Below are 55,408 nucleotides of genomic sequence, written 5' to 3' on the forward strand. Positions count from 1 at the left end.
GCTTGAGCAGGGCCTTTTCCTGCGGCGTCTCCACATCGACGATGTAGACCAGAGCAATGTTGCCCTTTTTGCGGGCGTCGTAGCTGCGTTTGAAGATGGTGAAGCTGGTCAAATCCGCCGCTGTCAGATGCAGCTTTTTAAGAATGGCCTCCTCAAGGGCGGCTTCGGGGTGATCGAGGGGCAGTTTAATTTGGCTGAGGCGTAGCATACGAAATAGTGGGGCAAAGTCCCAGTGAGGCGCAGAGGATCATCATGCCACATTGGTCTGGGGTCTTACCATTCTGGGCGATCGCCCGTCAGGAATCGCCGCCCTAACCACTGTAGCTGGGGATATCAGCTCAGCGATCGAGCCGATGTTAACCAAGGAGAGACCGAGAATGAAACTAAATCTAGCCGGGGCGCTGTTGGGCAGCCTGCCGATCTGTCTGCTGAGCGGCACGGCGGCCTTGGCCAACACAATGGACCTGAGCGTGCTGCCCCTGCTCAGTAGCCCACAGGCCCGCTGTCCTGAGGGGCTGACGGCCCATGAAACCCTCCGCCCCTACGCTGAGGGTAGCTTTTCGACCGAGGGTATGGTCAAGCTGCGCGACATTGCCACCGACATTAGACTGTCCCAGTCAGATCAGTTTAGCGCCACTTGGGTGGGCACCCTCAAGCCCGAATACCGCAATTGTCAAGCCTCGGGCGGCATGGTCAGCGTCGATGACGCCGCCTACGAGGGCAACTCCTACATCCGCATTCAGCTGATCAACGGTCAGGTCAAGGCCATTCTCGACATGACGGGGATGCGCGACCCCAACGGGTTTACCACGGTCATTCTGTTTAAGGGTCTGCGGGATGGCAATCCTCGCTGGACCTGGGGCGGCAGCGACTAGACACATTCATGCTTAATAACGGCCTCGGTAACGGTTATGAAGATTGCTTTGGGCGCAAAGCCTAGCAATTTTACAGCAGCCCACCTGAAGCCGAACCTAAAAGCATGGGAGCTATTTCGTCTCATCATCGCGATCGCCTTCGTGGGTCGCTTTTAACATGGCGCGAATCCGCTCAATGTGAATCTGAGAATCTTGCACCCGCTGCAAGATTGAAGAAGAGTTGCCCTGCTTCTGACCCATGGTGGCAATCAAGTTCTGACGCTCTTCAAACATCCGCAGAGCCACCCACAGCGTTTCTTCAATCTTGGCCGTTTGCTGGGCTAGCAGCACCGCCGAGGTAAACGCGTGGCCTGTATGACAGCGATACCTGAGAAGATCGCCTTCCGCCATTTGCCACAGCACCCCACCACAATCGGGACAGTTGAACGGCACCTGCTCGCCCAGCGCCTCGACCGAAGGCAAATCACTTAAAACGCGCTGGGCAATTTCCGCCTCGATCACGATGTCTTTGGGGGGCTGCTGGCGATCGGGCAGGTTTCGGCGCACCAGCTCCGACAGCAGCGTTCCCATGTCAGCGATGGGCAAGCAGTAGTCAACTCCCACATTGGTGATCACCGACTGGGGCATGTCTGGATAGGACGCATCCAGCGGATCTTGAGCGATGCAGACGCCGCCACATCGCTTGATCGCCATCATGCCGCTAGTGCCATCGTCCAGGTATCCGGTCAGAATAATACCAATGACGCGATTGCCGTAGGCCACTGCCGCGGAGCGAAATAAGGGGTCAATGGCCGGCCGGTAGCGGTTTTCGCGTGCTCCCTTGGTGACCAAAATTTTTTCTTCTACGAGCAAAATATGTTGATCGGGGGGTGCCAGATAGATGTGACCACTTTGGAAGGGTTGCTCGTCGTGGGCCTGTTCGCAGGTTAGCCCACCACTCTCACTCAGGGCTCTGACTAGCACGTCTCCCTTGATGTCTGCACTCATGTGGTTGACCACGAAGACAGCAGCCGGGAAATCTTTTGGCAGCTGCGCGGTCAGCTTCATTAAGGCATGCATGCCCCCAGCAGACGCGCCAACAGCAACAATCATTGGTGGTTGGGTTTGATTCATTTTCACCCTCGTGCTTGTGGGTTTAGCGCATCCGTCTGCTTACCAACTTAAATGGTTCAAGCCCAAGCAAGGGGAAAATCTACCGCAGGTTGCACTTAGCCCTTGAGTCTAGCTCCTAGAGTAGAAGGGCAGTTTATACCTTGGCCTTGACAACCTGTGGATATTTACATTCTCGATCTACTGGTTATAGGGTTGTTGCTGCTTACAGTAACTTTGGGTTCAGGCTGGATTGGCCGATTGCCCCTGTCTTACGCACTAATTTATCTAATTGTGGGGATTGGTTTAAGTCCCTACGGCGTTAACCTCGTGCAAACGCGACCCGACGCCGCCCTTTTAGAACGGCTGACCGAGTTTGTAGTGTTGATCTCTCTCTTTAGCTGCGGCTTGAAAATGAATCGGCCGCTAAAGACCTGGGCGTGGAATTCAACGATTCGGCTGATCGGCTTTTTGATGCCGATTTCGATCTTTGCGATCGCCGCCATCGGCCACTTTTTTCTCAAGCTGGAATGGGGCGTAGGCATATTGCTAGGGGGAATTTTGGCTCCCACCGACCCGGTCTTGGCCTCTGAGGTGCAGCTCACCAACCCCCAAGACCAGGACGAGCTGCGCTTTGGACTAACCTCCGAGGGCGGACTCAACGACGCGCTAGCCTTTCCCTTTGTCTATTTTGGGCTGCACTGGATAAAAGACGACAACTGGCAGAGCTGGTTTGGGCGCTGGGTAGCTGTCGATCTGCTGTGGGCGATCGCCGCCGGCCTGCTGGTTGGTATTGGGGTAGCTAAGGGGATCTGCTGGCTAGAGCGACATCTCGCCAAAAGAAATAGTGTCGATGAGGTAATGGAAGATTTTGTTGGCCTCAGCACCATCTTGCTCGCCTATTCAGTAGCCGAGCTAGTTCACGGCTACGGCTTTTTAGCCGTTTTTGTCGCTGGAGTGGCTATGTACCACCATCGCCTAAGCGATGAGCGATCGCTCTCCCGCCTCAAGTTTATGGAACGGCTCGAAAAGCTAACCGAAATTGGCACTATTTTGCTGCTGGGGTCGCTGCTGCGCGTTGAGCCCATGCTAAAGTTTGCGGTTCCGGGCCTCATCATAGCGGGCTTGCTGATCCTTGTGATTCGCCCCCTAGGAGCCTGGGTGAGCACCATTGGCTCTCCGGTTCACCCGGCCACGCGCTTGCTGTTTGGCTGGTTTGGCATTCGCGGCGTGGGCTCGCTGTACTATCTCACCTACTGTCTGGGTCAGGGTTTGCAGGACGAAGCCGGCGAGATGATTGCCTGGCTGACGATCATTACAGTCACCATTTCGGTAACGCTGCACGGCGTCACCTCGACTCCATTGATGCAGTGGTACGAGCATTACATTGGGGGCCGCAACGACATCGAGAAGGAGCTGCCCCAGTAATTACAGCGGCCAATATCGCCCCAGGCGTGCCGAGGCTGCCTAGGACAATCCTGTCATTTCTATCGCTGAGTGGCGCTTGGAGCAGCGACTAGGGCAGTTTTTGCAGATCTTGCTGAAGCTGCTCCGCCTGTTGCTCTACAACTTCAGCAGCTTCGTTGGCCTTCTCAATATTTTTTGTAGGAAGCGGGGTCTCGCTAGTCTCAGCGGGCTTGTTTTGATGAAACATCAGCATGCCTACTACCCCAAGCCCTACCAATAGCCCGACTAAAGAGAGTCCACGCATGGTTTTACCTGTCCCTAATAAGCCGTAGCCCTGAGCCAAAGTCACTGCCCCGATTCTGCCAAGGCAGCTTTGGGTTTAAGCGCAATGGTCATCGCTATACTATCGGCAGTTCAATACTCCTAAAGTACCCACGAGGCGACACGATTGAGGCAGAGCTAGCCCTGGGTTGGCGGTGTTGGGCTGCGATCGCGCCGCCATGCCTGTAAGATTTTGCCATGACGACCTTTGTAGCCCTCGATTTTGAAACCGCCGATCGCTACCGCGACAGCGCCTGCGCTATTGGCTTAGTTCGAGTTGAGCAGGGGCAGGTGGTAGATAAGGTTCACTACCTGATTCGGCCTCCGCGGCGGCTGTTTGAGTTCACCCACATCCATGGCATTACCTGGCGGCAGGTGGCCAATGAACCCGATTTTGCCGAGCTGTGGCCCGACATCGCGGCGATGTTGACAGGGGCCGACTTCTTTGTGGCCCACAATGCGTCCTTCGATCGCAGCGTGCTCTACGCCTGCTGCAAGGCCTACGGTATTTTGCCCCCGGTGCCCGACTTTGTCTGTACGGTCAAGCTGGCCCGCCAAGCTTGGAATCTTCGCCCCACCAAGCTGCCCAACGTGTGCGACTACCTGGGCATTCCCCTCAACCACCACGATGCACTGTCGGATGCGGAGGCTTGCGCGAAAATTGCGATGCTGATTCCGACCCAGTTTGTGGCCTCAGCGTCTGGAGCTAGCGCGGGCTAGCTCCAGACGCTGAGGCTAACCGACTTAGGAAGATTGGCTGTACGTAAGCGATCGCAGGGACGGACGCTTTAGTAAAGCAGTACGTCCCTGCTGCGAGTCCACCCAGCAAAACCGCCTATGCTATTTTCCCCCAGGAAATTTCTCTATATAGGCCTGCATCTGTAGGGCGATCTTCCCTTGCTGAACGTCCAAGCTTTGCAGCTGGAGCGTCATGCCGCTGAGGGTAAAATTGTGCAGGTCGAGCAAGTCTTTGGCGGCCGCCAGCAGGCTCTGAGTCAGAGGTTCTGAGGTGTTTTCTGGCTCAATTTGAACATCGTTCAGCACCACCTCGTGCCCCTGAGGCCCCATGGCTGGGGTAGCGCGAAAGGCCACCTGCTGCCGCTCGCCGGTTTCATCTAGCACGACGCTAGCAGCGATCGCCACCTGACCATTCCCCGGCAGAGAAAAGTCAATCTGCTCAGCGCTAAGCCGCACCGGACGGCCATCTAGGGTGACATCCAAAGACTTCAGTTTTTGCTGAATATAGTCAGAATTGCAGGCCCGCTCAATATCGACCTCGGTCAGCTCAACCGCAGCGCTGGCATTGGTGGGGCGAGTTAGCTCAATATTGCCAAAAGCCGCCTTGAGGGGGTCAATGGAGATACCATCGGTTTTGACCGAAAGCTGCTCGGTCCGCAGCTCGTTTTTGATCACTAGACCGCGCCCTTCAATATTGGCCGACTCTAGCTCTCCCTGCATCAGTGCGATCGGGTTGGTGCGTATTTCGGCATCTAGGTCGTCTGCGGCATCAAGTTGGGTAGACAGCCCCACCTCGAATGCTTTGCTCAGGGCCTGCTCACCCAAATCTGAATTGCCTTTAGCCATCTTCGTTGTCCTTCTATAGGGTTGAAGGCATAGTCTAGACGGCTTCTTAAATGTTTACGCTCTGCCAAGATGCGTGTTTTATGGCTAGCAATAGTCTGCTTAGGGAGGATAAATATTTTGCCTAAATCACCCCTTTAGAACTGGGAATTAGGTGCGCTCGGCGGGGGTCTACCTCGGTGGCCATGCGCATGGCCCGAGCAAAGGCCTTGAATGTGGCCTCAATAATATGGTGCGAGTTGATGCCATCAAGCTGGCGAATGTGCAGGGTCATTTGGCTGTGGTTGACCACCGCCACAAAAAACTCTCGCACCAGCTGGGTATCGTAGGTACCCACCCGCTGAGTTGGAATCTCCAGCCCATAGCTGAGGTGGGGCCGACCCGAGAAGTCCAGCGCTACCTGCACCAGCGATTCGTCGAGCGGCGCGACAAAGTGGCCAAAGCGGGTAATGCCCTTGCGATCGCCCAGAGCCTGGTGCAGCGCCATGCCTAAGGTAATGCCTACATCCTCATTGGTGTGGTGGTCGTCGATCTCAATATCGCCCGTAGCCCGCACCTCCAGATCAATCAGCCCGTGGGACGAAATCTGGTGCAGCATGTGGTCGAGAAAGGGGATGCCTGTCTTGGCCTCACACTGCCCAGTGCCATCCAAATTGAGGCTCACCTGCACGTCGGTTTCCCCGGTGGTGCGGCTCACGCTGGCGCTGCGGCTAGGGTAAGCCAGACCAGAAGCAGGAACGGAAATTGGACGGTCTTGGGTTTGCATTGCAGGTTGGTGACAGATAATGTCTCATTTTACCGAAGTCTGTATCTACTAACAGGCTCTAACTGTCGAGGACAGACAATGGCCATGTGCCTCGGCACTACTAGCTTTCTAGAGCTGCCAAAATTTGCTTACGGGTAATGTCACCTGTCACCTTAGCCGCACCTAAGCCGTTTGGCATGACAAAGCGAACCTGGCCATCCTCCACTTTCTTGTCGCCCTGCAGCAGCGAGAGAATGTCTTCGGAGGCCAGCTGGGCCGGAATCTGGGTGGGTAGCCCCGTTTTTTCAATCAGTTTCAGCTGTCGCGTTTCCTCAGCGGTGGTCCAGTAGTCGAGGGCGGTGGCGATCTTACCGACCGCCACCATGCCGATCGCTACCGCCTCCCCGTGGTTGACGCCGCGATAGTTCATCAAGCTTTCGACCGCATGGCCGATGGTGTGCCCGTAGTTCAGAATTGCCCGCAGCCCCGCCTCTTTTTCGTCTTGGGAGACCACATCGGCTTTGGCCTGGCACGATCGCGTCAGAATGGTGTGCAGCAGCTCATCCCCCAGATAGCGGTACTGGTCGAGGCGGGGGGTGGCCTCCAGCATTTCAAACAGGTCTCGATCCCAAATCACGCCGTACTTGATCACCTCTGCCATGCCTGCCCGAAATTCGCGCACGGGTAAGGTTTTCAGCACCGTAGGGTCGATCAGCACTAGGCGCGGCTGATGGAACGCCCCAATCAAGTTTTTGCCGCGGGGATGGTTGACGCCGGTTTTGCCCCCGATCGAGGCGTCTACCATGGCCAGCAGCGAGGTGGGCACCTGCACCACATTCACCCCCCGCAGCCAGGTGGCGGCGGCAAAACCCGTCATATCGCCCACCACACCGCCCCCCAGGGCGACCATTGCCGACTTACGCTCTAGGTGAAAGTCAAGGGCCGCGTCGTAGATTTTTTGTAGGGAGCTAGGGGTTTTGTAGCGTTCCCCAGCGGGCAGCAGACAGGTTTCAACTGCATAGCCCGCCTGGGTGAGAGAGGCTAGAGTGCGATCGCCGTACCGCTTAAAAATTGCCGGATTCGACACCAGCAATAGCTTTTGCCCCGGCTTCACCAGCGGTGAGCCGCCACCTCCCAGCCAGGTGCCCAAATGGTCTATACCCCCAGCGGCCACCACCACATCGTAGGGCTGACTTGGCAAGGGGACGGGGATGACGGACTTCATAGGGATGGTCAGGGGGAGGAGGTGCTTTAAAACTTTAGCGCCTGGGGGTTACGGGGTGAGGGAGTGACGGGGTAATGGATTGTCTCAATTACTCCCTCACTCCCCCACTGCCCCACGCTCCCCCCCGCCGTGGTTCAATATAGAGTCGTAACCGTTGTGGAGAAAGAAGTTATGGGTGGTGTAGTCGCCTATGTACTGTTTTTGTCGGTCATGGTAGGTACAGCTATTGGACTGTACCTTGGTCTCCGGCTCGTGAAGCTGATTTAGCGCTCAACGTTAGGTACGCCATGGCCTGAATGCAGCCTAATAGCAGCCATCCCAAAATATTGATGCGGCCGTCGTAAAAGGCTAGGTCAAAGATGGCAAAGGCTGCAGTACCGCCAAAACCGGTAAGGTAGCCCGCCAAAAGGGCCATGGCATCGGGGGATAGCGGAACCGCAACCAGAGTAAAGGTACCGCGCCCCAAGACCCATCCCACTATTCCCGTAAACCCTAAAGTAACTGGAATGCCGGCCTCGGCGGCGAGCATCAGCCACAGGTTGTGGGCGTGGGGCAAGAAGTCGCCGGCCACCGGAAAGTCGGCCGGGTCGTAGAGCTGCTTAAACGTACCCAGGCCCGTGCCAAACCAGGGGTGATGCGGAATCATGTCGAGGGCTAAGCCCCAGACGCTAAAGCGGAGCGAAACGGTGGCAAAAGCCTCAGGCAGGCTGCGCCCACCCACGCCCCAGATCAAGGCGCTGGCGGTGAGTAGAGCGATCGCCCCTAGCCCTGCCCAAAAAATATAGCGGTAGGGCCGTAGCAAGCCGCCAAACAGCAGCAGCTGAATGCCCGCGATCAGTAACCCGTTGCGAGAGCCCGAGCAGTAAATGCCCACCAGCACCAAGGCGGTAGCAGCGCAAATCCAAACGCTTTTAGCTCTCAGCTCAGGGCGATTGAGGTAGTAGGCACAGAGCCCTAGTCCCAGACCAAACACAATCACCATATAGTTGGCCAAGGCGTTGGGGTGGCCAAACATCGCGCTGGCGCGATGGCCGTAGTTGGTTTGCTGATAGAGCCAGGCCAGGCCAGGATGGCTTCCCCAGCGCACCAGACCGCCGGGCGATCGCAGGTAAAACTCCGCGATCGCCGTCAGATTAACCGGTACAGTCGCTACCAGCAGCGCCACGGCCCAGTTGTGCAGCGTCGCCCAGGGCTGGCGAAACTGGGGCACAGCGATGGCGATCGCCCCGTAGAGCACGAAGAATGGCACAAAATTTAGCGCCTGCAGGGCCGACTCTCCTGGCGCCTGGGAAAGCGCCACGCTGACCCCAAGCCCTAGAGCCAACCAGAGCCAGCCCTGGGTGTAGAGCAATCGCCCAATCGCCCGCCAGCTTTGGTACAGGCTCACCAGCAAAAACCAGACTAACCCCGCGATCGCTCCATAGACGATGTAGGGCAACGCTACCAAACTGGCTAAAACCAACCGCGCCGAGGCTGGGCTACCAACCCCAAACCCTTTCACCCTAGTAGGCTCCATCGCCAATCACAACCACCCACACTGTTCTCAGCAAAATATAGATGTCTAGCCAGACCGACCAGTTTCTCACGTAGTAGGCATCCAGGTTGACCCGCTCGTCGTAGGACACATTGTTGCGCCCTGACACCTGCCACAGCCCCGTTAGGCCCGGCAGCACTTTAGTGTAGAGGCTGTACTTGTCGGCGTAGCGAACGATCTCCTCCTTAACAATAGGTCGCGGCCCCACTAGGCTCATCTCTCCTCGCAGCACATTCCACAGCTGGGGCAACTCATCTAGACTGGTGCGACGCAGAAAACGACCCACGCGGGTAATGCGTGGGTCGTAGCGCAGCTTATGGTCGCGCTCCCACTGCTCCCGCAGAAGCGGGTTTTCGGTCAGGTAGCGCTCCAATACCAGCCCAGCATTGGGCACCATGGAGCGAAATTTCCAGGCGACAAAAGTCGTGTTGTTTTGCCCCAAACGGGGCTGACCATAAAACACTGGCCCCGGCGAATCGAGCTTAACTAGAACCGCAATCACCACCAGTATCGGCAGCAGGCAAAGCCCTATCACCAGGGTCAGCACCAAATCTAGAAGGGTTTTGAGCAGACGGGGCCCCGGTAGCAGCAGCTGCTGCCGAATTTCTAGACCCAAAATACCGCCCAAGTCTTTAGAACTAACCCACAGGCTGGCAACCCCAAATAGGTCAGGAATCATCAACAGGTGCGGGAAGGTGCGGCCATACAGCTCCAGCACCCGCAGCAGCTTTTCTCGCTGCATTCCAGGCATCGCCACAATAGCGTAGTGTATATCGTGACGAAGGGCCAAATGCGGTGCGGCCGACAGCGGCCCAACAATGGGCACCTCACACAAACTGCCCTCATGCACCCGACTGTCATCCAGAACGGCTACAGGCTTCAGGCCAAAAGCGGGCTGATTCTTTAAGGTTTGAATCACTAGCTCGCCAGTACGCCCACCACCCAAGATCAGAACTTGATACCCCCACCAGGGGTAGCGAGCAAATAAATGCTTTACCAGCAAACGCCCGGTCAGCACTGTTAGCAACGACAGCAGCCAAGCCAGCAAAAACACCCCGCGCGAGTAAGTCTCGCCTTCACGGGTTAAAAAGAGCCCCGCCCCCAGCACTAGATAAGTAAAGGTGGTGGATAGACAAATACGCCGCAGCTCGTCGACGGGGCTCAAGCCCACCGCTGGGTAGAGCCCAGCCACAGCGTAGGCCAGCAAAAACACGCCCAAAATTGGCCATAGCTGCCCGTAAAGACCGGGCGAATACTGCCCGTCGAAAGCCAGCCGCAAATAAACCCCAGCGCCGCCAGCCAGGGCCAGAGCTAGTAAATCGGACAGACTGAGGAGGGCAACCATCGGCAAGGAGCGGGTTGACATCCTCAAGGACAACATTACTGGATGAACCGTGCGCTCAAGAGGAAACATAAATTTCCCCAACACTCCTGAAACACCGACACTACTCTAATTCATTGCCCTGCCGAAATTTCAGCCATTTATCTGCCATATAGGTGGTTAATTCCTGGCGAAATCTTGACTCGGAAAAAGTTTCGGCATGGTGGCGAATGGCTTCAGCTTCAAACTCGACTCCGTGTTGGGCAAAATGCTGCACGGCCTGCACTAGGTGATCCACCGTTTGCTGGCTAAACAGTAGCCCAGTTTTCCCCGGCTGGACGGTTTCGACACAGCCGCCCTGACCGTAGGCAATCACGGGTGCCCCCGCCGCTTGGGCTTCGACTACGGTGATGCCAAAGTCTTCTTCCGCCGGAAAAATAAACCCTCGACAACGCGCCATATGATCTGACACCACCGCGTCCGCAGGGTTCCGCAAAAAGGTGATATTCGGTTTGGCCGATCGCTGTAGCTCGGCCAGAGCTGGCCCGTCGCCAATCACCACCAGGGGCAACCCGAGGCGGTTAAACGCCTCCACGGTGAGATCGACTCGCTTGTAGGGCACGCAGCGCGACACCGTGAGATAAAAGTCATCGCGGGGCTGCTGCCAGCAGAAGCGATCGACTGCCACCGGCGGGTAGATCACGGTGGCGGGGCGGCGGTAGGTTTTCCAAATGCGGCGAGCTACGTAGCGGGAGTTAGCCACAAAGCAGTCGACTCGGTGGGCAGCGGCGAGATCCCACAGGCGCAGGTAATGCAAAATCAAGCGGGTGAGGGCGCTTTTGGCACCTCGGGTGAGCCCCGCCTGCTGGAGGTACTGGTGCTGCAAATCCCACGCGTAGCGAACGGGTGTGTGTACATAGCTGACGTGGAGCTGGTGGGGACGAGTGAGCACTCCCTTGGCCACGGCGTGGTTACTGGAGAGCACTAGGTCATAGTCTGAGAGGTCAAACTGCTCCACCGCCAAGGGCATCAGCGGCAGATATTGACGAAAGTGCCGCCGCGCCCCGGGTAGGTTTTGCAGAAAGGAGGTCTCAACCCGAGTCCCTGGTGGGATTAGAGATACCGCCTCGGGTTCTAAGAACTGCACCAAGCTAAAGACATCCGCCCGAGGGCACACCGCCAACATTTGCTCGACGACTTTTTCTGATCCCGCCCAGCTGACGAGCCACTCGTGCACGATCGCGACGGTGGCAGGTAAAGATTCAGAAGTCATTTAACCTGGGGGTAAGGGAAGCAGTCGAAAGGTTGCTTGGGGGCGATCGCAGCGCTCTATCAGCCATGGCCGATGCACTAACAGTTCCATGGTTCCAGGCTGAGTTGGGTGGCGGCTCTGCGCTCCAATCTTATCAGCGCACTTCTCTCTGGGATGGGTTACTCAATTAAATTGCGGTAAGGAGTGATGGGGCAGGAAGTGATGGAGTGATGGTTTTATCAAAGTTACTTCCCCAATCCCCGCGCCCTACTTACAGGTCGCGCTCCCCTCAATCCCTGTGTAATTTAGACTCACCTGAGAACCGCTACGGGGGTTACCCCCCGAGAGATCGGTCAGCGCCACAGGATAACTGCCGCCAGCGGGCGGACTGGCGCTGCCCTGGTATAGGGGCTGTCCGTCGTTGCTGCTGCCCTGGCGGTTGAGGGTAGCATCGAAGGTGTTTTTAGTTTCTAGGTTGACGAAGCGCACTAGGTGAAAGCCGCTGGCGTCGTAGAAGGCAGTGAAAGCCATACCTTCCATTACGCCCTCGCAGGTGTTGCTCTCGTCAGCCTGCTGGGATAGAGGGGTAGCTCGTCCAGCAGTGTTGATAAAATCGCCGCGAATCCAGCCCTCGGCCCCAGACTTGTCAAATTTGACGAAGTACCAGGTGCCGTCGCTGCCCTCGGTCGATCGCAGCAGCTCGACCGGGTCGCCCACCAGGCCGTAGCCCTTGGCCGTGGAGTCGGCGGAAGGCTGCGAGCGCAGATTGATCTGCGCCTCGGGCTGATCCGCGATCAGCTGCGCCGCTTGGGGTGGGTTCATCGCTGTCCCTATTCCACCCACCCCAGGTTCCGGCGGGTTGGGCGTAGGACGGGGGGCGGGGGTAGTGCCCGGGGTCGAAGCGGCAGGGTCGCTCACCACCGACGGCTCCTCATCAATGGGAAGCACCTCGACCGCCGCATCGTTATCGCGCCACCAGCAGCCAGGCACCGTCAAACTCAGCACGCCGCAGAGTCCCCACGTCATCCACCGCTTGCCCCAGGCCATAACCACTCCCTCCAGGAAATCAGAGATATAGCATAGCGCCTGCCCCCAGAGCGGTTGACGTTTAGCTGTGAGAGTTCCGATTCTGCAACAATCCTTACCCCTAACTCCCTAACCCCCTACTCCTATCACCTACCAAAACCCACTACCGCCCCCTCCGCCACCACGTAGGCCATCTCCCCCGCCGCCAGAGCAATGTCATAGCCGCCGGTAAACTCGCCAAAGGAGGGCAGCGTCAGCCGGCTCTGCCGAGGCTGCCAGTGAAAGCAGGGTAGGCGCAGGCGATCGCACCCCATGCTCAAGCGAAAACAGGGGTGAATGTGCCCGCAGATATTCAGCCGGTTTGGGTCCAGGTCGGGCTCGTGGCTAAACAAGACGCCCCCGACCTCCACTGCTTCCACAAAGCATTCCACTGAGAGCTGGGTCAGGATGTCTTCCAGGGGGCGATCGTGGTTGCCGAGAATGAGATGAGCACTCACCTGGGTGCGGTGCAAAAACTTCAGCCAGGCGTCAATTACCTCATCGTCCATGCCCACACGCCCGTGGAAGAGGTCGCCCAAAATCCACAGTGAATTGGGCCTGTGCTGGGCGCATAGGGCCTCAAGTCGCCCAAGGGTGCCATGGTTGACCTGGCTAGGCACGGGCAGCCCGTAATGCTGAAACGTTTCTGCCTTGCCCAGGTGCACATCTGACACCAGCAGCGCCCCCAGCGTCTCGACGTAAACCGCCCACTCCGGCAGGAGCAGCAGCTGGGTTTGACCGACAGTAAGCGTTTCTACAGCAGCTTGGGGTGGCATCAACAACAGGATAGACACTGCTTGCCACTGTAGAAGATCTACAGAGTCTCTGCCCTTTCGACTGCGTGGGCCAAAAATGGCTCAGGAACCTGTATCGGAGGCCTAAAGCAGATGCATGATCTTCGCCACCATCGCCAAGCTTTCCTCGTAAAGCACGTCCTCTCCCCAGCGCTGAAGCTGCTGGCCCAGCATAAAGTCAGCCTTTTGGTCAGACAGGGCGGTCACCTGCTCTACCTGACAGGCTTGGGCACCGCCACCGGCCTCCATGCGCATACAGCCCGAGGTCTCAGAGCACAAAATAGTGCAGCAGTTGGCATTCTTATCGGTGGATAACAGCCGCAGCCCAGTGAGGTCGCCAATGACTTCTCCCAAATCGGCCACCGGAATGCCCGCCAGCTCAGCCTCAATGGCCAAGTCGTTGGGTCCTTTAAAGTGAATCTTTTTGATGTTGTAGATGCCACCTTCTTCGACATAGCCGATGGGATGCCAGCCCAGACGGCTGGCAAACCAGCCTAGGTAGAGCAGCGCCTGCGCCGCGTTGCCCTGCTCATAGTCGATGCTGATGCGGTCTACATCAAGCAGCGATTCACGTCGCTCGGGAGGGTCAAAGGCAGCGGCGGTCAACTCTTGCCAGGGGGCCAGCCGGTGCCAGTTGAGGTCGGCAATGTAGGTGCCCGACTCAATCAGCTCCTGCATTTTGTGCAGCTCGGCCTCGGCATCGCTAAAGTAGCTGGAGTCGACAATAATGCAGTTGCTTTCCCGAGCTAGGTTTTGAAAAATTAACTGCTCTGGGCTGGGAGTAGCCTTCCACCAGACAAACTTGGGCAGCTCTGGCAGGGTCAGCGACGCCACCAAATCGCTCACCCGCTCTAGGGCAGCCTTGGTGCCCCGCAGATTGATGTACTCGCAGCAAATCAGGTTGCCCGTGCTTTTCTTTTGTACTGGGCAATATACCGACACCTGGGCCGTTACCCCCGTATCTTCCCCAAAGGTGGGGCAGAGGCTAATGATGCGGCAGGGGTTGTGGGCCGAAATCGACTCGCTGAGGCTAAACCCCCGCTGATCAAGGTTGGGGTAAAGCTTTTGGGCTGCCGAAAGCTGGGCGTATTCTTGGCGCACTCGAGCCAGGGTGGGGGGGTCAACACGGCCGGTCACCCGCAGGTCGTAGGCAATCTGGGCATGGCGAATGGCATCGCGGGTTTGGGGGCCGTGGTTGCCGTCAATGTAGCCCGTGTAGTGCCCCAGGGCCGCCAAGATTTGCTGCACCTCTTCAGGCTCGTAGATCACCATGGTGAAGGTGGTGGCCCGAGTGGCCATCGGGGTAGCAGCCCCAGTATCTTGCTGGTGCCAGATCTTGTGCAGCTCTGACTCGATCTCGTCGAGGGAAATGTCTTTAGGTTTTTGAAGGGCAACGACAGGAGTAGTAGTCATAGTGCGGTGAATAAGGGGGCAGTGGTGTATAAGACTTGAGAAATTAGGCTCAGCTAGGGGCGATCGCCGTCTACAGCCGTCGCCAGCGCCGCCCGTCTTTGTTCAGCAAAAACTCGGCCTCAACCGGTCCCCAGGTGCCCGCCTCATACATCGGGATTGCTTTTGGATCGGCGGGGGCGTCCCAGGCTTCGAGCAGGGGGGTCAGCAACCGCCACGAGGCCTCGACCTCGTCGCCGCGGGTAAATAGGGTTTGGTCGGCCAGCATGCAGTCAACGATCAGGCGAGCGTAGGCGTCGGTATTGGCCTGGCCAAAGGCGGCATCGTAGCGGAAGTCCATATCCACCGATCGCGTCCGCAGGGAGTTGCCGGGGGTTTTTACCTCAAACCGCATGGAGATGCCCTCATCGGGCTGAATCCGCAGAGCCAGCACGTTGTGGTTCATCTGCTGGGCGGCCGACTGAAACATCAGGTGGGGCACTTCCTTAAAGTGGATGGAAATTTCGCTGACCTTCTTAGGCATGCGCTTGCCGGTGCGCATGTAAAAGGGCACCCCTTTCCAGCGCCAGTTGTCGATCTCTAGCTTGATGGCACTAAAGGTCTGCACCGTCGACTGAGGGCTGGCACCCTCCTCTTCACGGTAGCCCGGCACCGCTTGACCCTTCATCCAGCCGCCTGAATACTGGCCACGTACTGCCGCCTGGCTGATATCGTCGATGTCGCTGAGGCGGGTAGCCTGAAGCACCTTGGTCTTCTCGTTGCGAATGCTGTCGGCGTCGAGGGAGTTGGGAGGCTCCATGGCAGTGAGGCAAAACAGCTGCATCAGGTGGTTTTGCACCATGTCGCGCAGTGCCCCAGCGGTTTCGTAGTAGCCCGCCCGGCCCTCTAGGCCCACAGTTTCAGCCACGGTAATCTGCACGTGGTCCACAAACTGCCGGTTCCACAGCGGTTCAAAGATGGCGTTGGCAAAGCGAAACACCATCAGGTTTTGAACGGTTTCTTTGCCCAGGTAGTGGTCGATGCGGTAGATCTGGCGCTCGTTGCACACGCTCTGCACCACCCGGTTGAGCACCCGCGCCGAGGAGAGGTCTTTGCCAAAGGGCTTTTCGATGATCAGCCGCTGCTTATCAGGGTCTTCGAGCATGCCCGCTGCGCCCAGCTGCTCGGTCGCTTCGCCAAAAAAGCGTGGCGCCACCGAGAGGTAGAACACCCGATTGCCTTGGGTACCTCGCTCCTGGTCGAGCTCAGCCAAGAATTTTTTGAGAGACTGGTAAAACTCAGGGTCGTCAATGTCGCCGGGGCAGTAAAACAGCCCCCGGGCAAAGTCGTTCCAAATGGCCTCAAAGCCGAGGCCGTTGCCAAATTCTTCGACCCCTTCGCGCAGGTGCTCGCGAAAGAATTCGTGGCTCCACTCGCGGCGGGCGACACCTACGATCGTCAGCTCGGGGGGCAGCCGCCGCTCGCGCCGCATCTGGTAGATGGCGGGCACAATTTTGCGCTGGGTGAGGTCGCCCGAGGCCCCAAAGATGACCAAAATCTGCGGCTCAGGAATCCGGTCTTGTTGGAGACCACTGCGCAGGGGATTTTCAAGTAAGGACACCATAAGCGTGGGGAGTAAACGTTAGTAACGACGCACTGACAAGGCTGGTAATGGCTGGATTGGCGATCGCGGCAGCCACCTACAAATAACAGAAATCGAAATCTATATTGACAGCAGATTTTACAAATCTAGTGAGACTATAGACGGTCTTAACTAACCCCTGAAGAAAGGTATTAAATAAAACCAATCTGCGGTTTAGGCCGTAGCCCAGGCTACCGGTTTAGCTTTACCTAACCAGTTTAAATGGGGTTTAACGGGCTGGGGCGATTCTCATCCAGAGAGGCTTTCCTTCGGAACGCTTCACAAACGCCAACGCCCAAGTGAGCAGTCCCCCGCCCTGCCCCAGATTTAATTGGCCAGCAGGGTGCTTTGGCGGCGGCTGTGGTCTTGAATGAAGGACTCCACCAGAGCCACGTCGTCGCGGCTGCCCACTACAAAGGGCGTGCGCTGGTGAATTTCGCCGGGTACCACCCCCATAATGTCTGTGGTGCCAGTGCTGGCCCGGCCACCGGCCTGCTCAATCAAAAAGGCTAGGGGGGCCGTCTCGTAGAGCAGCCGCAGCTTGCCCTCGGGCTTTTTGGTGGTGCCAGGGTAGAGAAACACGCCCCCCTGGGTCAAAATGCGGTGGAAATCAGCCACCAGGGCCCCAGTGTAGCGGGCTGAATAACCGTCGTGACGGTGCACATAGCGGGTAAAGTCGCGAATGGCCTCTTCCCACTGCCAAAAGTTGCCCTCGTTGACGCTGTAGGTGGGGCCATGGGCCGGCACCTGAATGTTTTCAGTGGCCAAAATAAATTCGCCCAGGCTGGGGTCGAGCACAAAGGCATGCACCCCATGGCCAATGGAATACACCAGCACGGTGCTGGGGCCGTAGAGAATGTAGCCCGCCGCCAGTTGCTGGCGACCGTCTTGCAGCAAATCAGAGCCGCTCTGGTCGAGGTCGTCACCCTGTTGACGGCGAATCGAAAAAATAGAGCCGACGTTGAGGTTGATGTCGACGTTGGATGACCCGTCGATGGGGTCGTAGAGCAGGGTGTAGCGGCCAATCGGGCAGTTTTCAGGAATGTAGTAGGGCTGATCCATCTCTTCGGAAGCGAGGCGGCAAACCAGACCGCTCTGCTTAAAGACCGAGATAAACACGTCGTTGGCGTAGATATCCATCTTTTTGACGGCTTCGCCCTGAATGTTGGTGTCGCCCGTAAAGCCCAGGGCCGTCGCCATCAGCCCGGCGCGGCTCAGGTGGCGGGCGATGATCTTACCGGCCAGAGCAATGCGGTTCATCAGGGCGCTGAGGTCTTGGGCCTCGGGGCCAAAGCTGTGGAGCTGCTCAAGCACGTGGCGGGAGAGGGTGGTGCAGTCGCGATCGAGGGCAAAGGCGGAGTCGGCGGGTTGGTAGTCGGCCATCGTAGGATTCCTTTCGGTGGGATAGGGCTGTGGCGTCTAGCGAGGGCGACAATCCCCTAGTGTTGTGTCTACAGGCTTTCTCCATGGTAAGAAGGCAGACTGCGATCGATGGCCAACCTTTAGAGACACTTTAGAAATGGGACAACGCTGAGCACCAAAATTGGCCTCAGACCCAGGACTATTTCAAGATTGGTAACAGTGCGATCGGGCAAATCCGATCTGTCTGGAGTGGCGAAATGTTTCTCGCATTCCTAGGCAGAGTACTTAGGAATTTTTTCTCTCAGCGGGCAATTCAGCCTGGCTCAACCAGCCTAGCACCAGTGGATTGACCAGCTCGGGGGCTTCGTCTTGGGGACAGTGGCCCACGCCTGGCAGTTCTTCCATCGCTTGAACTGTCGGATAGTTCGCTAGGCCCCGACCCATAGCTACCGGCTCCCAAGGATCGTCTTGGCCCCAGATAATCCACACCGGGCACTGAAGCTGGGGCAGCAGATCTTCGGGCAGCGGGCCTTGGGAGTAGCGCACAAAGGCCAGAAACACGTCGGCAGCTCCCTCGGTGAGGGCGGGACCAAGAATGGCCTCAACCAGCTCGTCGGTAATGGCCTCAGGGCGGTGGTAGGCCTGCCCCAGCAAATTGCGAATCACCTTGCGCTGGGCAATACGGGAGAAAAAGAAGCGGCCGACCTGGGAATAGCCCAGCAGTTGCTGCACTATAGGAGTACTAAGGCGCTGGTGCCAGGGAATTTCGGCCCGCCGCCGCTCGTGCAGCAGGCGAATAGAGCAGTTGAGCATCACTATGCCCTTGACCCACTCAGATTCATCCACAGCGGCCTGGAGCGCCACGATGCAGCCGATGGAGTTGGCCACCAGGTAGGCAGGTTGACCAATCACCTCGCGGCAAAAGTCCAGAATTTGCTGGCCCCAGGTCTCGAAGGTGTAGGGCAAGGGTTGATTGGGAGTGGGTTTGTCAGAAAAGCCAAAACCAATTAGATCGATCGCATAGGCTTGAAAGCTTTCGCCATAGACCGGCAGGTTTTTACGCCAGTGATCGCTCGATGCCCCAAACCCGTGAATGCACAGCACCGGGGCACCCGTACCACCAATGTGCTGGTAGCGAATGGAAAACCCCTGCCATTGCCAGGTTTTAACGTCGGGAATCGCCAGGGTAGTGGTCACAGCAGTAGCTCTCGAAAAAGGCAGCTTAATACTCCTTTACAATAGCGAAAAGGTTGGAGGTTCGACCAGGGCTAGGAGCGGGCCGACTCGTGGATAACGGCGATCGCCCACAGACAGCCCAGCAAAACGAGCGATCGCGCCAACACCTGTTCTAGAAAGAACACGATGGCCGCAGCTACGAAGGATAAGTCGAGCACCAGGGCGATAACGTAAGCAATGGTGCAGCCCGCTAGCCCAAATAGGAAATACTTGATCAGGCTGAAGGTGAGGCTGAGCACGTGATGGGGGCGACGGGGGCGTTGCATGGTAAGGTCCTCTAGGCTAAGGGCATGGCGATCGGTAGCACAGTTACTAACCAATGGTTGTGATCATTAGGTGTGGTTTGGGGCCAGGATGTGACGGGATAGAGAAGTGGATGGGCACAAAAAGCAGTGAGTAGTAGGCCAAAGCAACGTGATCCCAGTCACAGCGCGCAATTCAGGGCTGCTGAGCCAGGGCTTAAAATTGGTAGGGATTAGCTCAACCTCAGTGGCAGTTAGCCAGGTGGACAACTTTCTATGCCTCCATTGACCGACGATACTCTGTGGGCCATTCTCAACGATGAGCTGGATGACGACACCGTGAACCGTCTGGTGTGGCGCAGCCTGGGCTACCAAGAAATTTCTGATGGCTGGGATAGCTCGGCGGTAGAGCCAGCTTGGGCCGAGAAATACCCAGAGCCGCCAAACTTTATCGAGAGCCGCCCAGCAACGGTGCAACTAACTCGGTCGATTCCGCCGGAGTACAAGCAGCTGCTTAAGGAAGAATTGGGGTTCAAGGGGTATAGCATCGACCAGCTAGTGCCTCGACTGACGCGGCGGGCAACGATGGTGAGCTGGCTGCTCAGCTACCGCCAGCAGCAGGCCACAGACGGCTTCGCTGCTAAAGACAATGCCTGAACGGTTTCGCTCAGCTATCAACGGTTCAGCCACCGATCGCTCAAAATTAACAGCCCAAAATTAGAAAAGGATGCGGTTAAACCCGCATCCTCGCTCTCAACCCACGGCGCTCTCTCCGTGGATCTTGGTTCTGCTAGGGACGTTGGCGAAGGCAACCTGTGGCGTGAGGGTTGCCGCTTGGCCAAAGGCTAGCAGAATAACTCAATAGTTAAAACTCGCTTTCTGGTTTAGGTTCTTCAACTTTGGGAGAAGAATCCAGAAAGATGTCGGTAGCTTTGAGCTGAAGCCCGGCCCGCGCCTGGGAGTCAGTTTTGCTGACGTAGGGAGAGGCGTCGATCGCACCGCTGGCGATAATTAGCGAGCCCTTTTTCACGTGGGTAAGCTTGCGCCAGGCGGGGGAGCCTTCCCACACGCTGATGTCAACGGTAAAGCTGTCGTTATCTTTGCGGCTGGGGATGCGATCGACGTAGATAGTCATTTCGGCTACCTGGGCGCTGCCGCCGGTTTTGCGCTCAACGTGACGCACCTGAGGGTCGGCGGCGACATTGCCGGATAGGGTGCACAGATTTAATCCGCGACTGGACATAGCTGGGGCCTCCTTAGAGTAGATGCACTAGACCCCGCCCGACGCGACAGATGCCTGTGGCTTTAATATGCACAAGCTAAATTCACAATTTGCTATGGATTTTCACGTAACTTTTTAGACTAGTGCCTACGTATATTTAGCAGCGTTAGAAAAGTGGCGATTGTAAAGCTGGCTTCGGCCATGGCCCAGCTTAGCGATATGCTAGGCCTGAAGGAATTACAGTGCTATGACCACCCAATCGGTAAACCAAGCTGACCGCAAACTCTGGCTAGCGGCTATAAAGCCCCCTATGTATAGCGTTGCCATCATGCCGATGGTGGTGGGCAGCGCGATCGCTTACGCTGAAACAGGCCAGTTTGACAGCGGTATTTTTGCGCTATTTCTGCTGGCGGCGGTGCTTATTTTGGCCTGGGAAAACCTCAGTAATGATGTGTTTGACTCGGAGACCGGCATTGATGTTAATAAAGCGCATTCTGTCGTTAACCTGACGCGCAATCGGCGGCTGGTTTTTGCCTTGGCAAACCTGTGTTTGGGCTTAGGCATTGCTGGCATTGTGGCGATCGCCCTGGCCCAGCAAGACCCCACCGTGCTAGCGATCGTCCTGCTCTGCTGCGGGCTGGGCTACATGTACCAGGGACCGCCCTTTCGTTTGGGCTACCAGGGGCTGGGGGAAGTGCTGTGCTTTTTTAGCTTTGGCCCCCTGGCGATGGGGGCGGCCTACTATAGCCAAACCCAGAGCTGGTCTTGGGGCAGCCAAATGGCAGGGGTAATGGTGGGGCTGACCACGACTCTGGTGCTGTTTTGCTCCCACTTTCACCAGGTGGATGATGATATTGCGGCAGGCAAGCGATCGCCCATTGTGCGTCTGGGCACGAAGCGAGGGGCGGCGCTGATTCCGTGGACCTGTGGGCTTGTGTTTGCGATTGCCGCCCTTGGCCTATTGCTTGGGCTATTCCCCATCTGGACGGCGCTGGTGTTTGGCAGCCTGCTGTCGGCCTGGCGGCTGAGTCGCCACGTCACCCGCTACCACGACCAGCCCCAGCGGGTCTTCAACGCCAAGTTTTTTGCCATTGGCTTTCACTCCTGGAGCGGGGTGCTATTGAGCCTAGGGTTTTGGTTGAGCGCCTATGGGGGTTGAGCTAGCGCTTAAGCCCTACCGACGGCGGTTTGCTCAGCCATTGCAAACGGCTCATGGCCCTTGGATGTGGCGAGAGGGTCTGCTAATCCGCCTTGAGGATAGTTTGGGTCGCGTGGGTTACGGCGAGGTGGCTCCAATTCCTTGGTTTGGCAGTGAATCGGTGGCTGAGGCGCTGGCGTTTTGCCAGGCTCAGGGGAGTGAGTGGCGATCGCACCCCGTTCCTGCTGAGCTGCCTGCCACCCAGTTTGGGTTGGAATCTGCAATGGCAGAGTTAGCAGCAGAAAATTTTGACATTTGGCAGGAACCGTCGAGCACAGCCATTTGCGGCCTCCTGCCCGCTGGTGAGAGGGCTTTAGCAATCGCCCCCCAGCGCTTTGCCCAGGGCCATCGCACCCTGAAGTGGAAAATTGGCGTGCACCCCATCACTGATGAAATTCACTGGTTAAATCAGCTGGTACAAGCCCTTCCTCTCGACGCTCGGCTGCGGCTAGATGCCAATGGGGGGCTGAGTTCGGCCCAAGCCAAGCAATGGTTGGTGGCCTGCGATCGCGTCAACACCAATCCTCAACTAGCTACTATTGAATATTTAGAGCAGCCGCTGCCGCCCGATCAGCTAACGGAGATGACAGCACTGGGGAATGGTTATCAAACGGCGATCGCTCTCGATGAATCGGTCGCTACGGTGGCTCAGCTAGAGAATTGTTGGGATCAAGGCTGGCGGGGGGTGTTTGTGGTCAAACCAGCGATCGCTGGCTCGCCCCAGGAACTAGAAGCATTTTGCCAAAAGAATCTCCCCCGACTCGTCTTTTCTTCTGCTTTTGAAACTGTAATCGGACGACGAGCTGCCTTGGCGATCGCCGCCCGTTGTTCTCCAGCTCCGGCCCCAGCCCTCGGCTTTGGCACCCAGGGGTGGTTTGCCGACAACTGGGATACCCTCACCCCGGCCGAGCTATGGGAGAGACTTTAAAAGCGCTGCTTCAAACTCGCTGGGGCGACAACTGGTTAATTGGCCCCAGCAGTCGGTCGTTTTGGCAACGTTTGAGCGAACTGATTCCTATTTTTGCTGCGTACAGATCATCTTGCGGTTCACATAGCTCCGGAGTTTTGCTTGCCGAGCCTGACCCACTTCAGTTTTTAGCAACCTGTCTGGCGGCTTGGTCGGAGGGTTGCACCGTGGTGTTGGCTAACCCTCGCTGGGGCGATCGCGAGCGTCAGCAGCTACAAGCCTTAGTCAGCCCTCGATGGGATGCTCCGATCTGGCCGGGAATCAAAGGCTATCCCTGCCAAGTTGTGGAAAGTCAGCCGGGGCAAATTCTCATTCCCACAGGCGGCTCGTCTGGACAGATCAAATTTGCGGTGCACAGTTGGGAGACCCTGAGCGTCTCCATTGAAGGATTTCGGATTCACTTTGGAGTAGAGGTCGTAAATGCCTACTGCGTGCTGCCGCTGTTCCACGTCAGCGGGCTGATGCAGGCTCTGCGGGTGCTTACTTCGGGGGGCGAGCTGGCGCTGCAATCCTACAGCCAACTCAAAAGCGAAGAGCGGTTGCTGCTGAAACCCGGCGGGTTCATCTCGCTGGTGCCAACTCAGCTGCAAGAACTGCTGGCTTTGGGTAATGAATTTATTCTCTGGCTGCGAAGTTTTCGAGCAGTATTGCTGGGGGGCGCTCCAGCGGGTCGATCACTCCTCGATCAGGCCCAAGTCGCTCAAATTCCCGTCGCCCTCACCTACGGCATGACCGAAACCGCTGCCCAGGTCGCCACCCTGCTGCCAGAGGATTTTTTGGCCGGGCACCGCAGCAGCGGCAGACCGCTGCCCCACGTCAAGCTCACTATTCTTAATGACCAAGGTCAACCCCAGCGATCGGGGCAAGCGGGACGGGTGATTATTCAGGCCAAATCCTTAGCCTTGGAATATCGTGGTGGTTTCAGCGAACAGGCCTCAGTAGTGGGCAGTGCCCACCCTATGGGGGGAGTACCCTTCGTTACCGATGATATTGGCTATCTCGACAACAAAGGTTATCTATATATTGTTGGGCGCAGCAGCACCAAGATTATTACCGGCGGCGAGAATGTTTTCCCTGAAGACATTGAGGCGGTGCTACTGGCGACGGGCTGGGTGAGCGATGCCTGTGTGGTGGGGTTGCCCTGCGATCGCTGGGGTCAGCGGCTCTGTGCTCTAGTGGTGATGAATTCCCCAAAACTGCTGCCAGGTCTACCCGAGCGACTGCGATCGCTGTTGTCCGCTTACAAACTGCCCAAGCAGTGGATTCTCGTCAGCGACTTACCTAAAACCGCCCAGGGCAAACTCAGTCGTCCCCAGGCCTTGGCCCTCGCTCAAAAAATTCTGGGCATGGACTCCTAAAATTCCTGACTCATTTCACAGGTTTTATCCATTTTTGCTGCCGCGCCAGTTCCAAGCTAGCGGCGGCGGTGGCGAATATCAGCAGGCTTTCTGCAATCGCTACCGCAAACGACCAGCCCTGCAAACTCACCGCCGCCGCCACACTCACCAGGGCCAGCCCCCGCACCAGGCTAAAGGCCAGCACCACCCCGGCTTTTAGCTGAGGGTTATCATCCTGCCGCACGGCGTAGCGATAGGTAATACCGAAGAGACCGCCGGAGAAGCCCGCGATCGCCGCGCTGATCCAAAAGGTGCTGCCGCTGAGTCCTGCCCTAAGGGATGCTAAAGCTGCGCCAAAGCCTACGGCAGGCATTCGGTGGGCCAACAGCAGCCCAGCGGCAACCATTCCCGCCGCAACACCGGCCAGCACCGCGGCCTTCAGCGACTCAATTCGGTCTTCATCAGTAAATGGACGTTCTATGAGCACAGGACGTTTAGATGGCAACAGAATTGAGGCTACAGGATGGATTGCACCGCTGCCAAAATTTCCTGCGGGTTTGGGGCAGAACCATCACGTTTGAGCGTAAAACCCTAAATGGTTAGCCACCGGACGCTCCCGCATTGGAATTTTGGTATGAGCGGGAGCATTTAGAACCGTTGGCCTTGACCCGGTTTTGACGACTAAAGTGGATGAACCCCCGCCGTCTAAACAGAGCGCCGTGTCAACCTCAAGCTGCTTGAAGACTTCGGTTAGCTCTGCCAGGGTAATGCCCTCACTGTAGAGAGGCTGCTTGCCATCGACAATGGCCAACCATAGCGTTTCCCCCGTCTTATCTACAGCCACTGCCGTACGAGAGTAGGGCTGATCCGACTCGGGCTCACCGTTCAGGGCAACCGGGTTGTTGTTAAGGATTAACAGATCTCGGCCTGCAACGGCCTGGGCGGTACCGACAGGACATTCGCCTGTCTCCGAAATTTGGGCCCGATTAGCTGGGGAAATACAGAGGGCTGGCCAATCTGCTTCAGCAGAAGCATAGGCAGTGCCATCGGCAATAGCTTGGCCTACCACGTTGACGCGATCGCCCCTGTGGGGATGGAAGTCCCAAGGAGCCTTTTCACGAAACGGATAGAAGTAATTGGCATTGATTGCCAGCTGCAGGTTAAATTCCTGCAAAAATTCTGACGTTGTCCGTGCCGTGGTCTCGCCCCGATTTTCTGTAGGCCTGCCCGGAGTAGTGAAGGCTCGGATGCCAGGGGTTGTCAAATCAAGGGTAATGAGATGCAGGATGTAGGGGCGAGGAGAAGAATGCACGCTCCGCTGATAGTTAATTCCGGGGAAAAGGGTTTGCTGAGCAAGCGTTTGAGGGGGGCGTTGAAAACAGAGCTGTGCATATAAAATCAAAGGCAGCAGTAGCACTGTTGCGACGATTAACTGCCATTGTCGTCCTACTCGTTTCAGCACAGATAGCGTATGGGTGGTTTGGATTCCCTCGATTTTAGCAATCGAGATTTACGCAACCGCTCCTTTAGGGGCAGAAACCTGAGTGGTGCTGATTTTAGGGGTTCTGATATTCGAGGCTGTGACTTTGGCCATGCCCAACTAGTAGGGGCTAATTTTGAGCACTCTCGAACAGGACAAACCCGTCGCCAAGTGTTTCTACCGCTTGTGGTGGCTGGAGCATTTGCTTTAGCGCTTGCCTATGGACTGAGCCATATGGTTTTCGGCGCTTTGGGGCAGACGCCAGAGCAATCGGCCTGGATATCTGTCGTCATGCTGCACATCTTTTCAGGCGTGGCGGGGGTTGGTTCGGTGAGCCACGCTCTAGTCGGGCGGGATGTCAGCGCTAGTCGAGCAGGGCTGTATCTATCTGGCGTTTGTTCGGCGGCGTTGCTAGGCTTTTTCTACCTTGGCAGCTACTTTGACCAAAATCTTAAGGCTGCGATCGCAGGTGCAGTTGCCGGAGCCGGCCTCGCGATCGTCTTTAGTTTGATGGCTAAGAGGCCCATGGGAGTTTTCATTCCTGCCATGGGCGCAATTGCTGCCTATGGGTTCTCCTTTTTAATATGGACTGCGGCGATCGCCCATTTGAGCGCTAGACAGTACATCTGGGGCGTTTGCTTAGGCGCTTTGTCGCTGGTCTATGTATGGTTTGCCATCTGCTCGCTACGGGCAGTGGGCCACGGGGTCAGCCAGCTGATTGGCACCTCGTTTCGAGGGGCCAATTTAACCAATGCTCAATTTGATCAGGGGAACTTAAAAAATACCGATTTTTCGAAAGCAATAGGTCGGTAAAAACAGCCAACGGCAAAGTTGTGCGGCGGCAGACAACCCTAAACGTTTAGTTGGATGCGGGGGAAGAACCATGGGGCAACGCCTTACCTCGCTCTAGCCAGCCGCGCATTTTACCGGGGTTGAGCAGCCCGTAGGGGTCAACCTCAGCTTTAAAGTTCACCTGCACCGCATCTACCTTTTTCATACCGCCGTCTTCAAGCAGGTAGGTGTGGGGGTTGGCGATCAGCGCCCCGTTGTCTTCGTGGTAGCGAATAACTTCCGCCAGCCGCTCGGGGGTCGAGTAACGCACAATCTGCAGCGCCGCCGGAATCGTGTTGCCCCCCATGCGCAGGTATTCCAGGTGCATGATCACCTCGTCGCCAAAGTGCTCATAGAAGTGCTGCACCCGTTCCAACTTGGGATCGTAGGGAAACAGGGTTTGCAGATAGGTAAGCGATGGGTCAACGCTGCGGGCGTGGAGGGTGGTGTGGTTCCAGGTGAACTCCGCCAGGGGCGCGCCTTTACTGGCTTCCTGAGCCGATTTGCTGTAGGTGATGGTACCGCCAAATTCCTTCACCAGTTCCCCAAACAGGGCGAGGGAAGGCTCGGCCACCATCAGCAGCGCCGCCGCTTTGCCCTCGGGCAGGTAGGGTTTCAGAGACGCAAAGTAGCTGGGGATCGGCCAGGCGTGGATGCTGATCAACTTTTTGATCAGCCCGTCGGCATCACCTAGGGCCTGGCCAAAGTGGGCGGCGGTCATAAAGTCGTCGAAGGTCACAATCACCTCCGCCCAAGGGTAGGCCGGGCCAAGAGGAATCTCTAGCTCGGTGATAATGCCGTTGGTGCCGTAGGCGTGGTTGACCTTTTGCACCTCATCGCCGCGTAGCTCAATGATGCGAGGATTGTCTTCAAAGGTGACAACGCGCACCGCGTTGAGGTTGCCGCGATCGCGCAGCTGCCCGTAGGTAATCGAGCCAATGCCGCCGCTGCCGCCGCCAATAAAGCCGCCAATAGTCGCCGTGCGGTAGGTGGAGGGATACATCCGCAGTTCCCACCCGGATTCGCGGGTGACTTTATCAATGGCCGAGAGTTTAGCTCCCGGCTCTACCCAGGCCACCCCTGGCTCAACCCGCTTCACCGCGTTCATTTTGCTCAGGTCGAGCACCACCCCGCCCTCTAGGGGAATGCACTGGCCGTAGTTGCCGGTGCCCGCCCCCCGCACGGTGACGGGCACCCGCGCCTCTACACAGACCTTGGCCACCGCCAGCACTTCTGCTTCGCTGGTAGGACGCACGATCAAATCGGCGACGAGGTTGGCTAGCTGCCCTTGCAGCACTGGGCTGAAATAGTAATAGTCCTTGGAGAGTTTTTCGCGCTGGTTGGGGTCGCGAATCGTTTCGATCGCTCCAAAGGCTTGGGCTAGAGCATCCCAGTCAGTAACGGGGCGAGCCAAGGTCATAGGCGGGTCAACCAGTAGAAGATTGCTGTTGCTAGTGTAAGGTGCCGATCGGGTGGCTGATCTGTATAAAAGAGTGCGATCGCCGCCCCAATCCATTGCCCTAAAAGCAAAGGGCCAAGGCAGATTCCTACCCTGGCCCCCTATGCGATCACCGTCAGCGCCTAGCGCTAAATAGCGGGAACGGAGCCGTCGTTATAGCGACGCAGGTTGGCCCCCAGCAGTCGGAGCTTGCCCTCCAGATCGTCATAGCCGCGATCGAGGTGGTGCAGACCCTGGATGGTGGTGGTGCCCTTGGCGGCTAAACCGGCCAGCACTAGAGCAGCCGAGGCTCGCAGGTCGGTAGCCAGCACCGGAGCCCCCGAGAGCTGATGAACGCCCTTAATAATGGCGCAGTTGCCATTGAGGCGAATGTCGGCCCCCATGCGGTTGAGCTCGGCCACGTGGCGCAAGCGATTTTCAAACACCGTTTCGGTGATCAGGCTGCTGCCTTCGCAGACCGCCATCAAGGCCATAAACTGGGCCTGCATATCGGTGGGAAAGCCCGGAAACGGCCCGGTTTGAATATCGGTGGAGGCAATGGTATGGGAAGGCACGTAGCGCACGCGACTGGGGCCATCAACCACTACCTGCCCGCCAATTTCTTGGAGCTTGGCAATCACGGCGGTGAGGTGCTCAGGAATTACCGGGTATAGGCTGATCTCAGAGCGGGTGATCGCCCCGGCCACCAGCAGGGTGCCGGCCTCAATGCGATCGGGAATGATGCCATAGTCGGTGCTGTGCAGGCTGGGCACCCCAACAATAGTGATGGTGTTGGTACCCGCGCCGCGAATCCGCGCCCCCATGGCTCGACAGAAGTTGGCCAAGTCAGTGACTTCAGGCTCCTGGGCAGCGTTTTCAATAATGGTTTCGCCGTCAGCCAGGGTAGCCGCCATCATCAAGGTTTCGGTGGCCCCCACGCTGGGGTAGTCGAGGTAAATTTTGGCCCCCTGCAGGCGGCCACCGCTGCCGGGTACGTAGGCGTGCACGGTACCGTGCTCAATGTGCACATCGGCACCCATAGCCTGAAGCCCGCGCACGTGGAGCTCCACTGGGCGAGCCCCGATCGCGCAGCCGCCGGGCAGAGGAATGCGCGCTACCCCCATGCGGGCCAGCAGCGGGCCGATGACAAAGAAGCTAGCTCGCAGACGGCTAACCACGTCGTAGGGCGCTTTGGTATGGGCGATGGTGGTGGCGTCTACCACCAGGGCATCGTCTTCGCGCTTCAGGCCTACCCCGAGGGCGGTGAGCACCTCCCCCATCCGCTCAATATCCATCAGGTGAGGAATATTGCGAATGCGGCAGGGCTGTGAGCACAGCAGGGTACCGGCCATCACCACCAGGGCAGAATTTTTGGCTCCGCTGATGGTGGCCTGGCCTCTCAGGGGAGTACCGCCGGTAATTTCAAGGACAGCACCATCCGCTTCGGCAGCGGCTACAGGGTTAGGTAAACCAATGGACGTAACGATAGCGGTGTCCTCCACGACTGATAACTCCACCTTTTCCCAAATTTCGTCTAGATCCTACTCGAAATCATCAATTTCGCCACAGTAGTCAAGACTTATTTGCCGGGCTTGGCCACATCAGGATAGCTGATTCGCTTAAAATCGCGAAATCTTTTTTTACACGCTTGACTTGGGTGCAAACTCAGTGCATGATTACAAATCGCGGCGGTAATAACGCCCGGCCAGCGGAACTGGCGGAATTGGTAGACGCGCTAGGTTCAGGTCCTAGTGTTAGCAATAACTTCCGGGTTCAAGTCCCGGGTTCCGCATCTCATAGTCGACGGCGACAGTCAAACGATTAACCAGGGGATTACGTCATGCTTACGAGCCTGCAAAATCCCCTGGTTAAACTTTTTAGGAAGCTACACCAGGCCAAGGCGCGGCGATCGCAGGCTCAGTTTCTGCTCGAAGGCACCCACCTGATCCAGGAAGCCCTCGCCACTAGCTATCCCCTAGACATTGCCTGCTACACCCCGGCTTGGCAGCAGGCCCATCCCGATTTAGCTTTGAGACTAGAGCAGCGGGCCGAGCGAGTTGAGCTGGTGTCTGACGCTGTTTTAGAGGGCATGGCGACGACCCAGCATCCCGATGGGGTAGTGGCGATCGCACCCCAACTCCTGCACCCGCCCAACCTCGACGTTCAGGGCATAGGGCTAGCGGTGGAAACCCTCCAAGATCCCGGAAATTTGGGCACAGTTATTCGCACGGCGGTAGCGGCTGGGGTCGATGGTCTGTGGTTGAGCGCCGACAGCGTGGCCCCCGACCATCCCAGGGTGCTGCGAGCTTCAGCGGGCCAGTGGTTTCGGCTGCCCCTGGCGGTAGTAGATGATTTGAATTCCTTGTTGACAAACTGGAATCAGGCTGGGGTGCAGTTGGTGGCCACTAGCTCCTACGCCACCACAGACTACTGGGCCGTAGATTTCACCAAACCCACGGTGATTGTGCTGGGCAATGAGGGGGCCGGGCTGTCAGCCGACCTTCAGCGTCAGGCCACGGTGCAGGTGCGCATCCCCATGGCCGGAGCCGTAGAGTCTCTCAACGTAGGGGTTTCGGCGGCACTGCTGCTCTATGAGGCGCGGCGACAGCGGGAGTGGGAGAGTAGGGGAGTGAAAGAGTAAGCTTGATCACCCAACCACTGACCACCCATCTACCCCATCACCCTCCCCGGCTTGTCTGATTGCTCTCGGTGGTCAAGAATGAAAAGAAACTTTGTTTGTCGTAGCATCCATACTCTGCGACCCCTGTCTCTAGCCCACATTTGCCGCTAGGCTAAGGGCAGAATCCTCCTACGACCTAGCTTGAATCAACCCTGTTTAGATTATTGGATTACCTGTTCAGGAGCCTGCTGTGAGCGACGCATTTGATTACGACCTGCTAATTATTGGCGCTGGGGTAGGGGGCCATGGGGCCGCCCTGCACGCGGTGAAGCGGGGGTTAAAGACGGCTATTGTTGAAGCTGATGTGATGGGAGGCACCTGCGTAAACCGGGGCTGCATTCCCTCTAAGGCGCTGCTGGCAGCGTCGGGCCGCGTGCGAGAGCTGCGCAATGAGCACCACCTCAAGTCCCTGGGTATTTCGGTGGGCAATGTCACCTACGATCGCGAGGCCATTGCCGACCACGCCAAAAACCTGGTCAGCAAGATCCAGGGCGACATGACCAACAGCCTGACCCGGCTGGGGGTCGATATCATCAAGGGCTGGGCTCGGCTGGCGGGGGAGCAGAAGGCGGCGATCGCCACCCCCGACGGCGAAAAAATTGTGACGGCCAAAGACATTATTTTGTCGCCCGGCTCGGTGCCTTTTGTGCCCCCCGGCATTGAGACCGACGGCAAAACCGTCTTTACTAGCGACGAAGCCCTGAAGCTCGACTGGTTGCCCGACTGGATCGCCATTATCGGCAGTGGCTATATCGGCCTAGAGTTCTCGGATGTCTATACTGCCCTAGGCTGCGAAGTCACCATCATCGAAGCGCTGGATCAGCTGATGCCCACCTTCGACCCCGACATCGCCAAGATTGCCCAGCGGGTGCTGATTGCCCCCCGCGACATCGAAACCCGCGCTGGAGTGATTGCCCAGAAAGTCATCCCTGGCACCCCGGTGGTGATTGAGCTGGCCAATCGCGAGACCCGCGAAGTGGTCGAAACCCTGGAGGTTGACGCCTGCCTAGTGGCCACCGGGCGCATCCCGGCGACCAAAGATTTGGGATTAGAAAAAGTCGGCGTCGAGGCTGATCGTCGGGGCTTCATTCCTGTGGATGACCACCTGCAAGTGCTGCGGGATGGCCAGCCGGTGCCCCACCTGTGGGCGATCGGCGACGCCACCGGCAAAATGATGCTGGCCCACGCCGCCTCAGCCCAGGGAATTCTCACAGTAGAAACCATCTGCGGTGAACCGCGCCAGATCAACTACCTCAGCATTCCGGCGGCGGCCTTTACCCACCCCGAGGTCAGCTTTGTGGGGTTGACGGAACCCGCCGCTAAGACCCTGGCCGAGGCCGAGGGCTTTGCCATCGACACCGTGAAAACCTACTTTAAAGGCAACTCTAAGGCTCTAGCCGAGGGCGAGGGCGACGGGCTAGCCAAGGTAATCTACCGCAAAGACACCGGCGAAATTCTTGGTGCCCACATCATTGGTATGCACGCGGCGGATCTGATTCAGGAAGCGGCCAATGCGATCGCCAACGGCCAGACCGTAACCGAACTGTCGTTCTGCGTCCACACCCACCCCACCCTCTCGGAAGTGCTCGACGAAGCCTTTAAGCGGGCGGTAGTAGTGTCGGCCTAAATGCGTAGGGTGGGCAACGCCCTCACCTGCCCCAACCCAGCTTTGAAGGGGTAGGACTGGGGCAGGACTAGTTTTATCAGCCGGGCAGTGACTTGACGGTTTGATGGTGCGCTCAAGCGAGGGCGGTGATGTCCACCCTACAATTTAGAAACTGGTAACTAGCCCAGACAGGGGTGGGCAATGCCCACCCTACCGTTCAAAATCGCCAATATAAATCCCAATATGAAGATTCGCCGCCGCCCTCCCAACCCCGCTGTTGCGGTTAAACACTTGCAGTATCAAATCAAAGTAGACGATGCTGAACCCCGAAATATATTAGAAGAAATTGTTTGGCAAAAGGAGACAGAGGTCGCTCAGCTGCGGGAGCGCCTACCCTTGGCCGATTTGCAACGGCAGGTGCTCGATGCTCCCCCGCCCCGCGACTTTGTTGGCGCTCTGCGCAATGGCCGCACGACTCCTGCGCTGATTGCTGAGGTGAAAAAGGCCTCTCCTAGCAAGGGGGTGATGCGGCCTGATTTTGATCCGGTGGCGATCGCCCAAACCTACGCTGCTCACGGGGCCACCTGCCTTTCGGTGCTCACCGACAAAACCTTCTTTCAGGGAGACTTTGATTACATAACCCAGATTCGGGAAGTGGTTGACCTGCCACTGCTGTGTAAAGAGTTCATCATCTACCCCTATCAAATGTATCTGGCCCGGTCGAAGGGGGCCGACGCGGTGCTGCTGATTGCCGCCATTCTCTCTGACCAAGATCTGACCTATTTTGCCCAGATTGCCAAAGCTTTGGGGATGGCGGTGCTGGTCGAAGTTCACACCCTGGAGGAGTTAGATCGCGTGCTAGCGGTGCCGGGCCTGGCGCTGATTGGCATCAATAACCGCGACCTAGAAACCTTTACCACCCGCCTAGAGACCACCGCAGAGCTGATTGAGGTACGGCGTGAGGCCCTAGCCGCCAGCAGTGCGCTGCTGGTTAGCGAGTCAGGTATTCACACCCCAGCAGACCTACGGGCGGTGACGGCAGCTGGCGCGGCTGCCGTGCTAGTGGGCGAGTCGCTAATTCGCCAACCCGACCCAGGGCTGGCTATTGACCAGCTTTATGAAAAAAACACGGACTAGATACTGAAGTCTTTAACGACTTCCTGGTTTAATCAACAGATCTCACCCTGGGGCACCGCAATGGCAAATCTAGGCAAACCGCTCCCACTCCCTTCACATATTCACTATGAACTGCTGCTGCGACTGCTGGAGCAGCAAACTATGTCGGTGGCCTACCAAAATCCTCAGATTCGGGTGCAGGTGCAGGAGTTGATCGTTGCCCTGCGCAAGGCTCTGTCGCAGCAGCGCCAGCTCGAAGAAACCTGTAGACAGGTCAAAATCGACGTTGAATATCAGTGGTCAACCAACCAGCTCGGCGATCATTTTTTACCTAAGGATGTCGCTCCCTAGGAGCAAGACTTGGCAAAACGGTAGTTTTTCCTACTTCTAACGGGATTTTTTCTCTGCAGACTATATTAAGTTCACTTTGAGGCTGATAGATATCCATCGTCGGGTGCTGGTTAAAAATCGCACCCCTGTTCTACAGTGTTGCTGCTGCCTGGGCAACCCAGCCCTATCGCCCCGAGAAGTTTGTGAGGAAAGACCATGAAACGACGCTGGTTTTTGGCATCCACCGCCGCTGTTGCTCTGGCTACTGTGGGTCTTACTACAGCCTGTGGGGGCGGCGGCCAATCTGCCGGAGGCGACGGGGCAGCTGGGGGTGACCAGGCGGGCGGTGGCGTTTTGACCATGGCGACCTCCGCTGACTACCCTCCTTACGAGTTTGTCGAAACCGCTGGCGGTGCTGAAGAAATCGTCGGCTTTGACGTCGATATTGCCCGCCACATTGCCGAAGAGCTGGGCTATGAGCTGGAGATTACCAATATTGACTTTAACGGCCTGATCCCGGCGTTACAGGCGGGGCGGGCCGACTTTGTCATGGCGGGCATGACCCCCACCGAAGAGCGCAAGCAAAACGTTGATTTTTCTGAGATTTACTACGACGCCAAGCAGACCATCGTGTTTCAGTCGGGGGGTGGAATCGCGTCTCCCGAAGACCTGAGCGGCAAAACCGTGGGGGTGCAGCTGGGCTCCATTCAAGAGGAGTTGGCTAACGAGTTGGTAGAGACCGTGCCCAATGTGAAATTGTCGCCCCTCAACCGCATTAACGAAATCGTTCAAGAGCTCAAGTCGGGTCGCATTGACGCCGCCATTATTGAGGACACCGTAGCCGAGGGCTTTTTAGCCAACAACCCCGACTTGGAAGCGGTAGAAATTCCCGAAGAGGGGTCGGCGGGTTCTGCGATCGCATTTCCCAAGGACTCTGAGCTGGTGAGCGAATTTGATCGAGTGCTGGCCGAAATGGAGTCGAGCGGCATGATGGAAGAGCTGATTGTTAAGTGGTTCGGCGACAGGGCTGAGTAGTCGAGCCCTATCAACCTACCCCCATGAACTTAGACTTCGGCCAAATTATTCCATCGCTGCCCTTCATCCTGAATGGCATTCTGGTTACCCTCAGGTTTACGGTGCTGTCTGCCCTATTTGGGTTTACCCTAGGCACCTTGCTGTCGCTGCTCAAGATCTCCAACATCAAGCCGCTGCGGTGGTTTGCAGAGTTCTACACGTCAATTTTTCGGGGTACGCCGCTGATTTTGCAGCTGGCGCTGGTGTACTTTGCTACCCCTCAGCTGATTGGCTACAAGATTACGCCGATTGAGGCGGGGGTGTTTACCTTCTCGCTCAACTCGGCGGCCTACAGTTCTGAGACCATTCGCGCCGGCATTATGGCAGTGGATAAAGGGCAGCGGGAGGCTTCTATGTCCCTTGGTGTGCCCTACAGGCCGATGATGCTCGACATCATCTTGCCCCAGGCTTTCAAGAATATTTTGCCCGCCCTGGTGAATGAGACCATTGCGCTACTAAAAGATTCGGCCCTGGTGTCTACCATTGGAGTATTAGACCTGATGCGGCGGGCCCAGGTGGTGGCGGGGCAAACCTTCCTCTACTTTGAGCCGCTGCTGGTGGTGGGGGTAATTTACTACGTCATGGTGATGGGGCTGACCCAGGCTGCTAACGTTCTTGAGCGGAGGATGCGCCGCAGTGATTAGAATCGAGCATTTAGTTAAATCTTTCGGGCCGCTGGAGGTGCTGAAGGATATTTCTACCGAAGTAGACAGTGGAGAAGTGGTAGCCATTATCGGCCCCTCGGGATCGGGTAAGTCAACCCTGCTGCGCTGCATCAATTTGCTGGAGGTGCCTACAGCCGGACACATTTTTGTCGGTGGCATCGACATTACCTCGCCTAAGTGCGACATTCTCAAGGTGCGTCAGAATGTGGGTATGGTGTTTCAGCACTTCAACCTGTTTCCCCACAAAACAGTGATGGGCAACCTCACCTACGCGCCGATGAAGGTGCGGGGGCTCTCGAAGGCCGACGCCAGCAAAATTGCCATGGATCTGCTCAACAAAGTCGGTCTAGCGGAAAAAGCCGACCAGTACCCGTCGCGACTGTCGGGGGGACAGAAGCAGCGGGTGGCGATCGCCCGCGCCCTGGCCATGGAGCCCGATGTGATGCTGTTTGACGAGCCCACCAGCGCCCTTGACCCCGAAATGGTCAAAGAAGTGCTGGATGTGATGAAGGCGCTGGTTAGAACGGGCATCACCATGGCGATTGTGACCCACGAGATGGGCTTTGCTCGCGAGGTGGCCAACCGCGTGCTGTTTCTCGACGGTGGCTACCTGGTGGAAGACGCACCGCCGGATGTATTTTTTAGCGCCCCAAAGAGCGATCGCGCCCAGCAGTTCTTAGAGAAGGTGTTGTAGAGGGTTCAGGGTGCACGGTGTAGGAAAAAGCCGTAAACAGCAAGCCGTATACCCTATACCCCTAACCCAAAACCCAACGCCCAACCCCCTAATTCGTCTAAGCTAGGCAGAGGTCTAGCTGAGTAATTATCATGTCTGTGCTTACGGTGCCGTCTCCCTGGAAAATTCGCGATCGCACCTTGACCTGGGGCAGCCGCACCTACCTGATGGGGGTGCTCAACGTCACCCCCGACAGTTTTAGCGACGGCGGCCAGTTTAACACCGTTGAGCGAGCTGTGGCCCAGGCGCGCCATCTGGTGCACCACGGCACCGATATTCTCGACATTGGCGGTCAGTCTACCCGGCCAGGGGCCGAGTCGATCTCCCGTACCGAAGAGCTGGAGCGGGTGATTCCAGTGATTGAGGCCATTCGTCGCGATGACGACGACACCCTAGCTCAAGCGATTATCTCAGTGGATACTACCCGGTCGTCGGTGGCGCGAGCGGCGGTGAAGGCCGGGGCCGATATTGTCAACGACATCTCAGCGGGCACCTACGACAATGGCATGCTCTCGACGGTGGCCGACCTGGGCGTCCCGATCATGATCATGCACCTGCGGGGTACCCCAATTACCATGCAGCAGCGCACCGACTACCACGATCTGGTGGGCGAGATTCACGAGTTTTTGCAGCACCAGATCGAAGCGGCGATCGCCGTTGGCGTTAAGCCCAGCAAAATTGCCGTTGACCCTGGTCTAGGCTTTGCCAAAACCTCTGCCCAGAGCCTAGAACTGCTGCGGCAGCTCAGTCGGTTTCGCGATCTAGGGCGGCCGCTGCTGGTGGGCCCCTCCCGCAAGAGCTTTATTGGCTGGATTTTAGACCAGCCTGACCCTCAGCAACGGGTGTGGGGCACGGCGGCGGCTTGCTGTGCGGCGATCGCTGGCGGGGCTGATATCATCCGCGTCCACGACGGGGCGGAGATGCACGATGTGTGTCGAGTAGCCGACGCGGTATGGCGAGGAACCTATTAAACCCCACCTATGGCAGAGTTTAATAGGTTTGTAAGAAGCCCATAGCGGCGTAAAATACAGACGACTGATGTAGAGAGCGCAAAGGTTAACTATGGGACGCTTCAGACCTCTTTTGGGAATTTTGCTGGCGGTAGTGGCCTCCTGTCTGGTGGCCTGCGGTGGCCCAGCGGCCAAGATACCGACGACCTATACCCCAGAGCTATTGCAGCAGGTGGAGCTGTATACCCCTGCTGTGGCCGAGCTGCGCGATCGCTTCCCCGAGCTTCAGGGCTACATTCAACAGAAAGACTGGGTGAACGTGCAGAGCTTCATCCACGGCCCCATGGGCGAAATGCGGATGCGGGTCAACCGGCTGGCGGGCACACTGCTAACCAAAGACAAGCCCCAAGCCCAGTCTCTCGCCAAGGAGATTTACACTCACCTAGAGCGCCTAGACGAGGCCGCAGCTAACAACCAGCAGGTGATTGCCGGTCAAGAGTATCGCAATGCTCTAGATGACTTTGACGCATTCCTGAGTCTGGTGCCGACGTTTCAATAGACCGACTCAGCTCACCCTCCCTTGAAGCACATCACCATCATTGGCTGCGGCGTTGTAGGGGCCGCGATCGCCTACGAGCTGAGCCTCTGCCAAGGGGTTCAGGTCACGGTGATCGATCAGACGGCCCCAGCCCAGGGTTCCACCGCTGCCGCTCTGGGAGTGGGCATGGCGGTGATTAGCCACAAGGTGAAAGGCCGCAATTGGCAACTGCGAGAGCGCAGCTTGAAGCGCTATCAAACCCTAATTCCAGAACTGGAATTGCTGACAGGGCGAACGATTCAGCACAATACCCACGGTATTCTTAGCCTGTGTTTTGCGGCTGAGGACTTGCCTCGGTGGCGATCGCTTCAGGCGATTCGCCACCAACAGGGATATGAGCTGGAGTTATGGGAACCGGAGCAGGTGAGCGATCGCTGTCCCCACCTCAGCACCGCTGGAGTCGTCGCCGGCATCTACTCGCCCCAAGATTTTCAGGTTAATCCTACCGATCTCACGTTGGCGCTGGTAGACGGTGCCCAGGCGAACGGGGCTGAGTTCCACTTTGACCAGCCCGTGGTGGGGTTTGATGGGGCTGCGAGGGAGGCTTCAGTCCAAGAAGACCATCGCTGCACCGCTGTGCACACGCCAAATCAGAGCTTTGCAACGGATGCGATCGTTCTCGCGGCGGGCTTAGGCACTCTCCCTCTTACGCAAACTCTCCACCAATCAACATCCATTGGTCCCGTGCTGGGCCAAGCCCTCCGCCTTCACTTAGACGAACCCCTAGGCAATCTCGACTTTCAGCCCGTGGTCAATGGCAACGACATTCACCTAGTGCCCCTAAGCAACGGCGACTGTTGGGTTGGGGCCACGGTAGAGTTTCCACCCGATACCGGCTTAGACGAAGCCTTGGCTATAAAGCCTGAGGCTGAGCGGTTAGACGAGGTTCTAGCCAGTGCAGTAGCCTACTGCCCAGCTCTAGCGGCAGGCAAGATTACCCATCGCTGGTCTGGCCTCCGTCCCCGGCCCCAGGGCCAAGCTGCTCCAGTTATCCAATCTTTGACGGGCTACAGTAATATTTGGCTGGCCACCGGCCACTACCGTAACGGCGTCCTCCTTGCCCCTGCCACTGCTCTAGCAATCCGCAACGTTTTAGAGCAATTAGGCTGATGGTTATGTAGGAACAACACCTCTGCTGTGAGGGTTAAGTCCATGACGCTAACGGCTCACGAATTAGAACCCCCGTCAACTCGGTCGAGGCACTGGTTCTATACTGCCTAACGCTGATACTCGCGTCCCAATGTTTCATTTATCAAAGCTGAGCGGCGCATAACCCTCGGTCCTTCGCGGAGCTTGTCCCCGACTTGATGGTCGAAGTGAAATCGCCAACGGAGAAACCGACGAAGTTGCGGAGCAAAATCCAAGATTTTCTAGCCCTGGGCTCGCAGGTGGGCATTTTTATTGGCCCTGAGGCTCGGTGTGTGGAGGTGTATCGAGCTGGGGATGAGACAATTCTTTTAGATGATGGCGGTCGCCTAGCACTGCCCGACCTGCTGCTGGGATGGGAGGTGGCTATAGCTGACCTGTGGCCTTTGTATTCGAGTAATTCTAGAAACGGCAAGAGGCGCAGCCAATGCTACGCCTCTAACATTTAGGCAGGGGTGCCTTTGACTTATGCCGCTTCCATCCAGTCATAGATCTGCTCTAGTTGCTCTAGGGTTATCAAGCCGTACTGCCACAGAATCATGGGTAACGGGCCAGGGTCTTGCTCGCTGTGCTTTAAAGCGACCTGAATTGAGGCCGTCGAAATGGCTAATTCGTCCTGTAGAAACCGAATGAGATTGGGTTGAGTGCTCACCGTCATATAAGTCTCACCTCCTTAAAGGGGCGCTAGGGTTTGCAGATATTGCCCACGATTTTACACAAGGATGCATCCGTGGCAACATCAATTTCACGATGGATTAACTGAACTTTTATCACATCGCCGCCGATAGGTGTTCCCTCTCGCAGTGGAAGAGACTCACCGCCGTTGTAGGGCTACTGAGAGATAATTACCTCTCAATCCTTGATTTTCACAAGGCAACGCTTCAGTAGTTGTCACCGTTGGCTGTGATAAAAGATGCCCAAAAATAACATAAAAACTCGGATATAGCTTTACGGAATGTTGAAACCCGTAACATTTGTCAAACTTCAGAACAATTTTGACCAAACTCCCGTCGTAGAGAAGTTTACCTACTGGAGTTGGCTTTAAGCACAGCTATGGCTACTGTGCTTAGGCTCTCAGCCACTGCCCCTGGCAAAAATTGGGATGGCGCCATGGTGCACTTAGCAAAAGAACGAAAATAGAAGAGCGAAAAATGCCTGCTAGGCTTGAATCTCGGTATTTGGGGCTGTCTAGCCCAGGCTTGACAGGCTACAGGCATATTGCAGCAGTTGATTTAGTCAGGACACCCTGACAGGCGCAATCCTCTGGTAGGGGCATTGCACTGCAATGCCCCTACGTCGAATCTGTCCTAATCCAATGAACATTTGCGATATTATTTCGGGGTAATGCGGACTATCCCGACAGAGCACGCGCAGCGGCATACTGCCTGGTTTCGAACCCAGGTTCCTCGGACAGAGCCAGCCGAGCTTTCCTCAAAGACCTACCCTATTCTGGTTTAGGTAAGGGGCTGACGATATTGAATAGGGCAGCGTAGTCGTCGTCGCCAAAACCGGTCTGCACGGCCTGCTCGACCAGCTGACGCACACTTTCGGCAGGGAAGGGGGAGAGCCCAGCAGCCTTAGCGGCGGACACAAACAGCCCCATGTCTTTTAGCAAATGTTTGGTCGGAAAGTTGGGGTCGGCAAACTGCCGAGTCTGCATGCGTTGCAGCTTTTTGTCGAAGGTGGGGGCGTAGAGGGCGCTCTGGCGCAACACCGCCATGAAAGTATCGACATCGATACCGGCCGACTGCACCAGCCCCAGGCTTTGGGCAAAGGCGGCGGTGAGCGAGCCAATCAGCTGGTTCATGGTCAGCTTGAGGGTGGCGGCGCTGCCCACGGGGCCGACATGGTAGAGGGTAGTGCCCAGGCATTGCAGCAGAGGCTGCCAGCGTTGATAAGCCTCGTTTTCAGCTCCGGCCATGATGATCAGCTTGCCGTTTTTAGCTTCGGAAATGCTGCCTAGGACTGGGGCCTCCAGGTAGGTGCCCCCGGCTTGGGCCACCATTTGGCCGAGCTGCTGACTTTCGGTAGGGGCAATGGTGCCCATTTGAATGATGGCTTTGTGGGCGAGGGGCGATGAGCGATTCTCCGCTGAGGACGCTTCGCGATCGCCCAAGCCCATGTCTTCAAGGAGCGATCGCACCGCCTCCCCATTGGTGACCATAAAGATAACGGCCTCCACGCTCTGAATTAGAGCCAGGGGCGTAGCACAGACCTTTGCCCCCGCCAGCTCCAAAGGTTTAAGCCGATCGGGAGTGCGGTTGTAGACCCAAACCTTGTGACCCGCCGACAACAGCCTGAGGGCCATGGGCGACCCCATCAAGCCGGTGCCAATTACCCCAATGTTCACCCGCGGTGTCCTCCTGCTTACAACTGGAACGATTGAGCCGGGTTCGGCCGTAGTTTGTGGGCCGAACCCGCAAACTATGACGCTCCCTTAGAGGCTGTGATGACGGGGACGGCACTGCCCCACAGCGCCTCGGCCTGGGCGGAAACCCCTAGCCAGCCCGCTAAAAACGGCTTCAACCAGCGCCCTACTGCCGCGCTGTAGAGGCGATGCTGGCTGAGGTGGTAGGCCCGCCCCTGGGCACCGGGATAAGCTAGATGGTCGGCCCCTTCAGTCGTCCAATGGTTGACCATCGTAGTGGTAATCTCGGGATGAAACTGCAACCCGTAAGCCTGGTTACCGTAACGAAACGCCTGGTAGGGAAAGGTGCTGCCAGTGGCCAGCAGCTGGCTACCCTGGGGCAGCATAAACCCCTCCTGATGCCACTGGTAGACTATCAGCGGCCCGGGAAACACCTCCTGGCCTGCTGGAGTCGGCAGAATGGGGTAGTAGCCAATTTCACGCTGGCCTGTGGGGTGGGGCATGACGGAGGCACCCAGGGCGCGGGCCAGCAGCTGCGCCCCTAAGCAAATGCCCAGGTAAGGTTTTTCAGCGGCGAGGGCGAGGGCAATCCAGTCGAGCTCTTGAGCAATAAAATCTAAGTGCTCGTCGTTGGCGCTCATGGGGCCGCCAAATACCACCGTGCCGCTGTGGTGTTCTAGGGTGGTGGGCAGTGACTGTCCGGCGGCCGGACAGCGAATATCAAGATCAAATCCCAGCTCCTGTAGCACCTTCCCCACCCGACCGGGGTTAGAGGTGGGCTGGTGCATAACCATTAAAACTGGATAGTTGGAACTCACGAAGGGGCGCAATGCTTTTGGCAACTGTAGGACTGGGCAGGCATATTTACCACTGTATCGTTTCGGCCATGGAAGCGGAGTGCGCCTAGCAGCCCCTAGAGCTGACGCTCAACCTGCACCATGCGACGGTAGGCCAGCCAGCCGGCGACCACCATGGCGATCGCAAACAGCCCCAAAAACTCCACGTGCTCACCCACGTCTGCTAGAGTGCTGCCCTCGACCACCACCCCCGAAAGAGCTTCGATCATGTGGTAGATGGGGTTGTACCGAGTGAGCTGGGCCAGGGAATCCGGAAAAAACGCCGTGGGCAAAAAGGTGCCCCCCAAAATCATCAGTGGAATGCCAAAGGCCGCAATTAGGGCGTTGACGTCTTCGGTGCGGCGGGCCAGCTGGGTGCCCAACACAAACCCTACCCCCACATAGGCGGCAATGCTAAGCACCACAATTAGCAAGTTGGCGAGGGGGTTGCCGTCGAGGGTGGCCCCCTGGGAGAGGGCGATCGCATAGACCAAGGCCGCCTGAGCCAGCCCAATCACCCCGTAGGCTAGGCAAATGCCTAAAAAATACGACACCCCGCTCAGGGGCGACAAAAACAGGCGCTTTAGCGTCTTCTGCTCCCGCTCTGAGACTACCGTAGCCACGCTGCCCCCCAGCCCGCTAAAGAACAGCGCCGCCCCCACCAGGGTCGAGGGAGCCGCCTGGGTGTAGGCCTCGGCCAAGGTAATCTGCAACCGCTCTTGCAAAATTAAACTGTTCAGAATTAGCAGAATAACCGGGAAAATTGCCCAAAAAACCAGACTGCGCCGTCGCCGCCACAGCTCGACTAAGATTCGCTGGGCAACCGCCAGGGTTTCTCGCGCGTATTTCATCAGGATGAGTAGACTGTAAAGGCAACTTAATACTACAGTCTTTAACAGGTTTCACGCGGGTTGCAGCCTCCTCTGACCGGGAGCGCCACATGCCCCTCTCCTGGCCGAGAGACTGTGTTACCGTTAATGCCCAAGTCGCTCTCCACACACCTAGGGGAACACCCCCAAGCGAGTTTGACCCAAGCAACGCCTACAACTTCAGATGAGTCAATCCTTAGAGGGGCTGTTTGCCCAAACCCTGGCCCGTCGCAACGTCCTCAAGCTGTTTGGCGTTGGGGGGATAGCAGCACTACTGAGCTATTCGCGCCTGAGCAAACCCCAGCCCACGGTGTTTCAGCGCGATCGCCTCGAACTGCCCGCCCAGGTCAGCAAGCCTACTACAGCGGTGGTGATTGGCGGTGGCCTAGCAGGGCTGGCGGCCGCCTACGAGCTCAGCCAGCGCGGCGTAGCGGTGACGCTGCTAGAGCGATCGCCCCAGCTGGGTGGCAAAATCGCCAGCTGGCCGATCCAGGTAGGCGACGACTCCTTCATGATGGAGCACGGCTTCCACGGCTTTTTCCCGCAGTACTACAACCTGTTTAGCCTGGTTGACGAGCTAAGCATTCAGCAGAATTTCAAGTCCCTCGACTACTATTCATTGGTTTACAAGAACCACTACGACCCCGAAGTCTTTCGCCCCAGCAATTCGGCGTTTCCGTGGAATATCGTCGATCTGGCGATCTCCTCCTCCAACCGGCTGGAGTGGGGCATCAACCTCACCCACCTCAAGCATCTCCAGGTGTTTCGCGAGATCACCGGCTTCCGTAATCCTCAAACCTACGAGCGCCTCGATCAAATGTCGGTAACCGAGTGGGTGGGCAACGACTTCCCGCGCGGACTCTACGACCTCTACTTTTTGCCCTTCGCCAAGTCAAGCCTCAACTCTCCCGATGTGTTGAGCGCCGGGGAACTGATGCAGTTCTTTCACTTCTACTTCTTTGGCAACCCTGAGGGGCTGGCCTTCAACGGTACCCGTCAAGACATGGGGCGATCGCTGGTCGACCCCATGGTTGAGGCTATCCAAGCCAACGGCGGCCAGGTGCTGACCGGTGTGACCGTCAGCCAGGTGGGCTGGCAAGAAGGCAAGATATCTGGGGTGACTTATCAAAAAGGCAGCGTTGCGGTCAATCCGGTGCCCTTCTGGGTCGATCGTAACCCCCTGCTGAGTTCAGACGAAATGGAATATTTTGGCGCGGGCGACAGCGTCTACTCCGTTGCCCCAGGCGCTAAAACCGCCCTATCGCTGACCTGCACCCACCAGGGCTGTAGCGTACAGCGCCAGGTAACCACATCGGCCGAGGGCTACTTCTGCCCCTGCCACGGGGCCGCCTACGCCAGCGACGGCGCGGTGCTCGCCGGCCCTGCGCGGGAGAATTTAACAACGTTTAAAGTTTTGCAGCGAGAGGGCGATCGCATTCAGCTAATCGCTGCCAACGTCGCTGGCGTGCCCAACGTCGCCCACGACCTCACCGCCGACTACTACGTCATGGCCGCCGACATTCCCGGCATCAAAGCGCTGTTTTCGCTATCCGACGGCGATGTGGAACCCACCTTGGTCTCCCAGATCGATCAGCTTCAGGTGGCTGACCCCTTTGCCGTGGGCCGCTTCTGGCTCGATCGCGACTTTGACTGGCAGCACAGCTGGTTTACCTCCCTCTCGGGCTATCGGCTCACCGACAGCATCACCCTCTACCACCGCATTCAAGACGACTACATTGCCTGGGGTGAACGCACTGGGGGCAGCGTCGTCGAGCTTCATGCCTACTGTTATAAGGAGAAAGAATTTCCCACCCAGGCCGATATTCTCGACACCTTTGAGGCCGAGCTATACGAGATTGTGCCTGAGCTAAAAGGCGCAACCGTGCTGCACCGCCAGCTGGTGAACCAAAAGAATTTTGCCGGTTTCCCTCCCGGCAGCTTCCCCAACCGCCCCCAAACCGCCACCGCCGTCAATAACCTGCTATTTGCGGGCGACTGGGTGCGCATGCCCTTCCCCTGCGGCCTGATGGAGCGGGCGGTGAGCAGTGGTTTGCTGGCAGCCAACGCCATTTTGCAGCGTGAAGGGGTGCAACGCCGCCCCATTCTCTCGGTCAACCCCGAAGGAGTGCTGAAGATTTAGGGGTCATCCTCGGCATAGGCAGATGATTTGCAGCGATAGGGCAGGTGTGAGATGGACGGATTAGAAAGAGAAGCAACGGTCACAACCCTCAAACAGCCTGAGCTGGGCAGCAGCCAGAATTCCTCAGATTCCGAGGTGACACCGACCCCGAAACGACCCCTGCGCCAGCTGGGAATCAACCTCAACCACTGGTACGTGGTGGCCCAGAGCAAAGAACTGGGCACCCAGCCCCTATCGGTGAACCTATGGCACCAGCCGATTGTGCTATATCGCGATCGCACCGGCCGCCCTATCGCCGTCGAAGATCGCTGCCCCCACCGCCAGGTCAAACTCAGCGAGGGCACGGTTGAGGGTGACAACATTGCTTGCGCCTACCACGGCTGGCAGTTTGCCCCCGACGGCAGCTGCGCCCACGTGCCCTACCTCGAGCCCCAGCAAAAGCTGCCCACCTGCCAGCTACGGCAGTACCCCGTGCAAGAGCAGGACGGCTTTATTTGGCTGTTTCCTGGTGAGGCCAAGCTGGCCGAGCAAAAGGCTCCTATGGGCGTGCCCGAGTGGGAGCACCTCAACTTCATTGGCTCGCTGACCACCATCGACGTGCAGGCCCACTACTCATTCTTAATTGAGAATTTAATGGACATGTACCACGGTCACCTGCACGGCGGTGCTCAGGTATGGGCCAACCCAGTGCTGGCCGAGCTAGCAGCTGACGAGACCCACGTCCACGCCCACTACGACGCCGAGAGCTACTACCGCATCGACAAAATCTGGTCGGCCAGCCAGCTCGTCATTCCGGCCCTGCGTCAGCTGCACCCCGAGCCGCTGGATGTCTATTACTGTTACCCCCACTGGCGATCGACCCTGGGGGATGACTTCGTCATTTATTGCCTGTTTTGCCCGGTAAGCGAGACCCACACCCGCGCCTACCTGCTGCACTTTACCTCCCTGGAGCGATTTCCGAAGCTGCACAAAACCCCGCTGGCCGTGCGGCGGTTCGTTAAACGGACCTTTACCAACTCGGCTAGCTTTGTGCTGCGACGGCTGGTGCGCGAAGACGTGCTGATGCTGGAGCAAGAGCAGCAGGCCTTTGAGCAGCACCCTACCTATCGTGGCCCAGAGCTGAACCGGGCTCTGACGGCGGTGCAGCAGTTGATTCGGCAGCAGGCGGAGGGGAGTGGGGGAGTAGGGGAGTAGGGGGTGAATGGGTGGATGGTGATGGGTTTAAGGATTGGGGTTTAGGATGTGGCCCTGTAACCTGTACCTTGTACCGTAAATCCCTACAAATCCCTTACCCCTATGGCTGGCCCCGATATTCTGGCGCTCGATTTTGATGGCGTGGTCTGCGACGGGCTGCGGGAGTATTTTCAAACGGCCTGGCGGGCCTACAGCGAGGTGTTTGAACCGGGCGCGGGGGTACCGCCGGAGGGGCTGGCGGAGCGCTTTTATCCGCTGCGGCCCGTGGTCGAAACGGGGTGGGAAATGCCGCTGGTACTCTACGGACTGATGTCGGGGGTGCCTGAGGGCGATATTCTCGCTCGCTGGCCTGAACTCGTGCCGCAACTGCTGGCCCAGGCGGGGGTGACATCTGCCACCATCGGCAAAGCGGTGGATGGGGTGCGCGATCGCTGGATTCAAGCCGACGTTGACGACTGGCTGAGCTACCAGCGCTTCTACCCCGGCGTGATCGATCGCCTCCAGCAAGCGATAGCAGCAGGGGTAGAGTTAGTAATTGTTTCAACTAAAGAAGGCCGGTTTATTCAGCAGCTGCTGGCCAAGAGCGGCGTTGTGCTGCCCGGCAATGGTCCCCTAGGTCCCGAGCCAATCCATCGGATTTTTGGGAAAGAAGTCAAACGGCCCAAGTACGAGACGCTGCGGCAGATTAAAGCCGTTCAACCGGAGGCTAACCTCTGGTTTGTGGAAGACCGAGTAAACGCCCTGCAGGCGGTGCAGGCCCAGCCCGATCTAGGCGATGTGGGGCTGTTTTTGGCCGACTGGGGCTACAACACAGCGGCGGATCGCGCGATTCCCCTTCGTGGACACTCTATGAACGCCACACCGGCAAGTAAGATTCACCTGATTACTCTGGCTCAGTTTTGCGGCCCATTTGAGAAGTGGGTATCAGTAGGCCCCAGCAATGTAGCTTAGGATTCACCGTAATTTTACGGAATCTTGACCGCTAGGGCGATCGCTTGAATTGTTCGTATCGATACCAAGCCATTTTTTCCGGATTTTAGTCCCCACGCCAGAATGTGGAATAGAACCCAGCGCCCAGCGATCGCGCTTCGCTTGAATTTACAGCCCTAGCTTCACCCTCTGCTGTTGTTTTTGCCCGTGCTCCTATGTCTGACTTCTTTGTCCCCCCGCCTAAAACCGTTCCTGCAATAGAGCCCGTCATTCTAGAGGAGCCAGCTGCCCCCAACGAGGTGCCCAGCGAGACGGCGGTTCCCACCGAAGAGGTCGTGACCATACCTGCAGAGCCTTCTCCGGTAGCAGGTCTAGACGGAGCGATCGCTGGAGCGGCCCTGGCAACCGACGCAGTGCCTCAGGCGCAGGTTTCTGCCGACACGACCTTGGCAACGGTAGACAGTTTCTTTTTCTATGGTCAAACCGGCAACGGCACCCCTGCCCTCTACGAAGTTGGCCTATCCAATGGCACCTGGTCTCCAGTTACTGCCTCACCAGACCTTTTCCCCACCACCTTAAATGGACTCTTTACCGCCGAGCCCCTAGCTCCCCCAGTTGGAACTGAGCAACCCGCCACCAACCAAGTCTTCACCCTAGTGCAGGGCAGCAACGGCAAAAACTTTCTCATTGGCACCACTGCCGATGACGCCGTCTTTGGCCTGAACGGCGACGACCTGGTTTTGACAGGGGCAGGCCAAAACCTGGCCTTTGGCGGTCTTGGCAACGATACGTTGGTGAGTGGGGCCGGTGACGATGGCCTGTTTGGTGGGGCGGGCAATGACACAATGGAGGGCAGTGAGGGGGATGACCTGCTGATGGGCGGCCCCGGCAACGATGTGCTAGATGGCGGGGGCGGCATCAACGTTCTGGTAGGCGGGAGCGGTGCCGATACCTTTCGGCTCAACACGCCAGGGGCCTACAATACCGATACCAGTGCTACGACCCAACCAGACACCTTGGTCGACTTTAACGCTGCCCAGGGAGACCTGCTCGACTTTAGCCTGATTGCGGCTCAGCCTCTATTTGCCGGAGGGGATCTGATGTCCTCTTTGAGATTTGTGCAGGTGGGTTCTGATACCCACGTGCAGGTGAGCCTGTCCATGGGTCAGGCTACCACCGAGGCTATTTTGTTGGGGGTCGAGGCCGACACTATTACCCCGGCAAACCTCACCTTTACCCCGCCTATCGGGTTGCCCATACTCAAATAGGTCTAGCCGCGCCAGTTGCCCCACTTTCCGGTAGCATCGGGGCTAGAGAGATCGCGGTAATGTTATGAGCGAGGCCCTGCTGCATCAGCTGGCCACCCACATGGCTGGAGAGTTTGACAATCGTCAGCAATCTCTGGCAGACCCAACCTGGTTTTTGCATCTGCGGCTGTGGCAACGGCCGTTGCTCAAGGCCCTGTTCTGTGAAGGGTACAGCTTTTTTATTGAGCAAATCAGTGTGGCCTCAGGCAAACCGCCCTATCGCCAGCGCATTTTGCACCTTACCACCCGCGACGGTCAGCTCTGGGGCCAATATTATGCGTTGCCCGACCCAATCGCCTACAGTGGTGCGGCCACCCAGCCCGATCGCCTCACCTCCCTCACCCGCGAAGACCTAATTGCTCTGCCCACCTGCGGGGTGGCCATTGAGTATCAGCCGGCCAGCCAAATTTTTAGTGCTCGCCTGCCGGGGAACAGTCTGTGCAGCTTTACCGCCAACGGCATCACCACCTACGTGCGGCTCAAGTTTGACCTGGGCCCCGAGTCGCCCGCAGCCAACAGCCCCATGGTGCTGTACCTGGAGGATCGAGGCGTTGACCCCGATACCGACAAACCCACTTGGGGACCTCTGATGGGGCCGTTTCAGCTAGTGAAGCAAAGCGCCTTTGCGCTACTGGGGTAAGGCGCTAGTAAACCAAGGCGTTCTCGCTGCTTGCAAGGCAGCTATCGATGCTACCCTTGAGCGATGTTTGAAGCCGTTAAGGCTTTAACTGGGGACGCTTTGCGATCGCCTCCAGTGAAAAATCGTCCCTATTCCTTTACCATCCAACGTTTCCCTTCTTACCGGCCCCCATGGAGATCGACATCCTGATTCTGACGGTGTACTTCATCTGCATGGGCTATGTGGTCTATAAGATGGCACTGTCGATTGAGGAAGAACTCGAAGACCAGGTAGTGCTGGTGCCCGATGTCGTTAGTTTAGAGAGCAGCGTGCGATCGCAACTGGTGCGTCAGGGCTTTGCCGAAACCGCTGCCACCGTGCTTCAGCCCGGAGAAGGAGCCTTGGGCAAGGCCGTCGCCCTCAGCCTAGTGGTGCCCGAACCCAGAAGCCTCGCCTCCACGGAAGACCAGCCAGACGAACCTGACGAAGGTCAAATTACGGTGCAGGTGCTGCCCCAGGGGCCTCACCCGCTCCAGCCCGTAAAAGGGCTCACGGTGCAGGTGGTCAATCAAAGCCGGGCCGTTCAGGTGACTATTGATTGGGACCGCAGCTCCATCAGCCGTATGACCAATGAAATTCGTCGGGTGATTCGCCACACCCCCGGCATGCGCCTCGACCTAGCCGCGCCCCAGGTAGCCAGCGTAGTCAACCCCAACCAATACCTCAGCACCGTCGTGGTCAGCGAAGACTGCTTCGATCGCAGCCCCGATAACCAGGTGCTTCAGCAAGCTGCACCAGTGGTCGACATCCCCAAAATGGTCAACCTCAAAGAACCCCTCCGCAACTACTCCCTCGACCTGGTGGTGCAGCTCACCCCTTTTAGCGGCCGCGGGGGCCGACCGATCATGCTGCTGTTACCCTTCCGGTTTGCCATTCAGCCCCTCCCGGCCAAAGCCGCTATTCCCTTGGTGAACTGGATTTTGAAGCGCTAGATTACCCTTGAACAAACTGGTTAGTACCGTACAGTTTTAGCAACACCCTCAACTCTCCCGGAGGAAAGCATGGGCAATTCTGACCTCAAGCTATTTGTCGATGCTCAGTTCACCAGTCCCTACGCGCTATCTGCATTCGTGGCCCTACAAGAGAAGGAGCTCCCCCACGACCTGGTTTGTATCGACCTGGCAACCCAGGAAAATCGACAAGTCAGTTACCTGCAGCGCTCCCTCACGGGTCGAGTGCCAACCCTTGAGCATGGCGAGTTTGCCCTGTCAGAGTCGTCCGCCATCACAGAATATTTAGAAGAGATTTTCCCGCCGCCTACTTACACAGCTATCTATCCGCAAAATCCTAGGGCTAGGGCTAGAGCGCGACAGGTGCAGGCCTGGTTGCGCAGCGATCTGCTATCCATTCGCGACGAGCGACCGACCACGGTTATCTTCCACCAGCCCTGCGACCTGCCCCTGTCAGACGGAGCGCGGGTCGCGGTTGAGACCTTGTTTCAAGCGGCAGAAGCTTTACTTAAAGACCATCGCCTTTCGCTCTTTGGTCAGTGGTGCATTGCCGACACCGATTTGGCGCTCATGCTCAATCGGCTAGTTGCTAATGGCGATCGCGTGCCCGCACCGCTGGTAGAGTACGTGGAGCACCAGTGGCAACGACCCTCGGTACAAGCCTGGCTAGCGCAATCTAAAACAGTCTGACCCATTGTGCAGGTTGCTATGGCACGCTAGATTCTCTCCCTAAACTGCCGTTTCGAGACTGATTCCATAACCCATGAAACTCAGTGAGATTGTTCCCTGGGGCAGAACGCTAGACGAATATAAGGCAATGTTTAGTCTGTCAGAGACAGATTTAACCCTGAAAATTCTCGGCTGTGGCGATGGGCCAGCCAGTTTTAATGCTGAGATGACGGAACTCAAACAATCCGTTATATCTATCGACCCGGTGTATCAGTTTTCGGCTGAGCAAATTGAGCAGCGGGTGCGAGCTACCTACGAATCAATCATTTCTCAAGTCAAGCAAAATGCCGATCGCTACATCTGGAAGAATTTTCGCGATGCTGACGAGCTAGGCAAGGCTCGTCTCAACGCCATGGAGAAATTCTTATCAGATTATGAATCAGGAAAAGCTGAGGGCCGGTATTTGCACCAGGCTTTGCCAAGCTTAGATTTTGACGACGATCGGTTTGATCTATGCCTATGCTCTCATTTATTGTTTTTGTATGCAGAGCACCTGACACTTGACTTCCATATCGCATCAATTCATGAGCTGCTGCGGGTTGCGTCCGAAGTGCGGATTTTTCCTTTGATTCAACTCAACTGTGAACCCTGTCCATATTTAGATGTTGCCTTAAAAGAATTCTCCAGCAAAGGTTACAGCGTCCAGATAGAGGCTGTTGCCTACGAGTTTCAGAAAGGCGGCGATAAAATGCTAAGAATTGCGCGATAAGGCATTCTACGAACAACTTAGATGGGTGAAGCCTCTACCCACGGCAAAACTACTGACCGAGCTGAAACACGACGCCCAAATACTCTCGGTAAGCGCAAATTTTATTGTCCCTAATATCAAAGGCGATCGCAGCCTGATTTTCGTAGGGATGCTCTGCCATCAAACCTGATGAACGGACCTCAAAGATAACCGTTGTCGAATTAGAGACTACTTGAATAACGTTCAGGGTGAGACCTTCCGGAAACAGGCTAGACACCCGTTCAAAGAATGCTTTCGCCTTTTCTTTTCCGTGGTTTAAGCCTTTAAAGGAACCCGCTGGAAACCAAAAGGTAAAATCATCGCTGAGCTGGTCTAAGAATGGTGACCATTCGCCACTGGCTAGCCCTTGGGCAAAGGCCTGAAATGCAACCTCAGCAACGCGCAATGTCTGAACGCTGGCTTCCGGCATGGAGAGAGCAAGCAATAGTCTTTAGATTATAGAGGCAGCCAGCTTGCTTCAAAGGCCGCCCACAAAGCGCCCTGGGCTGAGACCGTTGTAGGGGTCAAACTGCGCCTTGATCGCTTGCATGACGCTCAAAGCGTTGCCGCTGTAGCCCCACACATCCACTGATTTTTTCAAGGAGAGAGGTGCTTCGAGCAGGGTGAAATAGCCTTGGTTAGTGGTGCAGCCCTTGCGCAAGTCCTTCACCACGTCCGCCGTAGCCGCTGCCAGGCGCACTGTGCCAATGCCGCTACCGCCATGGATGCGCGCCAGGCTACCCGAGGGCAGTTGGGCGAGCCAGGCCACGACCTTAGCTGGAGGTAGGCCCACTTTAGCCGCGATCGCCTCGTTCTGTTCCTCAGACACAGGGAAGAGAGCGGCACCGACCCCTGCCCAAATTTGCTCATCCTCCGCGCCCTGCAACACCTGGGCAGATAGCGCTGGCCCCACCATGGCCAAGAGAGCCTCAACCTGCTCGTCTACTCCCGGCGCAATAGATTGAAATCGAGCTACCAAGGCAAAGTCCCCATAGCCCAAATAGCTGGCTAGGGCAGGGGATAGGATATCGAGGGCCACCGGGGTCAACGGCGACAGGCGTAGAGCATTCACCAAAGCTTCCATTTCCCCCGCCGCTCCAGTGACCACCACGGTTTTAGAGGTGTCTTGGCCTGGATAGAGACGAAAGGTGAGCTGAGAAATCACTCCCAGGGTGCCATAGGAGCCGGTGAGCAGCTTCATCAGGTCGTAGCCAGCGACGTTTTTGACCACGCGCCCGCCCGCCTTGGCGATCGCCCCATCAAAGCGCACAAAGGAAATACCAATCAGCATATCCCGCAGGCCGCCGTAGCGCTGGCGAAGGCTACCAGTATCGGCGGTCGCCACAATTCCCCCCAAAGTCGCCCGCTCTGGGTAAGCAGGGTCCACAGCGAGGAACTGGTTGTGCGTGGCCAGCCTGGGAGTCAGATCCGCTAGTTTTGCCCCCGCCTGGGCGGTGAGGGTCATGTCCCCCACCGCGTGGTCGATCACCTGGTTGAGGCGGGCCGTACTCACGACGAGATCCACCCCAGTACCTAGACCGCCCCAGGACAATTTGCTGCCGCTGCCACAGGGCACCACCCGCCAGCGATGCTTGTGGGCGCAGGTCATCACCGCCGCCAGTTCGGCTTCGGTGGTGGGGCAGACAATGGCCTGCGGCGTCAGGTATTCCGGCAGATCGAGGGCGGTGGGAGAGAGGATGCAGTCGCTGCCGACCACGGTCCCTAACGCATCAGCAACGTTGGCCATACCCTAGTCGATGCTGATGGGGGTGGGGCCGCCGCTAGGGCTGGCGGGGGGCACATTGGTGCGAGCGGTGCGGAACTCGGCATAGAGGCGATCGCGCCAGTCAAAGAAGGCTTTGTATTCAGGCACATCGGCAATACCGGGGACACCCTTACCGCCGATGCCCTCAGGCAGATCGACATACTGAGCCGTGGGAAACTTGAGGTACATGGTGGCGGCGGCCACGGCGAAGTCGGCCAAGGTGGGTTGATCGCCCAGCAGGTAGGGGCTGTTTTGCAGCATGAGCACCAGGGCTTCAAGATCCTGACGCAGGCCAGCGGTGGCGACTTTAATATCGTCGGGGCCAAAGCCGACACCCGTACCTACTAGGTTAAGCAGGTCGCCGGGTAGCGCACCCACCAGGCTGCGCAGGGGCGCGGGGGTAAAGCTAGGCAACAGCGCCGTGCGAAAGTTGGGATGCTGCTTAAAGGCACCAACCATAACAATGCGAGCTTTGGGCACGATCGCCTCGTCGGCCCAGCTTTCTAGCGCTAGGCACAGACCCTTTTGCTTGGGCTCGGTAGGGATCAGGGGTCGATCGGGATACGCTTTTTCGATATGCAGGGCGATCGCGGTCGAGTCGGGAATCACCTGCTCACCGTCTTTGAGCACCGGCACCTGGCGCTGGCCCGACATTTGAAACACTTCGACTTGGCCTACGCCGGGGGTTACTTCGACCTTGTGATAGGGCACCTGCTTGTAGTCGAGAATCAGCCGAATCTTTTCGGCGAAAGAGGAGGCTTCAAACTGGTACAGCTCTAGCATGGGAATCCTTATTGGCCAGGTTCTTCAGGGGGCAAATTGGGTACTGGTAAACCCGGTAACACTGTATCGCTATTTGCAGGCGCTGCACAGGCGGAATTAGTCGGCGGCTGGGTGGTGACGGTGACGGTTTCAAAGCCTGCGGTAGCTAGGAGCTGGCCAACCGTGACTTCGGCACGACGGTTGGCTTCGGCCAGCAGACCCTCGCTACAGGCGGCTTCCTCAATTTTGACCAGCGCCTCCTGCTGAGCTTTTTCTTGTAGCTCGGGGGCGGTATCCGGGCCAAGGCCTAAGAAGCCGCGGCTGTAGTCAAACACGTTTGATTTACTGAGGTCAATTTTGCTGTCGAGAATTTTGGGCGGCGGCAGGGTGATCTGAATTGAGTTATCCCCGCTCACCTGGACATTGGCGGCAGTGAGTTCGGCCAAGTCGACCCCAGCCCGCACTTCGCCGTAGGCAATGTAGAGCAGATTAGTGGAGCCAATCACATAGCCCGCCAAGGTGCGATCGCTCTTGGTCGGCACCACCGCCTCCATGGCAAAAATCGCCGTGGTCAGCTCGCTGGCCCCCCGCAGCTGCTGAACGACGACGGATCGCACATCCACCTGCGGCTCCGCTGGAGCCGGGGTCAGCATGATGCGCACGCCTTCGAGAAAGCGATCGCCCGATCGCCAAAATCCAACCCCCGCCGCAATGCCCACCAACACCGCGCCACCAATCAACGCGTTGAAAACCGTGCGAATGGGACGGAAGGGCGATCGACGAGGCTGCTGCTGCACAGGTTGCGGGGTTGAGGTAGGCCAAGGCTCAGCCGGAACGCTGGGGTCTACATAGCGCGGCGGCAGCGGGTCGGGCAGTTTGCGATCGGGAGGAGCAGGGCGCATGGTAATGGGTGGTAGGCGGGCGAACTCAACCAGTTTGATTGTACTGCACACCCGATTGGCTGCCCTTGGTTCATGGCGGCAGTCAAGGGTGGACAGGTTACAGCAAGGGCGATGGTCTTTGGCGTAGCCTCTCCAGGGGAGAAAGACCAGCCCATCAGGGTCATCGCGTCGCAGATCGCCCCTGCCGAGTTCGTCAAGAGGCAGCTAGCCGAAGATTGGCGATCACCGGCAGTTCTAGCAGAAAGTCAGCATTCAAAAGCCGTTTCGAGAAAAAGAGAATTTCCAAATTCTCCACCTCGCCAGATACCGGATTGAGGCGGGCAATCATTTCGTCGCCAATTTCTTCAGACTCTTGCTCGGCATAGGGCGCGCACTTGTTGATGTAGAGAATATCGCCCACCTGGTCGTACTTTAAAACTAGCTTTTCTGCCATACAGCCTTTCCTCCCACCAATTTACGAGCGGTATACGCTGTGATCACCCAATGCCTCGATGAATCAGCATCGCCAATGGTCACGACTACCATGTAGCGCCCGGTGCGAATTGAGTCAAACCACTTGGAAAATAGCAATGCGGTAGGGTCGCGATCGCTGCTCCGCACCTGATCAGGATCGCTAAGGGTATCGGTTAGCTGCTCCAAGTAGGTGGGCAATGTACCCGGATGGCTACCTGCGATGTGGATCTCTCGCTCTGCGGAAAGTTCTACGGCAGCGCCTAAATAAGGGCAGGCAAACAAGCGAGTCATATCTATCCTAGCCCAGTCGCTAAAATCCTCGTGTCCCGCTATCGGGGCTGATCGG

Annotated in this window: 60 protein-coding genes, 1 tRNA gene and 1 pseudogene (2 of these 62 running past the window's edge); 30 read left to right on the forward strand and 32 right to left on the reverse strand. The window is 57.3% G+C overall.

From position 1 onward, the window contains the following. Positions 1-208: the 5' end (the start) of an NAD(P)/FAD-dependent oxidoreductase gene (locus H6F59_RS19350; protein ID WP_190704092.1), read on the reverse strand. The gene continues 1,409 nt to the left of window position 1, outside the view; the window shows 208 of its 1,617 coding nt (coding positions 1-208); the start codon lies at positions 206-208; its stop codon lies off the left edge, out of view. A 169-nt stretch (positions 209-377) separates the two neighbouring features. Between H6F59_RS19350 and H6F59_RS19355 the strand changes: the two genes are divergently transcribed. Then, the gene (locus H6F59_RS19355; protein ID WP_190704096.1) at positions 378-875 is read left to right on the forward strand and encodes a hypothetical protein; all 498 of its coding nucleotides are present in this window, start codon (positions 378-380) and stop codon (positions 873-875) included. Positions 876-986: 111 nt separating this feature from the next. Here H6F59_RS19355 and H6F59_RS19360 read toward each other — a convergent pair whose 3' ends face one another. Next, positions 987-1,988 carry a chemotaxis protein CheB gene (locus H6F59_RS19360; protein WP_190704100.1) on the reverse strand — a complete coding sequence of 334 codons (1,002 nt, stop codon included), beginning with the start codon at positions 1,986-1,988 and terminating at the stop codon, positions 987-989. A 156-nt stretch (positions 1,989-2,144) separates the two neighbouring features. On the opposite strand from H6F59_RS19360, the gene H6F59_RS19365 reads away from it, so the two are divergent. Next, positions 2,145-3,392, forward strand: a complete 1,248-nt coding sequence (locus H6F59_RS19365; RefSeq protein ID WP_190704103.1) for a cation:proton antiporter — start codon at positions 2,145-2,147, stop codon at positions 3,390-3,392. 88 nt (positions 3,393-3,480) lie between these two features. Here H6F59_RS19365 and H6F59_RS19370 read toward each other — a convergent pair whose 3' ends face one another. Further along, complete coding sequence (locus H6F59_RS19370) at positions 3,481-3,675, reverse strand: hypothetical protein (RefSeq protein ID WP_190704108.1); 195 nt, start codon at positions 3,673-3,675, stop codon at positions 3,481-3,483. A gap of 215 nt (positions 3,676-3,890) precedes the next feature. Between H6F59_RS19370 and H6F59_RS19375 the strand changes: the two genes are divergently transcribed. Then, positions 3,891-4,412, forward strand: a complete 522-nt coding sequence (locus H6F59_RS19375) for a 3'-5' exonuclease (protein WP_190516234.1) — start codon at positions 3,891-3,893, stop codon at positions 4,410-4,412. Positions 4,413-4,532: 120 nt separating this feature from the next. Here the strand turns inward: H6F59_RS19375 and H6F59_RS19380 are convergent, their stop codons facing one another. The 3 genes from H6F59_RS19380 to aroB all read right to left on the reverse strand — a co-directional run bounded on the left by H6F59_RS19380 (position 4,533) and on the right by aroB (position 7,243). After that, a complete protein-coding gene (locus H6F59_RS19380) occupies positions 4,533-5,276 on the reverse strand; it encodes a DUF2993 domain-containing protein (protein ID WP_190516232.1) in 744 nt (247 codons plus the stop codon). A gap of 121 nt (positions 5,277-5,397) precedes the next feature. Then, positions 5,398-6,039, reverse strand: coding sequence for an imidazoleglycerol-phosphate dehydratase HisB (hisB, locus tag H6F59_RS19385; protein WP_190516230.1), 642 nt, complete (start codon positions 6,037-6,039; stop codon positions 5,398-5,400). Positions 6,040-6,139: 100 nt separating this feature from the next. Then, positions 6,140-7,243, reverse strand: coding sequence for a 3-dehydroquinate synthase (gene aroB, locus H6F59_RS19390; protein ID WP_190704111.1), 1,104 nt, complete (start codon positions 7,241-7,243; stop codon positions 6,140-6,142). Positions 7,244-7,414: 171 nt separating this feature from the next. Here aroB and H6F59_RS27125 point away from each other — a divergent pair, with 171 nt between their 5' ends. After that, positions 7,415-7,510 carry a cytochrome b6-f complex subunit PetL gene (locus H6F59_RS27125; protein WP_073607686.1) on the forward strand — a complete coding sequence of 32 codons (96 nt, stop codon included), beginning with the start codon at positions 7,415-7,417 and terminating at the stop codon, positions 7,508-7,510. On the opposite strand, the gene H6F59_RS19400 is transcribed toward H6F59_RS27125, so the two are convergent. From H6F59_RS19400 to H6F59_RS19445, 10 genes are all read right to left on the reverse strand, one after another. After that, positions 7,467-8,759, reverse strand: coding sequence for an O-antigen ligase (locus tag H6F59_RS19400; protein ID WP_190704116.1), 1,293 nt, complete (start codon positions 8,757-8,759; stop codon positions 7,467-7,469). The two genes, H6F59_RS27125 and H6F59_RS19400, sit on opposite strands and share 44 nt — an antisense overlap. Then, positions 8,746-10,143, reverse strand: coding sequence for an undecaprenyl-phosphate galactose phosphotransferase WbaP (wbaP, locus tag H6F59_RS19405; protein WP_242021570.1), 1,398 nt, complete (start codon positions 10,141-10,143; stop codon positions 8,746-8,748). The genes H6F59_RS19400 and wbaP overlap by 14 nt, the downstream gene beginning before the upstream one ends. A 79-nt stretch (positions 10,144-10,222) precedes the next feature. Next, the gene (locus H6F59_RS19410; RefSeq protein WP_190704124.1) at positions 10,223-11,371 is read right to left on the reverse strand and encodes a glycosyltransferase family 4 protein; all 1,149 of its coding nucleotides are present in this window, start codon (positions 11,369-11,371) and stop codon (positions 10,223-10,225) included. A 246-nt stretch (positions 11,372-11,617) separates the two neighbouring features. Then, positions 11,618-12,397 (reverse strand): SH3 domain-containing protein, encoded by a 780-nt coding sequence (locus tag H6F59_RS19415; RefSeq protein ID WP_242021571.1) that lies wholly within the window; start codon positions 12,395-12,397, stop codon positions 11,618-11,620. 125 nt (positions 12,398-12,522) lie between these two features. Continuing rightward, positions 12,523-13,191, reverse strand: coding sequence for a ligase-associated DNA damage response endonuclease PdeM (pdeM, locus tag H6F59_RS19420; protein ID WP_190704127.1), 669 nt, complete (start codon positions 13,189-13,191; stop codon positions 12,523-12,525). A 102-nt stretch (positions 13,192-13,293) separates the two neighbouring features. Next, the gene (gene opcA, locus H6F59_RS19425; protein ID WP_190516215.1) at positions 13,294-14,622 is read right to left on the reverse strand and encodes a glucose-6-phosphate dehydrogenase assembly protein OpcA; all 1,329 of its coding nucleotides are present in this window, start codon (positions 14,620-14,622) and stop codon (positions 13,294-13,296) included. A gap of 70 nt (positions 14,623-14,692) precedes the next feature. Further along, positions 14,693-16,222, reverse strand: coding sequence for a glucose-6-phosphate dehydrogenase (zwf, locus tag H6F59_RS19430; RefSeq protein WP_190704130.1), 1,530 nt, complete (start codon positions 16,220-16,222; stop codon positions 14,693-14,695). A 345-nt stretch (positions 16,223-16,567) separates the two neighbouring features. After that, on the reverse strand, positions 16,568-17,623 hold the full coding sequence (fbp, locus tag H6F59_RS19435; RefSeq protein WP_190704133.1) for a class 1 fructose-bisphosphatase: 1,056 nt from the start codon (positions 17,621-17,623) through the stop codon (positions 16,568-16,570). Positions 17,624-17,887: 264 nt separating this feature from the next. Next, entirely contained in the window at positions 17,888-18,799 is a 912-nt protein-coding gene (locus tag H6F59_RS19440; RefSeq protein ID WP_190704137.1) for an alpha/beta fold hydrolase, read from the reverse strand. A 71-nt stretch (positions 18,800-18,870) separates the two neighbouring features. Beyond that, complete coding sequence (locus H6F59_RS19445; protein WP_190704140.1) at positions 18,871-19,104, reverse strand: hypothetical protein; 234 nt, start codon at positions 19,102-19,104, stop codon at positions 18,871-18,873. A 252-nt stretch (positions 19,105-19,356) separates the two neighbouring features. Here H6F59_RS19445 and H6F59_RS19450 point away from each other — a divergent pair, with 252 nt between their 5' ends. Beyond that, the gene (locus H6F59_RS19450; protein WP_190704143.1) at positions 19,357-19,737 is read left to right on the forward strand and encodes a DUF1823 family protein; all 381 of its coding nucleotides are present in this window, start codon (positions 19,357-19,359) and stop codon (positions 19,735-19,737) included. Between the two features lie 208 nt (positions 19,738-19,945). Here the strand turns inward: H6F59_RS19450 and H6F59_RS19455 are convergent, their stop codons facing one another. Next, on the reverse strand, positions 19,946-20,323 hold the full coding sequence (locus tag H6F59_RS19455) for a single-stranded DNA-binding protein (protein WP_190516203.1): 378 nt from the start codon (positions 20,321-20,323) through the stop codon (positions 19,946-19,948). A 226-nt stretch (positions 20,324-20,549) separates the two neighbouring features. Here H6F59_RS19455 and menA point away from each other — a divergent pair, with 226 nt between their 5' ends. From menA to H6F59_RS19470, 3 genes are read left to right on the forward strand one after another with little or no spacing between them, the layout of a single operon-like run. Continuing rightward, positions 20,550-21,461, forward strand: coding sequence for a 2-carboxy-1,4-naphthoquinone phytyltransferase (gene menA / locus H6F59_RS19460; RefSeq protein ID WP_190704146.1), 912 nt, complete (start codon positions 20,550-20,552; stop codon positions 21,459-21,461). Continuing rightward, complete coding sequence (locus tag H6F59_RS19465; protein ID WP_190704149.1) at positions 21,451-22,428, forward strand: o-succinylbenzoate synthase; 978 nt, start codon at positions 21,451-21,453, stop codon at positions 22,426-22,428. Before menA ends, H6F59_RS19465 begins: the two co-directional genes overlap by 11 nt. Then, on the forward strand, positions 22,413-23,825 hold the full coding sequence (locus H6F59_RS19470; protein WP_190704152.1) for an AMP-binding protein: 1,413 nt from the start codon (positions 22,413-22,415) through the stop codon (positions 23,823-23,825). The genes H6F59_RS19465 and H6F59_RS19470 overlap by 16 nt, the downstream gene beginning before the upstream one ends. A gap of 10 nt (positions 23,826-23,835) precedes the next feature. Here the strand turns inward: H6F59_RS19470 and H6F59_RS19475 are convergent, their stop codons facing one another. Beyond that, positions 23,836-24,291, reverse strand: a complete 456-nt coding sequence (locus tag H6F59_RS19475) for a hypothetical protein (protein WP_313887255.1) — start codon at positions 24,289-24,291, stop codon at positions 23,836-23,838. An 84-nt stretch (positions 24,292-24,375) separates the two neighbouring features. Next, on the reverse strand, positions 24,376-25,116 hold the full coding sequence (locus H6F59_RS19480) for a phosphodiester glycosidase family protein (RefSeq protein WP_313887256.1): 741 nt from the start codon (positions 25,114-25,116) through the stop codon (positions 24,376-24,378). Between the two features lie 159 nt (positions 25,117-25,275). Between H6F59_RS19480 and H6F59_RS27720 the strand changes: the two are divergent. Next, positions 25,276-25,413: pseudogene (locus H6F59_RS27720) on the forward strand (pentapeptide repeat-containing protein); the annotation flags it as partial. Between the two features lie 105 nt (positions 25,414-25,518). Beyond that, on the forward strand, positions 25,519-26,097 hold the full coding sequence (locus H6F59_RS19485; protein WP_242021573.1) for a pentapeptide repeat-containing protein: 579 nt from the start codon (positions 25,519-25,521) through the stop codon (positions 26,095-26,097). Positions 26,098-26,143: 46 nt separating this feature from the next. Here the strand turns inward: H6F59_RS19485 and H6F59_RS19490 are convergent, their stop codons facing one another. Continuing rightward, complete coding sequence (locus H6F59_RS19490) at positions 26,144-27,535, reverse strand: FAD-binding oxidoreductase (protein ID WP_190704158.1); 1,392 nt, start codon at positions 27,533-27,535, stop codon at positions 26,144-26,146. A gap of 167 nt (positions 27,536-27,702) precedes the next feature. Beyond that, the gene (gene murA / locus H6F59_RS19495; RefSeq protein ID WP_313887257.1) at positions 27,703-29,055 is read right to left on the reverse strand and encodes a UDP-N-acetylglucosamine 1-carboxyvinyltransferase; all 1,353 of its coding nucleotides are present in this window, start codon (positions 29,053-29,055) and stop codon (positions 27,703-27,705) included. 206 nt (positions 29,056-29,261) lie between these two features. Between murA and H6F59_RS19500 the strand changes: the two genes are divergently transcribed. The 12 genes from H6F59_RS19500 to H6F59_RS19555 all read left to right on the forward strand — a co-directional run bounded on the left by H6F59_RS19500 (position 29,262) and on the right by H6F59_RS19555 (position 38,900). Further along, positions 29,262-29,345, forward strand: a tRNA-Leu gene (locus H6F59_RS19500). 48 nt (positions 29,346-29,393) lie between these two features. Further along, on the forward strand, positions 29,394-30,194 hold the full coding sequence (locus H6F59_RS19505; protein WP_190704161.1) for an RNA methyltransferase: 801 nt from the start codon (positions 29,394-29,396) through the stop codon (positions 30,192-30,194). A 229-nt stretch (positions 30,195-30,423) separates the two neighbouring features. Next, the gene (lpdA, locus tag H6F59_RS19510) at positions 30,424-31,860 is read left to right on the forward strand and encodes a dihydrolipoyl dehydrogenase (RefSeq protein WP_190516183.1); all 1,437 of its coding nucleotides are present in this window, start codon (positions 30,424-30,426) and stop codon (positions 31,858-31,860) included. Between the two features lie 222 nt (positions 31,861-32,082). After that, on the forward strand, positions 32,083-32,976 hold the full coding sequence (trpC, locus tag H6F59_RS19515; RefSeq protein ID WP_190704328.1) for an indole-3-glycerol phosphate synthase TrpC: 894 nt from the start codon (positions 32,083-32,085) through the stop codon (positions 32,974-32,976). Between the two features lie 60 nt (positions 32,977-33,036). Continuing rightward, positions 33,037-33,306, forward strand: coding sequence for a DUF5340 domain-containing protein (locus H6F59_RS19520; RefSeq protein ID WP_190516179.1), 270 nt, complete (start codon positions 33,037-33,039; stop codon positions 33,304-33,306). 195 nt (positions 33,307-33,501) lie between these two features. Next, positions 33,502-34,320: a transporter substrate-binding domain-containing protein gene (locus H6F59_RS19525; RefSeq protein ID WP_190704164.1), complete on the forward strand. Its 819-nt coding sequence runs from the start codon at positions 33,502-33,504 to the stop codon at positions 34,318-34,320. Positions 34,321-34,343: 23 nt separating this feature from the next. Continuing rightward, positions 34,344-35,003, forward strand: a complete 660-nt coding sequence (locus tag H6F59_RS19530) for an amino acid ABC transporter permease (RefSeq protein WP_190516174.1) — start codon at positions 34,344-34,346, stop codon at positions 35,001-35,003. Then, complete coding sequence (locus H6F59_RS19535; protein WP_190704169.1) at positions 34,996-35,718, forward strand: ATP-binding cassette domain-containing protein; 723 nt, start codon at positions 34,996-34,998, stop codon at positions 35,716-35,718. The genes H6F59_RS19530 and H6F59_RS19535 overlap by 8 nt, the downstream gene beginning before the upstream one ends. Positions 35,719-35,849: 131 nt before the next feature. Next, the gene (folP, locus tag H6F59_RS19540) at positions 35,850-36,728 is read left to right on the forward strand and encodes a dihydropteroate synthase (protein WP_190516169.1); all 879 of its coding nucleotides are present in this window, start codon (positions 35,850-35,852) and stop codon (positions 36,726-36,728) included. 91 nt (positions 36,729-36,819) lie between these two features. Further along, on the forward strand, positions 36,820-37,266 hold the full coding sequence (psbQ, locus tag H6F59_RS19545) for a photosystem II protein PsbQ (protein WP_242021575.1): 447 nt from the start codon (positions 36,820-36,822) through the stop codon (positions 37,264-37,266). 21 nt (positions 37,267-37,287) lie between these two features. Next, positions 37,288-38,415, forward strand: coding sequence for an FAD-binding oxidoreductase (locus H6F59_RS19550; protein WP_190704172.1), 1,128 nt, complete (start codon positions 37,288-37,290; stop codon positions 38,413-38,415). Positions 38,416-38,612: 197 nt separating this feature from the next. Then, positions 38,613-38,900 (forward strand): Uma2 family endonuclease, encoded by a 288-nt coding sequence (locus tag H6F59_RS19555; protein ID WP_190704176.1) that lies wholly within the window; start codon positions 38,613-38,615, stop codon positions 38,898-38,900. Between the two features lie 17 nt (positions 38,901-38,917). Here the strand turns inward: H6F59_RS19555 and H6F59_RS19560 are convergent, their stop codons facing one another. From H6F59_RS19560 to H6F59_RS19575, 4 genes are all read right to left on the reverse strand, one after another. Next, positions 38,918-39,109, reverse strand: a complete 192-nt coding sequence (locus H6F59_RS19560; protein WP_190516164.1) for a DUF2949 domain-containing protein — start codon at positions 39,107-39,109, stop codon at positions 38,918-38,920. Between the two features lie 786 nt (positions 39,110-39,895). Beyond that, positions 39,896-40,801, reverse strand: coding sequence for an NAD(P)-binding domain-containing protein (locus H6F59_RS27130; protein WP_190704180.1), 906 nt, complete (start codon positions 40,799-40,801; stop codon positions 39,896-39,898). Between the two features lie 74 nt (positions 40,802-40,875). After that, positions 40,876-41,637, reverse strand: coding sequence for a glutamine amidotransferase-related protein (locus H6F59_RS19570; RefSeq protein ID WP_313887259.1), 762 nt, complete (start codon positions 41,635-41,637; stop codon positions 40,876-40,878). Between the two features lie 95 nt (positions 41,638-41,732). Further along, entirely contained in the window at positions 41,733-42,506 is a 774-nt protein-coding gene (locus H6F59_RS19575; protein WP_190704187.1) for an ABC transporter permease, read from the reverse strand. A 202-nt stretch (positions 42,507-42,708) separates the two neighbouring features. On the opposite strand from H6F59_RS19575, the gene H6F59_RS19580 reads away from it, so the two are divergent. The 8 genes from H6F59_RS19580 to H6F59_RS19615 all read left to right on the forward strand — a co-directional run bounded on the left by H6F59_RS19580 (position 42,709) and on the right by H6F59_RS19615 (position 51,162). Then, a complete protein-coding gene (locus tag H6F59_RS19580) occupies positions 42,709-44,664 on the forward strand; it encodes an FAD-dependent oxidoreductase (protein WP_190704190.1) in 1,956 nt (651 codons plus the stop codon). A gap of 159 nt (positions 44,665-44,823) precedes the next feature. Continuing rightward, positions 44,824-45,858, forward strand: coding sequence for an aromatic ring-hydroxylating dioxygenase subunit alpha (locus H6F59_RS19585; protein ID WP_242021585.1), 1,035 nt, complete (start codon positions 44,824-44,826; stop codon positions 45,856-45,858). A 102-nt stretch (positions 45,859-45,960) separates the two neighbouring features. Beyond that, the gene (locus tag H6F59_RS19590; RefSeq protein ID WP_190704199.1) at positions 45,961-46,809 is read left to right on the forward strand and encodes an HAD family hydrolase; all 849 of its coding nucleotides are present in this window, start codon (positions 45,961-45,963) and stop codon (positions 46,807-46,809) included. 194 nt (positions 46,810-47,003) lie between these two features. Next, entirely contained in the window at positions 47,004-48,056 is a 1,053-nt protein-coding gene (locus tag H6F59_RS19595) for a calcium-binding protein (protein WP_190704203.1), read from the forward strand. 64 nt (positions 48,057-48,120) lie between these two features. Continuing rightward, positions 48,121-48,735, forward strand: coding sequence for a chromophore lyase CpcT/CpeT (locus H6F59_RS19600; RefSeq protein WP_190704206.1), 615 nt, complete (start codon positions 48,121-48,123; stop codon positions 48,733-48,735). A 170-nt stretch (positions 48,736-48,905) separates the two neighbouring features. After that, positions 48,906-49,706, forward strand: coding sequence for a hypothetical protein (locus tag H6F59_RS19605; protein ID WP_190704209.1), 801 nt, complete (start codon positions 48,906-48,908; stop codon positions 49,704-49,706). A 69-nt stretch (positions 49,707-49,775) separates the two neighbouring features. Beyond that, positions 49,776-50,414, forward strand: coding sequence for a glutathione transferase (yfcF, locus tag H6F59_RS19610; protein ID WP_190704213.1), 639 nt, complete (start codon positions 49,776-49,778; stop codon positions 50,412-50,414). Positions 50,415-50,487: 73 nt separating this feature from the next. Beyond that, a complete protein-coding gene (locus H6F59_RS19615; protein ID WP_190704216.1) occupies positions 50,488-51,162 on the forward strand; it encodes an SAM-dependent methyltransferase in 675 nt (224 codons plus the stop codon). Positions 51,163-51,211: 49 nt separating this feature from the next. On the opposite strand, the gene H6F59_RS19620 is transcribed toward H6F59_RS19615, so the two are convergent. The 7 genes from H6F59_RS19620 to H6F59_RS19650 form a co-directional block, all read right to left on the reverse strand. Beyond that, entirely contained in the window at positions 51,212-51,610 is a 399-nt protein-coding gene (locus H6F59_RS19620; protein ID WP_190704218.1) for a nuclear transport factor 2 family protein, read from the reverse strand. A gap of 48 nt (positions 51,611-51,658) precedes the next feature. Next, positions 51,659-52,927, reverse strand: coding sequence for an FAD-binding oxidoreductase (locus H6F59_RS19625; RefSeq protein ID WP_190704223.1), 1,269 nt, complete (start codon positions 52,925-52,927; stop codon positions 51,659-51,661). A gap of 3 nt (positions 52,928-52,930) precedes the next feature. Continuing rightward, positions 52,931-53,728, reverse strand: a complete 798-nt coding sequence (locus tag H6F59_RS19630) for a glutathione S-transferase family protein (RefSeq protein WP_190704226.1) — start codon at positions 53,726-53,728, stop codon at positions 52,931-52,933. Positions 53,729-53,736: 8 nt separating this feature from the next. Continuing rightward, a complete protein-coding gene (locus tag H6F59_RS19635; protein ID WP_190704230.1) occupies positions 53,737-54,609 on the reverse strand; it encodes a DUF4230 domain-containing protein in 873 nt (290 codons plus the stop codon). A gap of 193 nt (positions 54,610-54,802) precedes the next feature. Next, entirely contained in the window at positions 54,803-55,042 is a 240-nt protein-coding gene (locus tag H6F59_RS19640; RefSeq protein ID WP_190704233.1) for a DUF2283 domain-containing protein, read from the reverse strand. Next, the gene (locus tag H6F59_RS19645) at positions 55,027-55,353 is read right to left on the reverse strand and encodes a hypothetical protein (RefSeq protein WP_190704236.1); all 327 of its coding nucleotides are present in this window, start codon (positions 55,351-55,353) and stop codon (positions 55,027-55,029) included. The genes H6F59_RS19640 and H6F59_RS19645 overlap by 16 nt, the downstream gene beginning before the upstream one ends. A 38-nt stretch (positions 55,354-55,391) precedes the next feature. Continuing rightward, positions 55,392-55,408 carry the end of a GH116 family glycosyl hydrolase gene (locus tag H6F59_RS19650; RefSeq protein WP_190704239.1) on the reverse strand. It continues 2,491 nt past the right edge of the window, so 17 of the gene's 2,508 nt are visible here — the last part of the coding sequence; its start codon lies off the right edge, out of view; its stop codon occupies positions 55,392-55,394.

The sequence above is a fragment of the Nodosilinea sp. FACHB-141 genome, assembly GCF_014696135.1.
Classification (GTDB): Bacteria; Cyanobacteriota; Cyanobacteriia; order Phormidesmidales; family Phormidesmidaceae; genus Nodosilinea.

Excerpts from the sequence above, each read along its gene's own strand:
- H6F59_RS19520 (WP_190516179.1), top strand. The coding sequence starts at position 33,037 with ATGGCAAATCTAGGCAAACCGCTCCCACTCCCTTCACATATTCACTAT.
- H6F59_RS19640 (WP_190704233.1), bottom strand. The coding sequence starts at position 55,042 with ATGGCAGAAAAGCTAGTTTTAAAGTACGACCAGGTGGGCGATATTCTC.
- H6F59_RS19490 (WP_190704158.1), bottom strand. The coding sequence starts at position 27,535 with ATGACCTTGGCTCGCCCCGTTACTGACTGGGATGCTCTAGCCCAAGCC.
- H6F59_RS19450 (WP_190704143.1), top strand. The coding sequence starts at position 19,357 with ATGCCTCCATTGACCGACGATACTCTGTGGGCCATTCTCAACGATGAG.
- wbaP (WP_242021570.1), bottom strand. The coding sequence starts at position 10,143 with ATGTCAACCCGCTCCTTGCCGATGGTTGCCCTCCTCAGTCTGTCCGAT.
- hisB (WP_190516230.1), bottom strand. The coding sequence starts at position 6,039 with ATGCAAACCCAAGACCGTCCAATTTCCGTTCCTGCTTCTGGTCTGGCT.
- H6F59_RS19595 (WP_190704203.1), top strand. The coding sequence starts at position 47,004 with ATGTCTGACTTCTTTGTCCCCCCGCCTAAAACCGTTCCTGCAATAGAG.
- yfcF (WP_190704213.1), top strand. The coding sequence starts at position 49,776 with ATGGGCAATTCTGACCTCAAGCTATTTGTCGATGCTCAGTTCACCAGT.
- H6F59_RS19465 (WP_190704149.1), top strand. The coding sequence starts at position 21,451 with ATGGGGGTTGAGCTAGCGCTTAAGCCCTACCGACGGCGGTTTGCTCAG.
- H6F59_RS19620 (WP_190704218.1), bottom strand. The coding sequence starts at position 51,610 with ATGCCGGAAGCCAGCGTTCAGACATTGCGCGTTGCTGAGGTTGCATTT.
- H6F59_RS19485 (WP_242021573.1), top strand. The coding sequence starts at position 25,519 with ATGGTTTTCGGCGCTTTGGGGCAGACGCCAGAGCAATCGGCCTGGATA.
- H6F59_RS19605 (WP_190704209.1), top strand. The coding sequence starts at position 48,906 with ATGGAGATCGACATCCTGATTCTGACGGTGTACTTCATCTGCATGGGC.
- opcA (WP_190516215.1), bottom strand. The coding sequence starts at position 14,622 with ATGACTACTACTCCTGTCGTTGCCCTTCAAAAACCTAAAGACATTTCC.
- pdeM (WP_190704127.1), bottom strand. The coding sequence starts at position 13,191 with ATGCCACCCCAAGCTGCTGTAGAAACGCTTACTGTCGGTCAAACCCAG.
- H6F59_RS19615 (WP_190704216.1), top strand. The coding sequence starts at position 50,488 with ATGAAACTCAGTGAGATTGTTCCCTGGGGCAGAACGCTAGACGAATAT.
- H6F59_RS19445 (WP_190704140.1), bottom strand. The coding sequence starts at position 19,104 with ATGCAACGCCCCCGTCGCCCCCATCACGTGCTCAGCCTCACCTTCAGC.
- H6F59_RS19625 (WP_190704223.1), bottom strand. The coding sequence starts at position 52,927 with ATGGCCAACGTTGCTGATGCGTTAGGGACCGTGGTCGGCAGCGACTGC.
- H6F59_RS19630 (WP_190704226.1), bottom strand. The coding sequence starts at position 53,728 with ATGCTAGAGCTGTACCAGTTTGAAGCCTCCTCTTTCGCCGAAAAGATT.
- H6F59_RS19645 (WP_190704236.1), bottom strand. The coding sequence starts at position 55,353 with ATGACTCGCTTGTTTGCCTGCCCTTATTTAGGCGCTGCCGTAGAACTT.
- H6F59_RS19360 (WP_190704100.1), bottom strand. The coding sequence starts at position 1,988 with ATGAATCAAACCCAACCACCAATGATTGTTGCTGTTGGCGCGTCTGCT.
- H6F59_RS19370 (WP_190704108.1), bottom strand. The coding sequence starts at position 3,675 with ATGCGTGGACTCTCTTTAGTCGGGCTATTGGTAGGGCTTGGGGTAGTA.
- H6F59_RS19400 (WP_190704116.1), bottom strand. The coding sequence starts at position 8,759 with ATGGAGCCTACTAGGGTGAAAGGGTTTGGGGTTGGTAGCCCAGCCTCG.
- H6F59_RS27125 (WP_073607686.1), top strand. The coding sequence starts at position 7,415 with ATGGGTGGTGTAGTCGCCTATGTACTGTTTTTGTCGGTCATGGTAGGT.
- H6F59_RS19505 (WP_190704161.1), top strand. The coding sequence starts at position 29,394 with ATGCTTACGAGCCTGCAAAATCCCCTGGTTAAACTTTTTAGGAAGCTA.
- zwf (WP_190704130.1), bottom strand. The coding sequence starts at position 16,222 with ATGGTGTCCTTACTTGAAAATCCCCTGCGCAGTGGTCTCCAACAAGAC.
- folP (WP_190516169.1), top strand. The coding sequence starts at position 35,850 with ATGTCTGTGCTTACGGTGCCGTCTCCCTGGAAAATTCGCGATCGCACC.
- H6F59_RS19455 (WP_190516203.1), bottom strand. The coding sequence starts at position 20,323 with ATGTCCAGTCGCGGATTAAATCTGTGCACCCTATCCGGCAATGTCGCC.
- H6F59_RS19600 (WP_190704206.1), top strand. The coding sequence starts at position 48,121 with ATGAGCGAGGCCCTGCTGCATCAGCTGGCCACCCACATGGCTGGAGAG.
- psbQ (WP_242021575.1), top strand. The coding sequence starts at position 36,820 with ATGGGACGCTTCAGACCTCTTTTGGGAATTTTGCTGGCGGTAGTGGCC.
- menA (WP_190704146.1), top strand. The coding sequence starts at position 20,550 with ATGACCACCCAATCGGTAAACCAAGCTGACCGCAAACTCTGGCTAGCG.
- fbp (WP_190704133.1), bottom strand. The coding sequence starts at position 17,623 with ATGGCCGACTACCAACCCGCCGACTCCGCCTTTGCCCTCGATCGCGAC.
- H6F59_RS19560 (WP_190516164.1), bottom strand. The coding sequence starts at position 39,109 with ATGACGGTGAGCACTCAACCCAATCTCATTCGGTTTCTACAGGACGAA.
- H6F59_RS19415 (WP_242021571.1), bottom strand. The coding sequence starts at position 12,397 with ATGGCCTGGGGCAAGCGGTGGATGACGTGGGGACTCTGCGGCGTGCTG.
- H6F59_RS19470 (WP_190704152.1), top strand. The coding sequence starts at position 22,413 with ATGGGAGAGACTTTAAAAGCGCTGCTTCAAACTCGCTGGGGCGACAAC.
- aroB (WP_190704111.1), bottom strand. The coding sequence starts at position 7,243 with ATGAAGTCCGTCATCCCCGTCCCCTTGCCAAGTCAGCCCTACGATGTG.
- H6F59_RS19580 (WP_190704190.1), top strand. The coding sequence starts at position 42,709 with ATGAGTCAATCCTTAGAGGGGCTGTTTGCCCAAACCCTGGCCCGTCGC.
- H6F59_RS19530 (WP_190516174.1), top strand. The coding sequence starts at position 34,344 with ATGAACTTAGACTTCGGCCAAATTATTCCATCGCTGCCCTTCATCCTG.
- H6F59_RS19575 (WP_190704187.1), bottom strand. The coding sequence starts at position 42,506 with ATGAAATACGCGCGAGAAACCCTGGCGGTTGCCCAGCGAATCTTAGTC.
- H6F59_RS19410 (WP_190704124.1), bottom strand. The coding sequence starts at position 11,371 with ATGACTTCTGAATCTTTACCTGCCACCGTCGCGATCGTGCACGAGTGG.
- H6F59_RS19555 (WP_190704176.1), top strand. The coding sequence starts at position 38,613 with ATGGTCGAAGTGAAATCGCCAACGGAGAAACCGACGAAGTTGCGGAGC.
- H6F59_RS19525 (WP_190704164.1), top strand. The coding sequence starts at position 33,502 with ATGAAACGACGCTGGTTTTTGGCATCCACCGCCGCTGTTGCTCTGGCT.
- H6F59_RS19375 (WP_190516234.1), top strand. The coding sequence starts at position 3,891 with ATGACGACCTTTGTAGCCCTCGATTTTGAAACCGCCGATCGCTACCGC.
- H6F59_RS19590 (WP_190704199.1), top strand. The coding sequence starts at position 45,961 with ATGGCTGGCCCCGATATTCTGGCGCTCGATTTTGATGGCGTGGTCTGC.
- H6F59_RS19355 (WP_190704096.1), top strand. The coding sequence starts at position 378 with ATGAAACTAAATCTAGCCGGGGCGCTGTTGGGCAGCCTGCCGATCTGT.
- H6F59_RS19635 (WP_190704230.1), bottom strand. The coding sequence starts at position 54,609 with ATGCGCCCTGCTCCTCCCGATCGCAAACTGCCCGACCCGCTGCCGCCG.
- trpC (WP_190704328.1), top strand. The coding sequence starts at position 32,083 with ATGAAGATTCGCCGCCGCCCTCCCAACCCCGCTGTTGCGGTTAAACAC.
- H6F59_RS19380 (WP_190516232.1), bottom strand. The coding sequence starts at position 5,276 with ATGGCTAAAGGCAATTCAGATTTGGGTGAGCAGGCCCTGAGCAAAGCA.